General features: G+C 73.7%; 46 protein-coding genes and 1 tRNA gene (1 of these 47 cut by a window edge). 37 read left to right on the plus strand and 10 right to left on the minus strand.

The window, feature by feature from the left end; all coding sequences use genetic code 11:
- The 10 genes from LG324_RS06470 to LG324_RS06515 all read left to right on the plus strand — a co-directional run.
- On the plus strand, window positions 1–235 hold the 3' end of the coding sequence (locus LG324_RS06470) for an EamA family transporter (RefSeq protein WP_404352585.1). Its footprint begins 737 nt before the window's first position; the window shows 235 of its 972 coding nt (coding positions 738–972); its start codon lies off the left edge, out of view; it ends in the stop codon at window positions 233–235.
- A 203-nt stretch (window positions 236–438) separates the two neighbouring features.
- Window positions 439–1119, plus strand: a complete 681-nt coding sequence (locus LG324_RS06475; RefSeq protein WP_404352586.1) for a 50S ribosomal protein L25/general stress protein Ctc — start codon at window positions 439–441, stop codon at window positions 1117–1119.
- An 86-nt stretch (window positions 1120–1205) separates the two neighbouring features.
- Window positions 1206–1808 carry an aminoacyl-tRNA hydrolase gene (pth, locus tag LG324_RS06480; RefSeq protein ID WP_404352587.1) on the plus strand — a complete coding sequence of 201 codons (603 nt, stop codon included), beginning with the start codon at window positions 1206–1208 and terminating at the stop codon, window positions 1806–1808.
- 270 nt (window positions 1809–2078) lie between these two features.
- Window positions 2079–3566: a sugar transferase gene (locus tag LG324_RS06485; protein ID WP_404352588.1), complete on the plus strand. Its 1488-nt coding sequence runs from the start codon at window positions 2079–2081 to the stop codon at window positions 3564–3566.
- Window positions 3566–4351, plus strand: a complete 786-nt coding sequence (locus LG324_RS06490) for a 3'(2'),5'-bisphosphate nucleotidase CysQ (RefSeq protein WP_404352590.1) — start codon at window positions 3566–3568, stop codon at window positions 4349–4351. Before LG324_RS06485 ends, LG324_RS06490 begins: the two co-directional genes overlap by 1 nt.
- Window positions 4348–5253 carry a sulfate adenylyltransferase subunit CysD gene (cysD, locus tag LG324_RS06495; protein ID WP_404352591.1) on the plus strand — a complete coding sequence of 302 codons (906 nt, stop codon included), beginning with the start codon at window positions 4348–4350 and terminating at the stop codon, window positions 5251–5253. Before LG324_RS06490 ends, cysD begins: the two co-directional genes overlap by 4 nt.
- Entirely contained in the window at window positions 5253–6509 is a 1257-nt protein-coding gene (locus tag LG324_RS06500; RefSeq protein WP_404352593.1) for a sulfate adenylyltransferase subunit 1, read from the plus strand. Before cysD ends, LG324_RS06500 begins: the two co-directional genes overlap by 1 nt.
- 220 nt (window positions 6510–6729) lie before the next feature.
- Window positions 6730–10887 (plus strand): PKD domain-containing protein, encoded by a 4158-nt coding sequence (locus LG324_RS06505; RefSeq protein WP_404352594.1) that lies wholly within the window; start codon window positions 6730–6732, stop codon window positions 10885–10887.
- Window positions 10888–11086: 199 nt separating this feature from the next.
- On the plus strand, window positions 11087–12520 hold the full coding sequence (locus tag LG324_RS06510) for a hypothetical protein (RefSeq protein ID WP_404352595.1): 1434 nt from the start codon (window positions 11087–11089) through the stop codon (window positions 12518–12520).
- Entirely contained in the window at window positions 12517–13377 is an 861-nt protein-coding gene (locus tag LG324_RS06515) for a sulfotransferase family protein (RefSeq protein ID WP_404352596.1), read from the plus strand. The genes LG324_RS06510 and LG324_RS06515 overlap by 4 nt, the downstream gene beginning before the upstream one ends.
- Window positions 13378–13402: 25 nt before the next feature.
- Here LG324_RS06515 and LG324_RS06520 read toward each other — a convergent pair whose 3' ends face one another.
- Together LG324_RS06520 and LG324_RS06525 are read right to left on the minus strand one after the other, a co-directional pair.
- A complete protein-coding gene (locus tag LG324_RS06520) occupies window positions 13403–14263 on the minus strand; it encodes a sulfotransferase (RefSeq protein ID WP_404352597.1) in 861 nt (286 codons plus the stop codon).
- Window positions 14264–14386: 123 nt separating this feature from the next.
- Window positions 14387–15667, minus strand: a complete 1281-nt coding sequence (locus LG324_RS06525; RefSeq protein ID WP_404352598.1) for a glycosyltransferase family 4 protein — start codon at window positions 15665–15667, stop codon at window positions 14387–14389.
- 370 nt (window positions 15668–16037) lie between these two features.
- Here LG324_RS06525 and LG324_RS06530 point away from each other — a divergent pair, with 370 nt between their 5' ends.
- The 3 genes from LG324_RS06530 to LG324_RS06540 all read left to right on the plus strand — a co-directional run bounded on the left by LG324_RS06530 (window position 16038) and on the right by LG324_RS06540 (window position 20721).
- Window positions 16038–17540, plus strand: coding sequence for an O-antigen ligase family protein (locus LG324_RS06530; protein WP_404352599.1), 1503 nt, complete (start codon window positions 16038–16040; stop codon window positions 17538–17540).
- 43 nt (window positions 17541–17583) lie between these two features.
- Window positions 17584–19119, plus strand: coding sequence for a flippase (locus LG324_RS06535; protein WP_404352601.1), 1536 nt, complete (start codon window positions 17584–17586; stop codon window positions 19117–19119).
- 237 nt (window positions 19120–19356) lie between these two features.
- Window positions 19357–20721: a right-handed parallel beta-helix repeat-containing protein gene (locus LG324_RS06540; RefSeq protein ID WP_404352602.1), complete on the plus strand. Its 1365-nt coding sequence runs from the start codon at window positions 19357–19359 to the stop codon at window positions 20719–20721.
- Between the two features lie 275 nt (window positions 20722–20996).
- Here the strand turns inward: LG324_RS06540 and LG324_RS06545 are convergent, their stop codons facing one another.
- Window positions 20997–22088: a Wzz/FepE/Etk N-terminal domain-containing protein gene (locus LG324_RS06545; protein WP_404352603.1), complete on the minus strand. Its 1092-nt coding sequence runs from the start codon at window positions 22086–22088 to the stop codon at window positions 20997–20999.
- A gap of 181 nt (window positions 22089–22269) precedes the next feature.
- A complete protein-coding gene (locus LG324_RS06550) occupies window positions 22270–23106 on the minus strand; it encodes a sulfotransferase domain-containing protein (RefSeq protein ID WP_404352604.1) in 837 nt (278 codons plus the stop codon).
- A gap of 315 nt (window positions 23107–23421) precedes the next feature.
- Between LG324_RS06550 and LG324_RS06555 the strand changes: the two genes are divergently transcribed.
- On the plus strand, window positions 23422–24699 hold the full coding sequence (locus LG324_RS06555) for a glycosyltransferase family 4 protein (protein ID WP_404352605.1): 1278 nt from the start codon (window positions 23422–23424) through the stop codon (window positions 24697–24699).
- A 54-nt stretch (window positions 24700–24753) separates the two neighbouring features.
- Window positions 24754–25443 (plus strand): hypothetical protein, encoded by a 690-nt coding sequence (locus LG324_RS06560; RefSeq protein WP_404352607.1) that lies wholly within the window; start codon window positions 24754–24756, stop codon window positions 25441–25443.
- 12 nt (window positions 25444–25455) lie between these two features.
- On the opposite strand, the gene LG324_RS06565 is transcribed toward LG324_RS06560, so the two are convergent.
- Together LG324_RS06565 and LG324_RS06570 are read right to left on the minus strand one after the other, a co-directional pair.
- Entirely contained in the window at window positions 25456–26136 is a 681-nt protein-coding gene (locus LG324_RS06565; RefSeq protein ID WP_404352608.1) for a phosphatase PAP2 family protein, read from the minus strand.
- 212 nt (window positions 26137–26348) lie between these two features.
- Entirely contained in the window at window positions 26349–28025 is a 1677-nt protein-coding gene (locus LG324_RS06570) for a hypothetical protein (protein ID WP_404352610.1), read from the minus strand.
- 519 nt (window positions 28026–28544) lie between these two features.
- Here LG324_RS06570 and mfd point away from each other — a divergent pair.
- The 6 genes from mfd to LG324_RS06600 all read left to right on the plus strand — a co-directional run bounded on the left by mfd (window position 28545) and on the right by LG324_RS06600 (window position 39611).
- Window positions 28545–32123, plus strand: a complete 3579-nt coding sequence (gene mfd / locus LG324_RS06575) for a transcription-repair coupling factor (protein WP_404352611.1) — start codon at window positions 28545–28547, stop codon at window positions 32121–32123.
- 19 nt (window positions 32124–32142) lie between these two features.
- The gene (locus tag LG324_RS06580; protein WP_207024926.1) at window positions 32143–32691 is read left to right on the plus strand and encodes a hypothetical protein; all 549 of its coding nucleotides are present in this window, start codon (window positions 32143–32145) and stop codon (window positions 32689–32691) included.
- The gene (locus LG324_RS06585) at window positions 32688–33644 is read left to right on the plus strand and encodes a MazG family protein (RefSeq protein ID WP_404352612.1); all 957 of its coding nucleotides are present in this window, start codon (window positions 32688–32690) and stop codon (window positions 33642–33644) included. The genes LG324_RS06580 and LG324_RS06585 overlap by 4 nt, the downstream gene beginning before the upstream one ends.
- Window positions 33645–34034: 390 nt before the next feature.
- On the plus strand, window positions 34035–35186 hold the full coding sequence (locus LG324_RS06590) for a PfkB family carbohydrate kinase (RefSeq protein ID WP_404352613.1): 1152 nt from the start codon (window positions 34035–34037) through the stop codon (window positions 35184–35186).
- Complete coding sequence (locus tag LG324_RS06595) at window positions 35183–36109, plus strand: pseudouridine-5'-phosphate glycosidase (protein WP_030528884.1); 927 nt, start codon at window positions 35183–35185, stop codon at window positions 36107–36109. Before LG324_RS06590 ends, LG324_RS06595 begins: the two co-directional genes overlap by 4 nt.
- A 91-nt stretch (window positions 36110–36200) precedes the next feature.
- Window positions 36201–39611 (plus strand): BTAD domain-containing putative transcriptional regulator, encoded by a 3411-nt coding sequence (locus tag LG324_RS06600; RefSeq protein WP_404352614.1) that lies wholly within the window; start codon window positions 36201–36203, stop codon window positions 39609–39611.
- Window positions 39612–39642: 31 nt separating this feature from the next.
- Here the strand turns inward: LG324_RS06600 and LG324_RS06605 are convergent, their stop codons facing one another.
- Window positions 39643–40371 carry a hemerythrin domain-containing protein gene (locus LG324_RS06605; RefSeq protein WP_404352615.1) on the minus strand — a complete coding sequence of 243 codons (729 nt, stop codon included), beginning with the start codon at window positions 40369–40371 and terminating at the stop codon, window positions 39643–39645.
- A 172-nt stretch (window positions 40372–40543) separates the two neighbouring features.
- On the opposite strand from LG324_RS06605, the gene LG324_RS06610 reads away from it, so the two are divergent.
- The 9 genes from LG324_RS06610 to LG324_RS06650 all read left to right on the plus strand — a co-directional run bounded on the left by LG324_RS06610 (window position 40544) and on the right by LG324_RS06650 (window position 47068).
- The gene (locus tag LG324_RS06610) at window positions 40544–41479 is read left to right on the plus strand and encodes an SDR family oxidoreductase (protein ID WP_404352616.1); all 936 of its coding nucleotides are present in this window, start codon (window positions 40544–40546) and stop codon (window positions 41477–41479) included.
- Window positions 41480–41596: 117 nt separating this feature from the next.
- Complete coding sequence (eno, locus tag LG324_RS06615) at window positions 41597–42886, plus strand: phosphopyruvate hydratase (protein WP_030528880.1); 1290 nt, start codon at window positions 41597–41599, stop codon at window positions 42884–42886.
- Window positions 42887–42909: 23 nt separating this feature from the next.
- Window positions 42910–43521, plus strand: a complete 612-nt coding sequence (locus tag LG324_RS06620) for a septum formation initiator family protein (RefSeq protein WP_084696823.1) — start codon at window positions 42910–42912, stop codon at window positions 43519–43521.
- Window positions 43518–44048 (plus strand): DUF501 domain-containing protein, encoded by a 531-nt coding sequence (locus LG324_RS06625; protein ID WP_404352618.1) that lies wholly within the window; start codon window positions 43518–43520, stop codon window positions 44046–44048. Before LG324_RS06620 ends, LG324_RS06625 begins: the two co-directional genes overlap by 4 nt.
- The gene (locus LG324_RS06630; RefSeq protein WP_404352620.1) at window positions 44045–44995 is read left to right on the plus strand and encodes an exopolyphosphatase; all 951 of its coding nucleotides are present in this window, start codon (window positions 44045–44047) and stop codon (window positions 44993–44995) included. Before LG324_RS06625 ends, LG324_RS06630 begins: the two co-directional genes overlap by 4 nt.
- 33 nt (window positions 44996–45028) lie before the next feature.
- The gene (locus tag LG324_RS06635; protein WP_404352622.1) at window positions 45029–45445 is read left to right on the plus strand and encodes a hypothetical protein; all 417 of its coding nucleotides are present in this window, start codon (window positions 45029–45031) and stop codon (window positions 45443–45445) included.
- 42 nt (window positions 45446–45487) lie between these two features.
- A tRNA-Leu gene (locus LG324_RS06640) sits at window positions 45488–45562 on the plus strand.
- A 316-nt stretch (window positions 45563–45878) separates the two neighbouring features.
- On the plus strand, window positions 45879–46727 hold the full coding sequence (locus LG324_RS06645; protein WP_030528875.1) for a Bax inhibitor-1/YccA family protein: 849 nt from the start codon (window positions 45879–45881) through the stop codon (window positions 46725–46727).
- A 26-nt stretch (window positions 46728–46753) separates the two neighbouring features.
- Window positions 46754–47068 (plus strand): hypothetical protein, encoded by a 315-nt coding sequence (locus LG324_RS06650; protein WP_404352623.1) that lies wholly within the window; start codon window positions 46754–46756, stop codon window positions 47066–47068.
- A 102-nt stretch (window positions 47069–47170) separates the two neighbouring features.
- On the opposite strand, the gene LG324_RS06655 is transcribed toward LG324_RS06650, so the two are convergent.
- The gene (locus LG324_RS06655; RefSeq protein ID WP_404352624.1) at window positions 47171–48394 is read right to left on the minus strand and encodes an acetyl-CoA C-acetyltransferase; all 1224 of its coding nucleotides are present in this window, start codon (window positions 48392–48394) and stop codon (window positions 47171–47173) included.
- A gap of 191 nt (window positions 48395–48585) precedes the next feature.
- On the opposite strand from LG324_RS06655, the gene LG324_RS06660 reads away from it, so the two are divergent.
- Window positions 48586–48978: a RidA family protein gene (locus LG324_RS06660; RefSeq protein WP_030528872.1), complete on the plus strand. Its 393-nt coding sequence runs from the start codon at window positions 48586–48588 to the stop codon at window positions 48976–48978.
- Between the two features lie 17 nt (window positions 48979–48995).
- Here LG324_RS06660 and LG324_RS06665 read toward each other — a convergent pair whose 3' ends face one another.
- Window positions 48996–50045, minus strand: coding sequence for an SGNH/GDSL hydrolase family protein (locus tag LG324_RS06665; RefSeq protein WP_404352625.1), 1050 nt, complete (start codon window positions 50043–50045; stop codon window positions 48996–48998).
- A 90-nt stretch (window positions 50046–50135) separates the two neighbouring features.
- On the opposite strand from LG324_RS06665, the gene LG324_RS06670 reads away from it, so the two are divergent.
- The 4 genes from LG324_RS06670 to LG324_RS06685 are packed head-to-tail and all read left to right on the plus strand — an operon-like array spanning window position 50136 to window position 54556.
- Complete coding sequence (locus LG324_RS06670; RefSeq protein WP_030528870.1) at window positions 50136–50522, plus strand: thioesterase family protein; 387 nt, start codon at window positions 50136–50138, stop codon at window positions 50520–50522.
- 56 nt (window positions 50523–50578) lie between these two features.
- The gene (locus LG324_RS06675) at window positions 50579–51955 is read left to right on the plus strand and encodes a cystathionine beta-synthase (protein WP_404352626.1); all 1377 of its coding nucleotides are present in this window, start codon (window positions 50579–50581) and stop codon (window positions 51953–51955) included.
- 37 nt (window positions 51956–51992) lie between these two features.
- Window positions 51993–52472, plus strand: coding sequence for a DUF1992 domain-containing protein (locus tag LG324_RS06680; RefSeq protein ID WP_404352627.1), 480 nt, complete (start codon window positions 51993–51995; stop codon window positions 52470–52472).
- A 56-nt stretch (window positions 52473–52528) separates the two neighbouring features.
- The gene (locus LG324_RS06685; RefSeq protein WP_404352628.1) at window positions 52529–54556 is read left to right on the plus strand and encodes an FAD-dependent oxidoreductase; all 2028 of its coding nucleotides are present in this window, start codon (window positions 52529–52531) and stop codon (window positions 54554–54556) included.
- A gap of 78 nt (window positions 54557–54634) precedes the next feature.
- On the opposite strand, the gene LG324_RS06690 is transcribed toward LG324_RS06685, so the two are convergent.
- Entirely contained in the window at window positions 54635–55243 is a 609-nt protein-coding gene (locus LG324_RS06690) for a TetR family transcriptional regulator (RefSeq protein ID WP_404352630.1), read from the minus strand.
- A gap of 71 nt (window positions 55244–55314) precedes the next feature.
- Between LG324_RS06690 and LG324_RS06695 the strand changes: the two genes are divergently transcribed.
- Together LG324_RS06695 and LG324_RS06700 are read left to right on the plus strand one after the other, a co-directional pair.
- On the plus strand, window positions 55315–55824 hold the full coding sequence (locus tag LG324_RS06695; RefSeq protein WP_207024771.1) for a MarR family winged helix-turn-helix transcriptional regulator: 510 nt from the start codon (window positions 55315–55317) through the stop codon (window positions 55822–55824).
- Window positions 55821–57515, plus strand: coding sequence for an MDR family MFS transporter (locus tag LG324_RS06700; RefSeq protein WP_404352632.1), 1695 nt, complete (start codon window positions 55821–55823; stop codon window positions 57513–57515). Before LG324_RS06695 ends, LG324_RS06700 begins: the two co-directional genes overlap by 4 nt.
- The last annotated feature ends 156 nt before the right edge of the window (window positions 57516–57671 follow it).

The raw sequence follows: 57671 nt of genomic DNA on the forward strand, positions 1-57671 counted from the left end.
GCTCGGGGCACGCCACCTCGGTTCGACCCTCGCCTCGTTCGTCGGCCTCACCGAGGTGCTCTTCGCCGTGCTCTTCGCGTGGCTCGTCCTCGGCGAGCTGCCCGGTCCGTGGCAGCTCGTCGGTGGTCTCGTCGTGCTCGCCGGGGTCGCCGCGGTGCGCGTCGGGGAGCGGCGGCAGGAGGAGGCGGGGCGGGGCCGGGACGCCGATTTCGACCTACCCACTCCCGTCGCCTAGACTCTCGGGGTTGCCTCGGCGAGGGACGTCGCACCGGACGCAGTGGTCCGGCCGGGCCGCAGGGCCCGCGACCTCCGTGATCGACGCTGGCGGTGCGCAGACCCCCCTGGGGTGGTCCGCGGGCCGTTCGCGCGCCGGTCCGGTGCCACGCCCCGCGTCGAGGACGCACCGTTCAGCTTCCCGATCCACCCCAGGAGTACCCGATGTCCGACGTCACGAAGCTCGTCGCCGAGCAGCGCACCCAGTTCGGCAAGGGCGCGGCCCGCAAGATCCGCCGCGACCACAAGATCCCCGCCGTCATGTACGGCCACGGCACCGAGCCGGTCCACATCACCCTGCCGGGCCACGAGTCGATGCTCGCGCTCAAGCACACCAACGCCCTCCTGACGCTCGTCATCGACGGCAAGGAGCACCTCGCGCTCGCCAAGGACGTGCAGCGCGACCCGATCAAGCCGGTCATCGAGCACGTCGACCTCGTCGTCGTCCGCCGCGGCGAGAAGGTCACCGTCGAGGTCGCCGTCCACGTCGAGGGCGAGGCCGCGCCGGAGACCGTCGTCACCACCGTCATGGGCACGGTCGAGCTCGAGGTCGAGGCCACGAACATCCCCGAGAGCGTCGTCCACTCCGTCGAGGGCGCCCAGGTCGGCACCCAGGTCCTCGCGAGCGACCTGACCCTCCCGGCCGGCGCCACGCTGGTCACCGACCCCGAGGCCCTCGTCGTCAACGTCACCGCCCAGGTGACGGCCGAGGAGCTCGAGGCCGAGCTCGAGGAGGCCGAGGCCGAGGCCGGCATCGAGCGCGAGGAGTCCGAGGACGAGGCCGCCGAGAGCGCCGAGTCCTCCGACGACGAGTCCGCCGAGGGCGAGGGCTCCGACGAGTCCTGAGCTCCGCTCGCACGTCCCGCACGGGGCCCGGTCCGCACGGACCGGGCCCCGTCGGCGTCCGCGGCGCGGATGGCAGAATCGACCCCGTGACGGACACCGGACCCTGGCTCGTCGTCGGACTCGGCAACCCCGGTCCGCGCTACGCGGGCAACCGCCACAACGTCGGCGCGATGGTGGTCGAGGAGCTGGCCCGCCGCTCGGGCGACACCCTGCGCACCCACAAGGCGCGCGCCACCGCCGCCCAGGTGCGCCTCGGCACCGGCCCGGGCGGGGTGCCCGGTCCGTCGGCCGTCGTCGCCGTCCCGTCGTGCTACATGAACGAGTCCGGCGGCCCGGTCAAGGCGCTGCTGTCGTTCTTCTCCGTGCCCGCCGAGCGGCTCGTCGTGGTGCACGACGAGCTCGACATCGACGCCGGGTCCGTGCGGCTGAAACGCGGTGGGGGAGAAGGCGGTCACAACGGGCTGCGGTCGATCTCGTCGTCGCTCGGCACCAAGGACTACCACCGCGTCAGGGTGGGCATCGGCCGTCCGCCGGGACGGATGGACCCCGCCGACTTCGTGCTGCGTGACTTCTCGCCGACGGAGCGCAAGGAGCTGCCGTTCCTCCTCGACGACGCCGCCGACGCCGTCGAGCAGCTCGTCACGCTCGGGCTGCTCGAGGCCCAGCAGCGGGTCCACGCGCCGCGCTGACCCGCCGCGGAGGGCGCCCGTCCCGGATCAGGGTTTCGTCAAGTTCCGGTCAGTGAACTTTCACGAAACGTCTGCGGGGGGTCCGGGGCAAGCGCTAGAGTCCACCCCAGACGTCACGACCGGAAGCAGGGCCGGCCGCGACGTGAGGAACGACGAAGGTGGCTGTCCGGTAGCAGGGGCCGACGCCATCGTCGCTCTTCGAATCACGTTCGATTTGCAGGGGTCGACGGTTCGATGAGCATTGCTCAGGAAACTCATGGACGTTCCTCGGTGTCACCGACGCGCGTCCCACACATTGATCTGGCCTCTTTCGGCCACGCCCAGGTCAGGGCCGGTCTGGCCTCCTGGGAGAAGAAGCACCGCCGGGCCGTCATCGCGGTCGACGCGCTGGCCGCGCTGTGCGGCGTCGTCGTCGGCCTCCTCGGCCGGAACGCGCTGCTCGGCTCGGGGCAGACCATCCCGGGGCAGGTGGAGTCCGCACGGCTGACGCTCGTCGTCGTCGCGCTCGCCTGGCTCCTGGTGCTCGCACACAACGGTGCCTACGCCACGCGCTACGTCGGGGCCGGCACCGAGGAGTACCGCGCGGTGACCCGCTCGGCGGTGGGGCTCGTGGCCCTCGTGGCCTTCGCGTCCTTCGCCCTCCAGCTGGAGTTCTCGCGCGGCACGCTGTTCCTCTCCGTCCCGGTGATGACCGCCACGACTCTCGTGGGGCGCTACGCCCTGAGGCGCCGGCTGGCGCGTGCTCGCCTCCAGGGGCGCAGCCTGCGCCCCACAGTCGTCGTCGGCGACGCCCGAGCCGCGCTCGAGGTCGCGCACCGCATCGAGCAGGACCCGATGACGACGGGGATGAAGGTCCTCGGGGTCTGCGTGCCGGACCCGCAGGACCACGCGCTGCGGCACGACCGCGGTGTGGCCGTCCTCGGCACCGAGGCCGACGCGCTGAGCGTCGTCGACCGGCTCGGTGCGAGCGCCGTCGCGGTCGCGAGCAGCCCGACGATGTCCGGCCACGCGCTGCGGCGCCTGGGCTGGGCCCTCGAGCAGCGCGACGTCGACCTCCTCGTCGCCCCCGGCGTCGTCGAGGTCGCCGGGCCGCGCCTCACGATGCGCCGCGCGGCGGGTCTACCGATGTTGCACGTCGAGCGCCCGGTCCAGAGCGGCTGGCGCTACACGACCAAGCTGGCGGCCGACCGCATCCTCGGCGCCCTCGCGCTCCTCGCGCTGTCGCCCGTCCTCATCACCCTCGCGGTGATGGTGCGCCGTGACTCGCCCGGCCCGGCGTTCTTCCGGCAGGAGCGCGTCGGCGAGGGAGGTCGCGTCTTCTCGATGTACAAGTTCCGCACGATGGTCGTCGACGCCGACCGTCACCTGGCGGGCCTCGAGATGCTCAGCGACGGCAACGGCGTGCTCTTCAAGATGCGCACCGACCCCCGCGTGACCAAGGTCGGCACGCTGCTGCGCCGCTTCTCGCTCGACGAGCTGCCGCAGCTGATCAACGTCGTCCGCGGCGAGATGTCGCTGGTCGGGCCCCGCCCGCCGCTGCGCGACGAGGTCGACCGCTACGAGAGTGACGCCGTGCGCCGCCTCCGCGTCCGGCCCGGCATGACCGGCCTGTGGCAGGTCTCCGGACGCAGCGACCTCTCGTGGGTCGACTCGGTGCGTCTCGACCTCTGGTACGTCGACAACTGGTCGCTCGCGCTCGACGCGCAGATCCTCGTCCGCACGGCCAAGGCCGTCCTCGAGGGTCGGGGGGCCTACTGATGCCGGCCACGGTGGCCGGGACCGAGTCGGAGTCCGACCACGCGCTGGCCCGCGGGCTGGCCGAGCGGGCCGGCCGGCTGCTGCTGGACCTGCGCGAGGGCTGGTCCGGCGAGGCCGCGGACCTGCGCGCCGAGGGCGACCGGCGCTCCAACGAGCTGCTGCTCGAGGAGCTGCGCATCCTGCGCCCCCAGGACGGCGTCCTCAGCGAGGAGAGCCCCGACGGCGCGGCGCGGCTGGCCGCCGAGCGGGTGTGGATCGTCGACCCGCTCGACGGCACCCGCGAGTTCGGTGAGGTGCCGCGTGACGACTGGGCGGTGCACGTGGCGCTCTGGGAGGCCGACCGGCTCGTCGCCGGAGCGGTGGCGCGGCCGGCCCGCGGGGACGTCCTCGCGACCGACGCGCCGCCCGTCGTCCCCGAGCGCGCTGCCGGGCGGCTGCGCCTCGCGGTGAGCCGTTCGCGCCCGCCGGCGTTCGTGACGCGGCTGGCGGAGCACCTGGACGCCGAGCTCGTCCCGATGGGGTCGGCCGGCATCAAGGCCACCGCCGTCGTCGACGGTGTGGTCGACGCGTACGTCCACGCCGGTGGGCAGTACGAGTGGGACTCCGCGGCACCGGTCGCCGTCGCGGAGGCGGCCGGGTTGCACACGAGCCGCATCGACGGCTCGGCCCTCACTTACAACCGCGAGGACCCCCTCCTCCCGGACCTCGTCATAGCTCGTCCCGAGGTGGCAACGACGCTGCTGGACGCCATCCGCACCATCGAGAAGGACCAGCCCGCGTCATGAGCAGCCAGTACCAGCTGAGCCACCTCCAGGCCCTCGAGGCCGAGGCGATCTACATCATCCGGGAGGTCGTCGCCGAGTTCGAGCGACCCGTCCTCCTCTTCTCCGGGGGCAAGGACTCCATCGTCATGCTGCGGCTCGCCGAGCGGGCCTTCCGCCCGGCCCGCATCCCCTTCTCGGTCCTCCACGTCGACACCGGGCACAACTTCCCCGAGGTCCTCGAGTACCGCGACCGGCGGGTGCGTGAGCTCGGCGTCAACCTCGTCGTCGCGTCGGTGCAGGAGGCCGTCGACAACGGGTCGGTCACCGAGCCGCCGGACGGCACCCGCAACCGGATCCAGACCCCGGTCCTCCTCGACGCGCTCGACAAGGGCGGCTACACCGCCGTCTTCGGCGGCGCCCGTCGTGACGAGGACAAGGCCCGGGCCAAGGAGCGGATCTTCTCCTTCCGCGACGACTTCGGTCAGTGGGACCCGAAGAACCAGCGCCCGGAGCTGTGGAACCTCTTCAACAGCCGGATCCACCCGGGCGAGAGCATCCGGGTCTTCCCGCTCTCGAACTGGACCGAGCTGGACATCTGGCACTACATCGAGCAGGACGGCATCGACCTGCCGTCGATCTACTTCGCGCACGAGCGTGACGTCGTCGACCGCGGCGGGATGCTCTACGCCGTCAACGAGTTCATCCGCCCGCGCGACGGCGAGGTCGTCGAGACGCGGCGGGTCCGCTACCGCACGGTCGGTGACGCCAGCCTGACCGCCGCCGTCGAGAGCGACGCCGACACGGTCGCCGCCGTCATCGACGAGGTGGCCTCCACCCGCATCACCGAGCGCGGGGCCACCCGCGGCGACGACAAGTTCAGCGAGTCCTCCATGGAGGACCGCAAGCGCGAGGGGTACTTCTGATGGACATCCTCCGGTTCGCGACCGCCGGGTCGGTCGACGACGGCAAGAGCACCCTCATCGGGCGCCTGCTCTACGACACCAAGACGGTCTTCCAGGACCAGATCGACGCCGTCGAGCGCGTCAGCCGGGAGCGCGGCGAGGACTACACCAACCTCGCGCTGCTGACCGACGGTCTGCGCGCCGAGCGCGAGCAGGGCATCACGATCGACGTCGCCTACCGCTACTTCGCTTCTCCCAAGCGGAAGTTCATCATCGCGGACACCCCGGGCCACATCCAGTACACCCGCAACATGGTGACCGGCGCCTCGACCGCCGACCTCGCGCTGGTCCTCGTCGACGCCCGCAAGGGCCTCGTCGAGCAGAGCCGGCGCCACGCGTTCCTCGCGACGCTGCTGCAGGTGCCGCACCTCGTCCTCGTCGTCAACAAGATGGACCTGGTCGGCTACTCGCAGGAGGTTTTCGAGCGGCTGCGCGAGGAGTTCGTCGGCTTCGCGACCAAGCTGCGGGTGCCGGACCTCGAGGTCATCCCCGTGTCGGCGCTCCGCGGCGACAACGTGGTGGAGCGCTCCGAGAACATGCCCTGGTACACGGGCGCCAGCCTGCTGCACCACCTCGAGAACGTCCACGTGGCGAGCGACCGCAACCTCATCGACACCCGCTTCCCGGTGCAGTACGTCATCCGGCCGCAGTCGGACGCCTACCACGACTACCGCGGCTACGCCGGGCAGGTCGCGGGCGGCGTCCTCAAGAAGGGCGACGACGTCATGGTGCTGCCCTCCGGCTTCACCTCGCGCATCGCCTCCGTCGAGACCGCCGACGGCGAGGTCGACGAGGCCTACCCGCCGATGTCGGTCACGGTCCGGCTCGAGGACGAGATCGACATCTCGCGCGGCGACATGCTGTGCCGCCCGCACAACATGCCGACCGTCACCCAGGACATCGACGCGATGGTCTGCTGGATGGACGAGACCGCACCCTTCCAGGTCGGCCGCAAGTACTCGATCAAGCACACGACCCGCACGGCGCGCGCCGTCGTCCGGGATCTCCAGTACCGCCTCGACGTGAACACGCTTCACCGCGACGAGGAGGCGACCGGCCTCTCGCTCAACGAGATCGGTCGAGTTCGGCTGCGCACCACCGTCCCGCTCATGTGTGACGACTACGGGCGCAACCGCAGCACGGGGGGCTTCGTCCTCGTCGACGAGGGCACCAACCGCACCGTTGCCGCGGGGATGATCGCCGATGCCAACCGCTGACCGCGGTCGGCGAGCGGGCGTCTCCCCCGAGCAGCACCAGGACCACCGGGCGCAGGGCCCGACGGAGCCGCCGAGGCGGCAGCACGAAAGCAGGAACCAAGCCATGAGACTGCGATCCTTGGTGGTGACCGTCGCACTGACGCTGGCGACGGGTGTGATCGCCAGCAGCACGCCGGCGCAGGCGACCCCGGACGCTTCGCCGCCGTCCACGCCCCGGGCCATGCCGTCCGAGATCCCCTCCGCGACCACCCCGGGCATCACCGTGGGCAGCAAGGCCATGTCGTTCGCCGAGGTCGGCGACAAGGTCTTCGCGGCCGGGACCTTCACCGAGGTCGGCGGCCAGGCCCGCTCCGGCGTCGCGGCGTTCGACCGCAAGACCGGCGCGCTCGACCCGACCTTCAACCCGACCATCCTCGGCCAGGTCTACGCGGTCACCCCGGGCCCGACGGACACGACGATCTACGTGGCCGGCATCGTGCGCAACGTCAACGGCACGCCACTGAACAAGGTGGCCCTCCTCGACGCGACGACCGGGGACCCGGTGGCGGGCTTCAAGCCCCCGACGATCGACCAGGCCGTCCAGGACCTCAAGTACCGGGCGGGCAACCTCTACATCGCCGGTGACTTCACCTCGATCGGGGGCCAGCAGCGGCTCGGCCTCGCGAGCCTCAACCCGACGACGGGTGCCCTGACCGACGCGCTGCGCGTCGACGTCACCGAGCACCACAACACCGACCCGACCCAGGTGCAGAAGGCGGTCGGCGCCAAGTCGATCGACATCACCAAGGACGGCAGCCGGCTCGTCGCCATCGGCAACTTCCGCAAGGCCAACGGCCTCGACCGTGACCAGGTCGTGCAGGTCAACCTCACCGGGACCTCGTCGTCGATCGACCAGTGGCAGACCAACGGCTACAAGCCGCTCTGCTACAACTTCGCGAACGACTGGACCGTCCGCACCGTCTCGCTCTCGCCCGACGGCAGCTACTTCGTCATCGGCTCCGGTGGCGGCGGTGGCCCCGCGCTCGGCACGCTCTGCGACACCGCCGTCAAGTGGAAGACCCAGAACCCCGTCTCCGACGCCAAGCCCGAGTGGGTCTCGGCGGCCGGTGGCGACACCATCTGGGCCGTCGCGGTCACCGACTACGCGGTCTTCGTCGGCGGTCACCAGCGCTGGATGAACAACACGCTCGGCAACGACTACGCCGCCCCCGGGGCGGTGCCGCGCTCGGGCATCTCCGCGGTCGACCCGCTCTCGGGCGTCCCGATGAAGTGGAACCCCGGCCGCGTGCCGCGCGGGACCGCCGTCTTCGGCCTGCTCGCCGCGCGTGACGGCATCTGGCTGGGGTCGGACACCGACTACATCAGCATCAACCCGGCCTACAAGCGCCAGAAGATGGCCTTCTTCCCCTTCCAGGGCGGTTACACGGCCACGGCCACGACCACGCCGACGCTCCCCGCGACGGTCTACGACGGCCGCGGTGGCCAGGGGTCGGCGACGAACGTCCTCTACCGCGTCAACGCGGGTGGCCCGGCCGTCGGATCCGGTGACTCCGGGCCCGACTGGACCGCGGACGACGGCGCCGACAGCGCCTACCGCAACTCCGGCAGCAACGCCGCCGGCTGGTCCCCCGCCGCCACCTACGACTCCACGGTGCCCTCGAGCGTGCCGAGCGCGCTGTTCGACACCGAGCGCTGGGACCCCAACGGGGACCCGGAGATGCAGTGGGCCTTCCCGGTGACCGCCGGTGTCCCGGTGTCGGTCAACGTCTACTTCGCCAACCGGTGCAGCTGCACCTCCGCGGCGGGGCAGCGCGCGTTCGACATGTCGATCGACGGCACCCTGAAGCTCGACGACCTGGACCTCTCCGGCCAGGCGGGCAACAACGTCGCCACGAAGCGCTCGTTCGCCATCACGAGCGACGGCGTCGTCAACATCGACTTCACCCACGTCGTCGAGAACCCGCTCGTCAACGCGATCGAGATCGTCCGCACCGACACGACCCCGGGCCCGGTGCAGACCGACGCCCTCGCGTCGTGGCGCTTCGACGGCACCACCGCCGGGCCCGAGAACCTCACGGCCTCCGGCATCGACTGGACGACCGTGCGCGGCGCCTTCACCGTCGGTGACAAGCTGTTCTACGGCACCGGCAGCACGCTGATGACGGCCTCGTTCGACGGCCGCACCATCGGCACCCCGAGCGCGGTCAACCCGTACCACGACCCGAAGTGGATGAACTGGCCCAACGGGAGCGGCGGCACCTACGACGGCAACACGCCGAACTTCTACGGCGAGCTGTCCTCGGTCCGCGGCATGTTCTACGCGGACGGCAAGGTGTACTACGCGAACGGCGGCACCGCGCTGCGGTCCGTGCCGTTCTCGCCCGACAGCGGCATCGTCGGTCCGGTCACCTCGCCCGTCTCCTCGACGATGAGCTTCGCGGATGTCGGTGGGATGTTCGTCGCCGGCGGAAAGCTCTACTTCGTCAAGCGCAGCACCGGCGACCTCTGGTCGGTCGACTGGACGGGCACGACGACCTCCGGGTCGGAGACCCGTGTCGACGGGCCGAGCACCGGCGGGCGCAACTGGAACGGCCGCGCGCTGTTCCTCGGCAACCCGCTCGCGAACAAGCTGCCGACGGCGGCGTTCACCTCGACCTGTGCCGGCCTCACCTGCACGTTCGACGGCTCGGGCTCGTCCGACCCGGACGGGTTCGTGACCGACTGGGCGTGGACCTTCGGCGACGGCAGCACGGCCACCGGGCAGACCGTCGAGCACACGTACTCGGCAGCGGGCACGCAGAGCGTGACCCTCACCGTCACCGACAACGCCGGTGACACCGCCACGAGGACGAGGACGGTCGAGCCCGTCGAGGTGCCGGCCGGGACGGGCTACATCGCCCGCTCCGCGACGACCGACGCCGCGTCGACGACCAAGTCGCTCCAGGTGCCGGCGGAGGCGCGCTCCGGCGACACCCTGCTCCTGCACTGGGTGGGTGACCCGGCCTCCGCGCCGGCCGACCCGTCCGGATGGACCCGGGTGCGGGGCGAGAGCATCGGCAGCTCGCTCGCGGCCATCGTCTGGACCCGGCAGGCCGGGGCGTCCGACGCGGGCACGACGGTGTCGCTGACCCAGCCGGTCGCCCGCCGGACGACCGTCCAGATGCTCGTGTACCGCGGGTACGGCGGCGTCGAGTCCTCGGAGACGACGACCGACTCGGGGACCGCGACGCACCTCACCCCGCCGGTCACGGTGACGAGCGGCGACTACGTCGTGTCGTTCTTCGCCGACCGGTCCACGACGACCGACTCGTGGACCGCCGGCGCGGGACAGCTGGCCCGTGGTGCGGTGCTCGGCACCTCGACGACGCGGTACTCGACCTTCGTGTCCGACGCCGGGGCACCGTCCTCGGACGGCACGGCCGGTGGAGCCACCGCGACCGTCAACGCCCCGTCGCTCAAGGGCATCGGGATGAGTGTCGTGCTCATGCCGCAGGGCGCGGCTCCGCCGAACCAGGCCCCGGTGGCCTCGTTCACGTCCTCGTGCACCGGCCTGACGTGCTCGTTCGACGCCTCGGCGTCCAGCGACCCCGACGGCTCCGTGGCGAGCTACGCGTGGGACCTCGGTGACGGCTCCACCGCCACCGGTGCCACCGCGGAGCGGACCTACACCTCGGGCGGCACGAAGTCCGTCACCCTCACGGTGACCGACGACAAGGGCAGCTCGGCCCAGGTGACCCAGCCGGTGGCGCCGGTGGCGCCGCCGGCGGGCACCGGGTTCGTGGCCCGGACCGCGACGAACGACGCGGGGACGACCACCAAGTCCCTCGCGGTGCCGTCGGAGGCCCAGGCGGGCGACACGCTGCTCGTCCACTGGGTCGGCGACCCGGCGTCGAGGCCGGCCGACCCGGCCGGGTGGACCCAGGTCCGCAGCGTCGACATCGGGACGGCCCTGTCGTCGATCGTGTGGACCAAGCAGGCGGACTCCGCCGACGCGGGGACCACGGTCACGCTGACCCAGCCCGTGGCACGCCGCACGACGGCCCAGCTGTTCGTGTACCGCGGGTACGGCGGGGTCGGCGCGTCGGCCTCGAGCACGGACTCGGGCACGGCGACGCACAGCACGCCCTCCCAGGAGGTGCTGGCCGGTGACTACGTCGTGGCGTTCTTCGCGGACCGCTCGACCGGCACCGACACGTGGACGGCGGGCAGCGGGCAGACCGCTCGGGGCTCGGTCGTCGGCACCTCGACGACCCGGTACTCGACCTTCGTGTCCGACGCCGGGGCGCCCTCCTCCGCCGGGACCGACCCCGGGGCGAGCGCGGTCGTCAACGCGGCCTCGCTCAAGGGCATCAACATCAGCGTGGCCCTGCGTCCCTGAGGTCCGACGTGAGCGCCCCGGCCCTCCTGCAGGGGGCCGGGGCGCTCCCACGCCCGAGGTCCGGGAAGGGCCGTGGACCGCTGACGGGGCGACCTATAGTGGGGACTCCGGCACCGCCAGAGGGGTTCTGCACCGTACGCACGCAGCAGGAGGACGCGGTCGACCCACGTCCACGACAAGGACCGAGACCGTCACAGCCATGACCCGCCCCCGCCGGACCGCCGCCCTCGTGGCCGTCCTCGCCCTGCTCGTCGGCCTCGCCGGGTGCACGACCGAGCCGGAGCCGTCGCCGACCCCCGTCCCCGAGTCGACGCACACGTCGACGCCGCTCGGGGCCAAGTGGGTGTGGAGCGACTTCGACCGGCTCCGGCCCGTGCTCGGCGAGCTCCGGGGTGGCCACACCTACGTCGAGGTCGTCCTCTGCGACGTGCAGCCGACCCGCGGACGGTTCGACTGGTCGGTGCCCGACTCCTTCGTCCAGCGGGCCCGCGGCATCGGGGTGGGCAGCCTCGTCAAGCTGCGCACCGGTCGGTGCTGGGCGACGCCCGGCCCCGCGAGGTACGAACGGGGACAGGGCGTCACGGAGTCGGCGATGCCGGGGGACATGGCGGTGTACACGGACTTCGTGGAGCGCGCGGTCCGGCGCTACTCGGCGCTCGGGGTCACGGAGTTCGCCGTCGAGAACGAGGTCAACAGCCCGAGCTTCTGGGACGGGACGCCGGAGGACTACGCGGTGCTCGCGCGGGCGGCGGCCACGGCGGTGCACGCGGCGGACCCGGACGCGCTCGTCGTCGACGGCGCCGTGAGCAGCGCCGGGGCGGGGTACGCCCTCGCCGCGTCGCTCCTCGCCGCCGGGCGTGACGCGGAGGCGGTGGCGAGCTACCGGACGTACTACGCGCGCCGGTTCGGGACCCGAGGGGGCGAGGCGGCCATTGACGACGTCACGACGGTCGCGGGCCTGCGGGCCGAGCTGGCCCGTCCGGGACCGGCCTCGATGGTGCGGTTCACCGACACCATCGACGGACTGTTCCGCGAGGGCGTCTTCCAGGTGCGCCAGGTCCACTTCTACGAGTCGTGGCAGGCCCTGCCCGCGGTGCTCGCCTCCGTCCGCTCACGCACCCCCGCGGGCGTGCCCGTCGAGCTGTGGGAGCTCGGCATCTACGACGAGAACCGGTCACCGGACGCCGCGGTGCGCACCGCCGAGGTGGTCAAGTCGACCGTCATCGCCCTGCGCGCCGGGGTGCGCAAGGTCCTCTGGCTGCCGTTCCTCGACAACCCGGACGGCCGCCTCGGGCAGAACCTGCACGGGCTCGTCACGGCCTCGGGCGACGTGCGCGGCGCCTTCAGCGCCTTCGCGCTCATCTCGCGCGCCGCGGCCGACGGCGCCCCGGTGGGGACCGTCCGGCGCCCCGGCCTCGCGGGGGCGACCTTCGGGGCCGAGCGGCCCACGGTCGTCGCTTGGGCCACCGCCGGCCGGGTGCGTCTGCCGTCCGTCCCGGACACGACCGGTGAGGTCCTCGACGGTGACGCCGCCGTCGGGGCCACCGGCCCCGCGGCGACCGTCGTCACCGCCCAGCCCGTCCTCATCACCACCACCGGCCCCGCGTCAGCCCTCGAGGAGATCACCCAGTGAGCGACCCCGCGCCCAGCACCCCGCCGACCGGCGGCCCGTCCGTGGACCCGACCCGGCTCGTGTTCGTCGGGGGGTTGCACCGCAGCGGCACGACGCCCTTCGCCCGCATCCTCGGGCAGCACCCCGACGTGAGCGGCCTCGAGCAGACCGGCGTGATCGAGGACGAGGGGCAGCACCTGCAGTCGGTCTACCCGCCGGGCACCACGTACGGTGGCTCGGGCCACTTCGCGCGTGACCCCCGGGCGCACCTGACGGAGGCGAGCGACCTCGCGACGCCCGCGAACGCGGAGCGGCTCCTCGCCGCCTGGACCCCGTACTGGGACCTGGGCCGCGACCGTCTCGTCGAGAAGTCACCCCCCAACATGACCAAGAGCCGTCTGCTGCAGGCGCTCTTCCCGGGCGCGCGGTTCGTCATGGTCGTGCGGCACCCGGTGACGGTCGCGCTCTCGACGCGCAAGTGGACGCACTTCGTCTCGCGCGACCCCCGCAAGTTCGCGAGCCTCGCCGACCTCGTCGGGCACTGGCTCGTCGCCCACCGCATCCTGCGGGAGGACCTGCCGCACCTCGAGCACGTCCACGTCGTGCGCTACGAGCAGCTCGTCGGGGACCCGCAGGGGACCTTCGAGGCGGTCCGGGACTTCCTCGGCCTGACCGGCCCCATCCCGACCGACACCGTGCGCGGGGCCGCGAGCGACGTCTACGAGCGCGCCTGGGAGTCCTACCGGCGTCCGGTGCGCCCCGGCGGCGTGCAGCGCGCCCTCATCGCCCGTCGCTTCGGTGCGGAGATCGCCGAGTACGGCTACGGCCTCGACGACCTCATGGCGTACGAGCCCGGGCCGGGGACGCACCTCACCTGACGCCGAGGGCGGTGGCCGGCCCGGGTCAGCGGGCGCGGACGCCGTACCCGAACCGGCGCAGACCGGGGAGGCAGAGGGCCGTGACCGCCCAGCGCTGGAGCGTCGGCATGGCCGTGCGCCACTCGTCGTCGCGTCGGACCCGGACGGCTCCCGCGTCGAGCCGGTCGGGGTTGCCCGCGACCGAGTGGGTGGGACGCAGGTGGATGGACGCGCCCTCGACCAGGCCCTCGGGGACCGTCGTGCCGAGCGCCTGCGCGATCCGGGCGAGCTCGGCGGCGGGGTCGTCGACGAAGTCCTCGTAGCGGACCGTCATCCGCCGGTCCTGCGGCCACCACCGCGGGACCATGAGGTTCCAGAGCACCCAGATGACCGAGCTGCGCACGACCGAGATGCGGGGCATCCGCGCGCTGTCGGCGGCGTCGCGCGTGGCCTTGCTCCGGCGCCACGAGAAGGCCGTCGCGCGGGGGTCGCGCACGACGTGCACGAGGAAGACGTCGACCCCCGGCAGGCCGTCGAGCAGGCGCGCGTAGGGCGGCAGCTTCGAGGAGTCCACGACGGCACGCTCGGCGCCCGGCCGGGCCGCGAGGGCGTGGTAGAGGTCGCTGATCACGGGGTCGTCGGGGTGGGGGAGGACCTCGGGGCGGCCGCGCAGCCGGCGCAGCTCCATCGCCGGGACGGACCGGACGCGCAGCCGGGCGTCGATGCGCTCGGCGGTCCCGGCCGCGTCGACTGGCGGCCGGCCCGAGCCGACCTCCGCCATGACGTCCTGCCAGAAAGGGCACTCGGAGAACGGTCGTCCACAGCCGCACAGATGGTTCGCGGCGGCGCCGCGCCCCCAGGTGTAGCGCGCCTCACCGACCGACAGGCAGCCGGGCAGCTGACCCATGACGTTGCTGACGAGGGTGCTGCCGCTGCGGCCGGTGCCCGCGACGAACGCGACGCGGGCACGGACGTCCGACGTGGTGGTCCCGCGGTGCTCCTCGGCCGGCGAGGTGGCGTCGGCGATGGCTCAGCCCTCCGTCGTGGTGTCGGCGCGGCCGCGGGCGGCCGCTCGGCGCGCCTCATCATAGACAGCGGACAGCCCGGCGAGGTGGACCTCACCGGTGAACTCGGCGTCGAACCGGGTGCGCGCGCGGGCCCCCATCGCCCGGCTGCCGTCCGGGTCCGCAGCGAGCTCGTCGAGGACCCTGGCCAGCGCCCCCGGGTCGTTCGGTGGCACCACCCGGCCCTCGACGCCGTCGAGGACGAGCTCCGGCATGCCGCCGAGAGCCGTCGCGACGACCGGGGTCGACGCGGCGAAGGCCTCGAGGATGGTCATCGGCTGGTTCTCGTACCAGCGGGACGGCACGACCATCGCCCGTGAGCGGGCGACGAGCCCGGCCACGGCGGCCTTGTCGAGCCGGCCGTGGAAGCGCACCCGCCCCGGCGCGACGCGGGCCGCGAGCTCCTCGAGGGCGCCGCGGGACGGACCGTCCCCGGCGACGTCGAGCCCGACCTCGAGGGCGGTGGCCCCGAGGGCCTCGACGAGCGTGTCGACCCCCTTCTCGGGCGAGAGGCGCCCGGCGAAGACGAACCGGGCGGGGTCGCCGGTCGCCGGTGGGGTCGGCTCGGGGGGAGCGTCGTCGCCGAGCGAGACGACGTTGGCCAGCGTGACGATGCGCTCCGGGGCCATCCCCGAGCGCAGCATCATCGCGCGCAGGAAGTGGCTCGGGCTGACGAAGCGGTCGACGCCGTCGTAGGCGTGCAGGCGGCGGTGCAGCCCGGACTCGACCGCGAGCACGGCGCTGGCCCCGAGGGAGCCTGACTTGCAGCGCTCCCGCACCGCGTTGAGGGTGCTGCCGCCGACACAGCGCTCGCAGATCTCGCCGTGGCTGAGCATCTGGTAGCTGGGACAGGCCAGCTTGTAGTCGTGCAGCGTCATGACCGACGGGATGCCGCGGGCCCGCACCGGCCGCAGGACCGACGGCGAGAGCTGGTGGTAGACGTTGTGGAAGTGCACGAGGTCGGGGCGGAACCGGTCGAGGGCCCGCGCGAGGCCGCGGCCGCTCGCGGGTGACCACACCATCCGGGCCGAGGCGGCGAGCCCGGCGAGGCCGCCGGGTGCCGGCTCCAGCTCGACGTGCGGCGCGAAGGTGTCGGCGAGGGGGAGCCCGGTCAGGTTCTCCGGGTGGGTCATCCCCCAGAAGTCCACCTCGTAGCCGGCGCCGCGCTGCAGCGCGCCGACGTCGAGCATGTAGCCCTCGGCGCCACCCCGGCGGTAGATGAACTTGTTGACGTGGAGGATGCGCATGGAGGCTGACGACCCCGACTTCCTGTGTGGCGGGCGCCGCGGCGCCCTGCGGGAGCGCCCGCCCCTGCCGGAGGGCGCCACCCGTCATCCTGCAGCCTGTCACGGGCGCGGGCCCGCGCGTCCGGGAACGGCTGAACACGCCCCGAGGACGACGTGGGCGGCACTGCGGCAGCGGGCGTTCCGCCGATCCGGCCCCGGAGCCGGGCGGGGACCGTACAGTAGGCTGCAGTGTGCCGTGCAGGGGCCGCACGGGGAGTCGTCCCGACGACTCCCTTCCTCGCCGCAGCCCGGTGCTCGTTCGTCAGACCGATCGACCCGCGAGACCGGTGAGGCGGCCCAGCCGGGCCGCTCCGCCCGGTGAGGACATGCCGTGACCGTCGAGCTCCCCGCAGCCCTGGGACGCCCGTCGTCGGCGTCCCTGGACCCCACGTGGAACAAGACGGTGACGACCGGCCTCGTCGCGCTCGCGGTCGTGGCGTCCGTGACGAGCGGCTACGGCATCATCGCCGGGTCGAGCCGGCTCGCAGTGCTCCCGCTCGTCGCCGTCGTCGGGATCGCCCTGGTCTTCGTCGCAGTCACCCGGTTCAGCTGGTTCGTCCTCCTGCTCCTCGCCATCCGTGCGAGCACGGACGTCCTCAAGCTGAGCGGCAGCGACGCCGGGACGACGGCTTCGAACACCGTGAGCGCCCGCGGCCTGGACCCCTCGAGCATCATCGGCGTCCTCTTCCTCGTCTTCGCCCTCCTGTGGCTCGCCGCGAGCTTCTACTCCCACGGGTCACGCAGCTTCTCCTCCGTCAGCACGATGCTCGTCGCCCTCCTCGCGGCGGGGGCCTTCAGCGTGCTCGGCTCCAACCACGTCCAGGCGAGCGTGCTCCAGCTGGCCCGGCTCACCTCGGCCGTCATGATGTACCTCGTCCTGGAGCGGCTCATCGTCGACCGCAGGATGCTCCGGCGGGTGCTTGCGGCGTGCTTCCTCGCCCTCGTCGTCCCGCTCGCGTACACGGTCGTCGGCCTGCTCACCGGTGACGCCTCCGCGGAGGTCAAGGGCGGCTTCACCCGCCTCACCGGCACCTTCACGCAGTCCAACGACTACGCGCGCTTCCTCACCTTCCTCCTCCTCCTCGGCGTCGCGGTCCTCCCGTACCTCAGCCGGCGGTCCAGGAGGCTGCTCGCCCCGCTCCTGGCCGTCGCGGGGGTCTTCCTCCTCATGACGCTCACGCTCGGGGCAATCGGTGCCGCGGCCGTCGGCATCGCCCTCGTCGCCCTGCTGCAGCGCCGCTTCGGCCTCCTCGGGCTGCTCGTCTTCGCGGGGGTCGGGGCGCTCGTCGTGGCGCCGGGCCTCCTCGGCCGCCTGACCGAGAGCGCGGCCAGCTCGCAGCTGGGCGGCGGCGCGACCGGCAACTCGCTGTCGTGGCGCCTCGGCTACTGGGCCAGCCTGCTGACGATCAACAAGAACAACCCGATCACCGGCGTCGGGCTCAACGCCACCCAGTACTACACGGACTCGGCCAAGCAGCCGCACAACGACTACCTCCAGGCCTACGTCGAGACGGGCATCGTCGGCCTGCTCGTCTACGTCGGGCTCATCGTCGCGATGCTCGCCGTCACCGCCCGCGCCGTCCGCCGCACCCGTCGGGACACGCTGGAGCGGGGTGTCGCCGTCGGGGCCCTGGTCTGCGTCGTGGTCTTCGCCGTCATGAGCGTGGCGGCCAACGTCATCCAGAGCCTTGCGAACTTCTGGTACGTCCTGGCGATCGTGGCCTGTGCCTCCGCGGCCGGGTCGCTCGCCGCCCGGGACCGGGCGCCGCACGACGCGGACGCCGTGACGGCGGATGCGCCCGTCGGCGCCGAACCGACCCGTGCCCCGGCCTGACGGGGCCGCGCGCCCGGCGACGGCTCCCGCCGGGGACACCCGCGTGACGGGCGCCGGCGGCACCGGCGGTGACGACATCCGGCGGATGGCCCGCGGCGGCGGGCTCAACATCGTCGGGGCGGCCTTCAGCCAGGGGTCGCTCTTCCTCATCATGCTCGTCCTGGCGCTCACGACGTCCGGGGCCGACGTCGGCCGCTACTCGATGTGCTACGCGCTCCTGACGATCCTCACGCTCTTCGCGCTCGGCGGGGTGCGCGCGACCCTGACCCGCTTCGTGGCCATGCGCCTGGCCGACGGCGACCCGGGCGGGGTGCGCGGGACCGTGCGGCTCGGCATGGGTGTGGCCGTCGGCGGCAGCGTCGTCGTCTCCGTCGCGCTGGCGCTGCTCGCCGGGCCGGTCGCCGACCTCCTCCAGGAGCCGGTCCTGCGCGACGGCATCCTCCTCGTCGCCCTCGCGGTGTGTGCCGCGACCGTCCAGGGCGCCGCGCTCGCCGCGACCCAGGGGTGGCGCAGCCAGCGGGCCTTCACGCTCATCGGCCAGGTCCTCGACCCGGGCCTGCGCCTGCTGGGCACCGTGCTCGCCCTCCTCCTCGGGTACGGGCTGACCGGCGCGCTGTGGGCCCTCGTCGTCTCCTCGTGGACCGCCGCCGTGCTCGCCGTCGTCGTCCTCGTCCGGCGCCTGCGCCGCGTCGAGCGGGCGCGACCCACCTACGCACCGCGGCCGATGGCGTCCTTCGCGGTCGTCAGCTGGGGCTCGACCCTCGCGACGACGGGGCTGGTGTGGACCGACACCCTCATCCTCGGGCACCTCGCGTCGGCCGAGGACGTCGGCACCTACACCGTGGCGACGCGGCTCGTCGGCCTCGCGATCTTCGTCCTCAACCCGATCAACTCGGCGTTCGTGCCGTCCGTGGCGCGGCTGCACCACCTCGGGGACCGCGACGGCGTCGACGGCGCCTACGGCGCGGCGAACCGGTGGATCATCCGGCTCTCGGTCCCGGCCTTCATCCTGCTCCTCGTCTTCCCGGCCGACCTGCTCTCGATGTTCAGCGGCGGCTACGCCTCGGCCGCGGCCGTCACCGTGGTGCTCGCCGTCGGGCAGCTGGCGAACGCCGCCGCGGGACCGTGCGGGTCCGTCCTCAACATGACCGGGCTCGTGCGGCTCAGCCTCGCCGACAACGTCGCCGCCCTCGTCATCAACGTGGGGCTCAACCTCGTGCTGATCCCGCGCTTCGGGGTCATCGGGGCGGCGGTCGCGTGGACGACCTCCCTCGTCCTCGTCAACGCGACGAAGTGGCTCCAGGTCCGGCGGATCCTCGGGATCAGGGCCCGGGGGACGGGCACCGGCGCCACCCTCGTGGCCGCGCTCCCGGCGGCGGCCCTCGCCGTGGGGCTCGCGTTCGTGCTCGACGGTCCCGTCGCGGTGCTGCTCGTCGCGGCCCCCGCGGTGGTGCTCGTCTACGTCGCGATCCTCCTGCTCCGGGGGCTCGAGCCCGACGACCGGGCCATGCTCGAGAAGGTGCGGCGCCGCTTCGGACGGCGTTCCCGGGGCCCGTCGACGGACGTGACTGCCGCCTGACAACGGTGTCGTCTCAGGGGTCGCTCAGCGATGAACGTGCAGGTCAGCGCGGTGCGTCCGGGCTTTCGCGGGGGTCCGGACGGTTCGTGTCGTCGGCGAACAAGTATCGAATCGGCAACATTCTGGTTACCCTGCAGACTCCCTGCCAGCTGGTCCCGGTCACTCCCTGTGACGGCGTTCTTCCACGCCGTGGCTCGTCCGCGAGCGCCGGGGCCACGAACGAGATGACGATCCTCCATGCCCAAGACCTCTGTGAAGACGGCTGCGGTGCTCGCGTGCACGACGACGCTGGCGCTTGCTGCCACCACCCTCACCTCCACCCCTGCCACCGCCGCTTCCGTCGGCTCCACCACCCTCGCCGACGCCTCGGCCGCCACCCCGGCGAGCACCGGCGTCCGCCCGGCCGTGCCGAGCGGGACGACCCGCACGGTCACCGTGAGCACCACGGCCCAGCTCAAGAGCGCGATCAGCGGCGCCACCCCGGGCACGGCCATCCTCCTGCACAAGGGCAGCTACGCCGGGCCCTTCGACATCCTCAAGTCCGGCACGGCGACCAACCCGATCTCGGTCCAGCCCTACGGTGACGGCGCCGTGACGCTGACGGCCAGCCTCAAGATGCCCAGCTGCGGCACGACGGGCCCCGACATCAACCGCACCGTGCGCTTCCGCCAGGCCGCCTCGTACTGGACCTTCCAGAACCTCAACATCTCGGGCGGCGTGTACATCCCGGGTGCAGGCGTGCAGAACGCCTACAAGTGGATGCAGACCTCGATCAAGAACAGCGACTGGCGCACCCTGCGCGCCGTCCCCGGCCGTGGCACGAACGACAAGGTGGCCGCTCGCAACGCGATCTCCTACGTCGCCGCGAAGTCCGGCGCGACGCTCAAGCCGATCGACGGCGTCCAGCTGATCGGCAACAAGATCACCCGCAAGGGCGTCCACATCACGATGTCGCGCTACGGCGTCATCAAGAACAACACGATCACCGACATCGCGTGCGGCACCGGCCCGGGCATCTGGTTCGGTACCTACAGCGACGGCTGGTCGGTCACCGGCAACACCCTCGCCCGCATCGCCGCCTCCAGCGTCAAGCACTACATGCAGGAGGGCATCCGCGTCGACAACGGGTCGAACTACAACGTCATCGACCGCAACCGCATCTCCGACCTGCCGGGTGACGGCCGTGCGTTCACGACCGACCAGACCGCGTCGTACAACCGCTTCACGAACAACACGGCGAGCAACGTCGCCATCGGGTTCAACGACCAGATGGCCGGCTGGGGCAACCTCTGGGACCACAACACGGTCACCGGCTACCGCTCCGCCGGGATCGCCTTCCGGATGATGGACGCGCCGCTCAAGACGCCGTCGATGGCCACGAGCACCAACGACTCCACGGTCACGTGCAACACCCTGAGCGGCACCGGCGCCGGCCTCCAGATCGGCGCGATGATGAAGTCGCGGGTCGCGGACAACAAGGTCTCCTCGACCAAGCTCGGCCCGAACGTCCCCTCCTACTGGGTGGCCCAGGGCAACACGTTCAACAGCAAGGCCGTCGTCCCCTCCACCGGTACATCGACGATGCGCGCCGGGGCCTGCTGAGCGCACCCCCCGCTCCCTCCCGAGGGCCGGTCGACCGTCCGCGGTCGGCCGGCCCTCGGCTGTCGGGCCCTCCGGTGGGTGGATCGTGCCGAGGCGGCGGGCCTGCGCACCGTGCGCGGAGCACGAGGAGGCGGGGGAGGAGGGGGGGCGTCGGGCCGCGGCGGGTCACCACCGGCGGGCCATCACCGCGGTGGGGGACCGGGTGGCAGCACGCCCCGACGCGACCGACCCCGCCCGGGAGGTCCGGGCGGGGTCGGTCGTCGAGCGGGGTCGGGCTACGCGTCGACCATCGTGGGGGTGCGCTCGCTGCTGTCGTCGCGGCGGCCGGTGGCGGCACCCGCGTCCTTGGCGTGGCGGCCGTTGCGCCCCGCCGTGCCCGACGTCTCGGCCGGCGCGACGGACTCGCCGACCTCGGCCGGGTGCTCCTCGCTCTCCTGGCGGCGGACCGCGGCGACGAACTCGAAGAGGGCGATGATGATGATGGCGAAGAGCACGGCCGCACCGAACACCGGGACGACGAGCTTGACGATGCTGGCCCCGGTGCGGTCCGGAGCGGCCGCCGTCGTGGTGATGACGTCGGGGTCGGACGCGGCGGTCGCCTGCACCTGCACCTTGCGCTGGTCGCCCAGGGCCGACTGGTAGGCCTCGTTGGCGAGCGTCTGAGCGTTGACGAGGGTGTTGTACTGCGGCAGGGTCGCGCCGACCTTCTGGGCCTGCTTCTGAGCCGTCTCGATCGAGTTCCGGATGGCGTTGGCCGCGGTCCGGTCCCCGCTCGCCGCATAGGTGGCCTGGGTCTGCTGCAGCCACGTGACCTGGCTGACGGCGGCGGTGTAGGCGGCCGAGGGCTCACCGACCCCGGCCTTGGTCACGTAGTCGTTGACCGCCTTGTTCGCGGCCTCGACGCCCCGGCGGGCCGCCTCGGCCTGCATGCCGGCGATCTTGCGCTGGGCGGAGTAGATGTTGACGAGCGCGTTCTTGGCCAGGGCATGCGCCACCGGCTCCGACTCCTTCTCGTTCTGGCCGCTGAAGGTGAGGGTGACATTGCTGCTGGCCCCGATCTGCTCGACCGAGACGTTGTCGGTCAGCGCCGCGACGCTGATCCCCGTCTCCTTGGCCGTCTCGGCGATGACGGTGGGGTCGGCCGCGCTGGCGGCGAAGGCGCTGACGAACTGGTCGATCGCCTGCGGACCGGTGAACTGGCTGTACTGCGCGCCCACGAGGCTCGGGGTGAGGACGGTCGCGGTGGAGGAGTAGGTGCGCGGACTGAGCAGACCGTAGGCGAGGGCTGCCCCCGCCGCCAGCACCGGGACGAGGATGAGGATCCACAGGCGGCGGCGCGCCACCCTGAGGTAGTCGGCGATCTCCACGAACACACTCCTGCTTGTCGGACACGGTCACTGGGAAGTGGTCACGGTCCGCGTCCCCTGCGATCCCTGCACAAAGCCCTTCGCACATGGTAGGCGACGTGGCCGTCAGTCGAGGCGCGTTCGCAGGATCGTCCCAGCCTGCGGCGCCGCGGGTGGGCCGGAACGGGCCCGCGGTGCAGGGTCAGGTGGTGGGCCAGCGCCAGTCGACGCCCGGCAGGGCGTAGAGCGCCTCGTTGCGGGGGGCGTAGTAGTCGCGGATCCGCTGCAGGGTCGCGTCGGCGACGTCGGGCCGGGTCGCGGTCGCGTTGAGCGGGACGAGGTGGTCGAGGTGGACCGGCTCGAGGCCGAGGAAGCGCCAGGCGAGCGCGAGGGTGCCGTTGGGGTCGGCGAACATCTGCTCGCTCTGGAGCACGAGGACGTCCTCGGGCGCGAAGAGCGTGTGGAGGTGCGCGATCTGGTCGGCGTAGTGCCCACGATGGAGGTAGCTGTAGTGGCGATAGGGGTAGCCCTCGTAGGACACGTCCTCCCGCAGTCGCTCCACCTCACCGGCCAGCCGCGTCTCCTCGAGGTCGAGCGCCCGTTCGAGCGACTCCGTCTCGTGGCCGCGCTCGACCTCGTAGCGGTAGTGGCTGAGGAGGCGGTCGACCGGTTCGCGCAGGACCGCGATGAGCTTGACGTCGGGCAGCTCGGCCTTGATCCGTTCCGGCGCCAGCGGGTGGAACATGTAGTACGGGCTCGCCTCGCCGGTGACCCGGTAGCCGGCGCTCGTCTTCTCGAAGCGGCTCGCGTACCAGGCACGCCCGCGCCGGAAGTTGGTGTCGAAGTAGTGGGTCCCCTTGCGCGCCAGGCACGGAGCGACCTCGGGGTGCTGCTCGAGCCAGTCGGCGAAGGACGTCGACCCGCCACGCTTGGTCCCCACGACGAGGTAGTCGGGGCGCATCCGCGAGCCGGCGCGGGGCATCGGGCGCAGCGGGGAGAGCACGTTGGCGACCTGCTTGCGCAGGGATGTGGCGGGCATGGGGCTCCTGACGTCGTGGCGCCCCCGACTCTAGGCGGTGCGGTGGGTGGGGAGAAGGCCGGACGGTGCAACCTGAGGTCTCCCGCGGGTAGACGCCCACGGACACGCGTGCGTAAGCCGACGCCGGTCCGACATCCGGCGAACCGCCTGCGGCGGCGAGCGCCCCGTCGTACAGTGGGCGAATTCGGGATCGGGAGCAGGGCCCGTCCCCGGGTGTCGTCGTCGTCCGTTGGGCCGTCTCGCACGGTCGACGGTCGACGACGTCCCGTGCCGGGCCCGCTGCGGTCCTCCGCAGCCAGGGACAGGTGATGAGGGATGCGCGCACGTACGGCGACGAGCCGGGGGAGCGGGGCACGGCGGCCGCCGTGGCGTCGGCGCACCGGTGAGCGCCCGCTCCGGGTGGCCATGGTCGGGCAGAAGGGCGCCCCCGCGACCTTCGGCGGTATCGAGCACCACGTCGAGGAGCTCGGTGCACGGCTCGCGGAGCGTGGGGTGGACGTCACCGTCTACTGCCGGCGGTCCTACGCCGCCGACGTCCCGTCGACGCACCGCGGGATGCGACTGGTCGTCACGCCCACGGTCGCGAGCAAGCACCTCGACGCCATCGTCCACAGCATCACCTCGACCGTCCACGCCGTCGTCCGTGGCGCGGACATCGTCCACTACCACGCCCCGGGGCCAGGACTCGCGGCTCCGCTCGCGCGGTACCTGTCCCGCTCACGGGTCGTGCTCACGATCCACGGCCTCGACCACGAGCGCGCCAAGTGGGCCGGCCTCGCGCAGCGCGTCCTCGGCCTCGCCTACTGGATGAGCGGCCACGTCCCCGATGCCGTGGTCACGGTCTCGCGGGCGCTCGCCGAGCGCTACCGGGCCGACTTCGACCGCGCCGCCACCTACATCCCCAACGGGGTGGCGGAGGCCAGCCCCGGCGAGCCCCTGGGCCGGCTCGCGACGGAGCTCGGCCTCGAGCCGGGCCGGTACGTCCTCTTCGTCGGTCGGATGGTCCCGGAGAAGCGGCCCGACCTCCTCGTCGAGGCGGCCACGATGCTGCCCGAGGGCGTGCGGATGGTCGTCGTCGGGGACTCGTCCTTCAGTGACGACTATGTCGCCGGGCTGCGCGCGGCCGCGGAGAAGGACGAGCGCGTCGTGCTCCCGGGCTACCTCTACGGGCGCGAGAAGAGCGCCGTCTACGCGAACGCGGCCGTCTACGTCCAGCCGTCGGACGTGGAGGGACTGCCCCTCACGCTGCTCGAGGCGCTGTCGTACGGCGTGCCGGTCGTGGCCAGCGACATCCCGCCCCATCTCGAGGTGCTGTCGAACTGTCGGTGCGGTGCGCACCGCACCTTCCCGGCCGGCGACGCGGCCGCCCTCGGGCGTGAGCTCGCCGGGGTCCTCGGTGTGGTCGCCCAGGACCCGGAGCCGGTGGCGGTCGACGCCGCGGCCCTCCTCGCGCCCTACGACTGGGACGTCGCGACGGACGAGCTGCTCGCGCTCTACCGGCGGCTGGAGGGCCCCGGCGGTCCGTCGGGCTCCGTGACCACGCCGGACGACGACGGGGCCGACCCGATGCGAGCCCACCCGGTGGTGGGCTGAATGACGAACGGCCCCACGGGGGTTCGCCGTGTCGTGCACCGCGCGCGACGAGCCGTGCTGGAGCGGACGGCGCGTGCGGGGACCGAGCCGGTCGACATCTCCGCGCTCATCGCACCCCTGCGCCACGACGTGGTCGTCCGGGCGCAGCTGTTCGACCTGCTCGCCGAGCGGTCGGACCTCGACGGCGACGCGCTCGTGCGGGCGGCCGCCGGCACGGCGTACTACGACTGGTTCGTGCACGTCGAGTGCGCTCGCTTCTTCCCGGAGCTGGTGCGAGACAGTGCTGCTCGGGACGGACGCTTCGCGGAGCGGGTTCACGGCGCAGCCCGGCTGCTGCGCTCCTTCGAGACACGGGGTTTCGACGCGGCCACCCCGGTGACCCTCCTGCGCGCGCCCGCCGGCACCCTGTCGGAGTCGGGGGCGCCGGCGCTCGCAGACCTCCACATCGGCGACGGGTGCCACCGGGTCGCGTTGCTGCTGAGGGCTGGCGCCACCCTGGAGCCCTGGATGTACAAGGTGCGACCGAGCCTCGGGACCCTCGTCGACAACACCGCCGTTCTGCTGAGGCAGGGCGTGCTGGACGAGGGGGAGTACGTTGGCCTGCTGGCGGCGAGGTTCCCGGTCGGGGGGGCTCGCACCGTGATGGAGGCGCTGACCGCCGTGGCGGCGGTGGACCCCGCGGCCGCGAGGACCCTCCGCGCCGTGACCGACGCGCAGTGGAGCGGCCGGTCGTCCGACGCCTGAGCGTCGCCGGCGTCAGTCGGTCGCCCGGGGTCCCACGGGGGCGGTCGGGCGGGGTGCGGTGCCGTCGGACGGCGCTGCCGCCGGGGCCGCCGCGCGCGGGCTGGGGTCGAAAGCTCGGACGGTGGCGGCGACGGCGCCGAGGAAGGCCCAGCCCACGATGATCCCGCCGATGATGTCGGTGAACCAGTGCTGGTTGAGGCGGCCACGGAAGTAGGCCTCGGCGACGCCCAGCACGAAGACCACGCTGTACCCGAGGATCTGGCGTCCGCGCGGCCACCGGCCGTAGTACGACGCGAGGAAGACCGCGGCTCCGGTCACCGTGACGATGCGCATGACGCCGCCGGACGGGAAGGCGCCGACGTTGGTGCCGAGGAGCGAGATGGCGTCACGGTCTCGGTCGACGATCCACGCGACGCCGAACTGCATGACGCGCGAGACGATCCACGTGAGCGGGAGCACGACGAGCGGCATCCACCAGCGCTGACCTCGTCGCCACAGCCAGACGGCGAGGCCGACTGCCAGGACGGCCGCGAGCCGCTGGGTCTGCCAGACGTTGCCCATCTTGGTCAGTGTCGACAGGACGTCGGTCCAGTCGTTGGTCCCGGCCCGGTCGACGGCCTCGAAGACCCGCTCGTCGACGAGTGTGGTCAGGGACTTCGCGACGAACCCGACGACGAGGCTGAGGAGGGTCACCCCGGCGAGCCACACCACCGCGGTCCGAAGTCCTGCCAACCATCGCAACCCAGCGAGTCCCCGCTGCGGGGCCGATGACGTGTGCATGCGGTGACTCTAGGCGGCTGCCCGGCACGGCGTGAAGGCTTTGCGATGTCCCGTCCAGCCGCCGGAACGGCCCCGGCCTCCCCGCGGACGTCGCGGGGAGGCCGGGGCCGGGGCCTACGGCCCGGTCACTTCACGTTGGCCTTGAACCTGGCGTCGAAGGCCGCGGCCTCGTCGACGCTGAAGTAGGCCCAGCTGTAGTGCTCGAACCAGCGGGCGCCCATGCGGACGGCCTCGTCGGTCGCGGCCCGCGCCACGTCCGCGGTCGGGGTCGTGCTCCCGGCAGCGGTGCCGGGGGCCAGCGTCGCCTGGAAGGCGATCGGGCGGCCGAGGTCGGCACGCTTGTGCATCCAGGAGTACAGGTTAGGCGCGGTGGCCAGGCTGCTCGCGGCGGCGGTCCAGTCGCCGGCGCCCCACCCGTAGTCGGTGAAGATGACGCGGTTTCCGTACTGCGCGTCCCACGCGTTGGCCAGGCCGATGCCGTCCGCCCAGGTGCCCTTCTGGCCACCCGCCACCGGGTAGGTGAACTGGCCGTGGAGGGGCATCTCGACGACGGTGTGGGGGAAGGCGGCGACGGTCGCGGCGAGGCCGGCGTTCTGCGCGGCGACGACCTTGTCCTTGGTCAGGCCGGCCGAGTAGAGGGCCGCGCCCGACGCGGCGCCACCGGTGATCCACGGCTCGTCGTAGATGAGTGAGGTTCCGAACATGTTGACCGACGCCACTCGCGCGTTGCCGTCGAACTTCGCGCCGAGCGCGGTCACGAACCGGTCGTAGGCGCTCATGTATCGAGGCGTCCAGTACTGACCGACCGTCGCGGTGATGCCGTCCTTGGCGTTGGTGACCGTGACCTTGCCGGCGGCGACCTTGAGCCACTCGGGGGCGAACTGGCCTCCGTTGACGTGGACACGCACGACCAGGTTGGGGTCAGAGGCCAGGATGTTGGTGATGGGCTCCCAGTTGTACGCGCCCTCCTGAGGCTCGAGGTCGGACCAGCGGACCTTCAGCCACTGCTGGCTCACACCACGGCGCAGCCGGTCCGTGCTGGTGGCTCCGTACAGGCCGCCGTAGTTGGTCTTGGAGACCGGGACGGGAGCCGGCGGCGGAGGCGTCGGCAGGGGGGTCGGCGTGGGCGCCGTGGGGGTGGGCGCGGGTGCCGTGGGGGTGGGCGCGGGTGCCGTGGGGGTGGGCGCGGGTGCCGTGGGGGTGGGCGCGGGTGCCGTGGGGGTGGGCGCGGGTGCCGTGGGGGTGGGCGCGGGTGCCGTCGGCGTGGGCGCGGGTGCCGTGGGGGTGGGCGCGGGTGCCGTCGGCGTGGGCGTGGGGGTCGGCGTCTGCACCGGGGCGGGTGCGGTGGGCGTGGGCGTGGGCACGGGCTTGTACGGCGCAGGCGGGACCGGCACCGGCTTCCGGGTCACGACGGCCGACACGACGTCGAGACTGTCGAGGGCCCACGCCGTGCCGCCGCTCTCGGGGCTCTTCGTGCCGAGGACGGTGACGACGGCCTTGTGCTGACCCTGGGTCAGCTGCGCGCCGGTGTAGAGGACGTTCTGCGTCTGGAGGTTCGCCCGGTAAGCGTCGATCGTCGTGGCCGGGCCACCGTCGACCGAGACGCTGGCCTTACCGAAGTAGCGACCCCGAGGCCCGTACAGGACGATCTGGGAGCCCGTGAACGTGATCTCGACGCGGGAGCCCTTCTGACCGGTGTAGTGCGTGCCCGTGTAGGTCGGGGTGTCGGCCTGCTTCCACGTGCCGACGTAGACGAGCTTCGCCAGGCTGTTCGGGGCAGCCGAGTCCTCGACCGAGGTCACGGTGGTTGTCGTCGACGCCCGGGCCACGGATGCTGCGACAGGTCGGGCGACTGCGCTGCCGGCGACGGCCACTCCGACGGTGGCGAGCACGGCCAGGGAGCCGATGGTGGATGCCGCGCTACGGCGGCACGGGGACATGGAGGTACCCATGGCTGATCTACCTTCTTGGCGCCTCCGGGTGTTGACTCCCCTACCGGTCGGACACCCGGGATCGCGCTTGACGCCTCGGGTGCAGGGATGGCGCGATCTGATTCGAAAACTACGCGCGGGCTTTCCTGCGCACGTGTGGTTTTGGGATGATTCGGCCGTTCGTCGTGCGTGATTCGCACCACGGAGAAAGTCGTCGAAGAACGGCCATATTTTCGCGGAACGGGCCGCATCCGCCGTGCGCTCGAGGTAACGAGCGCTGCACCGGGACGCGCGGTCCGATGCGCCGGTCGGCGGGCCGGACCGCGTGGTGCCGTCGAGGCCTCGACCCGCGCGCCCGGGGTGTCGGTCGCTGGCCGTAGGCTCTGAGGAATGCCGTCGTTGTCCCCCCTGCGCTCCCGGGTCGCCGCGCTCCCCGGCACCGTGCGGCTCGTTGATGCTCTGGCCGTCCCCTCCGCCGAGGTCACGGCCTCGGCCCCGCCCGGCGCCCGCCACGCGGTCCTCGCCGCCCTCGCGCCCCGGCCCTCGGGCGCGCCGGTCCTCGCCGTCACCGCCACCGGGCGCGAGGCCGAGGACCTCGCCACCGCGCTCGCCTCGACGCTCGGCGCCGACGCCGTCGGCCTCTTCCCGTCCTGGGAGACCCTGCCGCACGAGCGGCTGAGCCCGCGCAGCGACACCGTCGGCCAGCGGCTCTCGGTCCTGCGCCGGCTCGCGCACCCCGAGGCCGAGGACACCACGCACGGGCGGCTCGCGGTCGTCGTGGCCCCCGTCCGGGCCGTGCTGCAGCCGATCTCCAAGGGTCTCGGCGAGCTGCGCCCCGTGTCGCTCTCCGCCGGGCAGGAGGTGCCGCTCGAGCAGGTCGTCGAGGACCTCGCGGCGGCCGCGTACGCCCGCGTCGACCTCGTCGAGCGCCGCGGCGAGTTCGCGGTGCGCGGAGGCATCCTCGACGTCTTCCCGCCCACCGAGGAGCACCCCCTGCGGGTCGAGTTCTGGGGCGACACGGTCGAGGAGATCCGCTGGTTCAAGGTCGCCGACCAGCGCTCCCTCGAGGTCGCCGAGCACGGCCTGTGGGCGCCGCCGTGCCGCGAGCTGCTCCTCACCCCGTCGGTGCGCGAGCGGGCCGCGGCGCTGGCCGACCAGCTGCCCGGGGTCGCCGACCTCCTCGACAAGCTCGCCAACGGCATCGCCGTCGAGGGCATGGAGTCGCTCGCGCCGGCGCTCGTCGACGGGATGGAGACCCTCCTCGAGGTCCTGCCCGCCGACGCCGTCGTCGCCGCGTGCGACCCCGAGCGCGTGCGCACCCGGGCCCACGACCTCGTCGCGACGAGCGAGGAGTTCCTCCAGGCCGGCTGGGCCAACGCGGCCGGCGGCAGCGCCGTCCCCATCGACCTCGAGTCCGTGCTCGGCACGGCGTCCTTCCGCAGCCTCGCCGAGCTGCGCGAGCAGGCCCGCGAGCTCGGCGTGCGGTGGCTGGACCTCACCCCGTTCAGCGGCGACGAGGACGACGACACCGTCGAGCTCGGCCTGGCCGTCTCGCCGACGTTCCGCGGCAGCACCGAGGACGCCGTCGCCGAGCTGAGCCGCCTGACCGCCGACGGCTGGTCGGTCCTCGTCGTCACCGAGGGTGCCGGCCTCGCCAAGCGCGTCACCGAGGTGCTCGGCGAGCACGAGGTCCGTGCGCGCACCTCGCCGGAGGCCGAGCTCGAACCGGGGCTGGTGTCGGTGACGACGGGGTGCGTCGGCTCCGGGTTCCTCGTGGCCGCCGAGCGCCTCGCCGTCGTCACGGAGGCCGACCTCACCGGAGCCGCGGCCGGGTCGGGCACCTCGACCAAGGACATGCGCCGGATGCCGTCGAAGCGGCGCAACCAGGTCGACCCCCTCCAGCTGCGCCCCGGCGACTTCGTCGTCCACGAGCAGCACGGCGTCGGCCGCTTCGTCGAGATGGTGCAGCGCACCGTGCAGGGCGCCACCCGCGAGTACCTCGTCCTCGAGTACGCGGCGTCCAAGCGCGGCCAGCCGGCCGACCGCCTCTACGTGCCGACCGACCAGCTCGACCAGGTCACCCGCTACGTCGGCGGCGAGCAGCCCACGCTCAACAAGATGGGTGGCTCCGACTGGCAGCAGACCAAGGGTCGGGCGCGCCGCTACGTCAAGCAGATCGCCGCCGAGCTCATCCGCCTCTACTCGGCGCGCATGGCGTCCAAGGGGCACGCGTTCGGCCCCGACACCCCGTGGCAGCGCGAGCTCGAGGATGCCTTCGCGCACGTCGAGACGCCCGACCAGCTCGTGACGATCGACGAGGTCAAGGCCGACATGGAGCGGGAGGTCCCGATGGACCGCCTCGTCTGCGGCGACGTCGGCTACGGCAAGACCGAGATCGCGGTCCGCGCCGCGTTCAAGGCGGTCCAGGACGGCAAGCAGGTCGCCGTGCTCTGCCCGACGACGCTCCTCGTGCAGCAGCACCTCAACACCTTCACCGAGCGGTACGCCGGCTTCCCGGTCGTCGTCAAGGCCCTGTCGCGCTTCCAGACCGACGCCGACGCCAAGGCCGTGCTCGCCGGGCTCGCCGACGGGTCCGTCGACCTCGTCATCGGCACCCACCGCCTCCTCTCGAAGGAGGTGCGGTTCAAGGACCTCGGGCTCGTCGTCGTCGACGAGGAGCAGCGCTTCGGTGTTGAGCACAAGGAGCAGCTCAAGGCGCTGCGGACATCCGTCGACGTCCTCGCGATGTCCGCGACGCCCATCCCGCGCACGCTCGAGATGGCGGTCACCGGCATCCGCGAGATGTCCACCCTCGCCACGCCCCCCGAGGAGCGGCACCCCGTCCTCACGTACGTCGGTGCGTACGACGAGAAGACGGTCACCGCGGCGATCCGGCGCGAGCTGCTGCGCGAGGGCCAGGTCTTCCTCGTCCACAACAAGGTGTCGACGATCGAGAAGGCGGCTGCTCGCATCCGCGAGCTCGTGCCCGAGGCCCGGGTCGCCACGGCGCACGGGAAGATGGGTGAGCAGAAGCTCGAGCAGGTCGTGGTCGACTTCTGGGAGAAGCGGTTCGACGTCCTCGTCTGCACGACGATCGTCGAGACCGGGCTCGACATCAGCAACGCGAACACCCTCATCGTCGAGCGCGCCGACCGGCTCGGACTCAGCCAGCTGCACCAGCTGCGCGGTCGCGTCGGCCGTGGTCGCGAGCGGGCCTACTCCTACTTCCTCTACCCGCCCGAGACGCCGCTCACCGAGACCGCGCTCGACCGGCTCCAGACCATCGCGAGCAACACCGACCTCGGGTCCGGCATGCAGGTCGCGATGAAGGACCTCGAGATCCGCGGCGCGGGCAACCTCCTCGGCGGCGAGCAGTCCGGCCACATCGCGGGCGTCGGGTTCGACCTCTACGTCCGGCTCGTCGGCGAGGCCGTCGCGTCCTTCCGGGGCGAGGGCGAGGAGGCGCCGGCCGAGATCAAGATCGAGCTGCCCGTCGACGCCCACCTGCCGCACGACTACGTCCCGCACGAGCGGCTGCGCCTCGAGATGTACAAGAAGCTCGCGGCCGTCGTCGACGAGCAGCAGCTCGCCGAGATCGAGGGCGAGCTCGTCGACCGCTACGGCCCGGTGCCGGTGCCGGTCCGCAACCTCCTCGAGGTCGCCCGGCTGCGCACCGTCGCGCGGGCGGCGGGCATCGCCGACATCTCGGTGCAGGGCCAGCACGTGCGCTTCGGCCCGGTCGAGCTGCGCGAGAGCCAGCAGCTGCGGCTGAACCGCCTCTACCCGAAGTCGATCCTCAAGGCCGCGACGGGCTCCGTGCTCGTCCCGGCACCCAAGACCGCCGTCGTCGGAGGCCGCCCGCTGCGCGACCAGGCCGTGCTCGACTGGGCCAGCCAGGTCATCCGGGCGGTCGTCATGGACAATGTCGGTCAGGCCGCCCAGGCCGCGACCGCCCCCGCCCGGGGATGACCCGATGAAAGGACCCCTCGTGACCACTCCGGTTCGCCGCGTCGCCGCGGCGCTCGCCCTCGGCGCCGCGCTCGTCACCGCCGGCTGCGGGACGACCGAGGCCGGCCGTGCCGCCACGGTCGACGGCCGCGTCATCACCGAGAACGAGGTCCAGGTCGCCCAGGCCCAGATCAACAAGACCTTCCCGGGGGCGAACCTCACGGGTGACCAGGTCCTCGGCCGCCTCATCGGCGCGCCGGTCTACCTCGACGAGATCGCGCAGCAGGGGGCGCCCGTCTCGGAGTCCCTCGCCCGCACGGCGTACCAGCAGCAGGACACCTACGACGGCGAGGCCCCGGCCGACGAGACGCTCGAGGTCCTGCGCGCGCAGCTCGCCATCCAGCAGCTCGCGCAGTCGGGCGCGTCGGTGCCGACCGAGGCGCTGACGAAGCTGAAGGTCGACGTCAACCCGCGCTACGGCGCGTTCGACGCCTCGAAGCTCACCGAGTGGGACGCGGTCCAGAGCACCGCCGGCCTGGCGACGAGCACGCCGGACTGGATCAAGACGGTCACCACCCCGCAGCAGTGAGCACCGGCCGGCTCGGCCTCGTCCTCACCTCGCCGCGGGTCGCGCCCGGGCTGCTCTCGCACCCGGCGTGGGTCGCGGTGTCGGCGGCCGACGTCCTGCTCGCCCGGTCCGCCGACGAGCCGCTGGCCGAGGCCCTGACCGAGGCAGGGCTGGCGGTGATCGAGGCGGGCGACCACCCGCCGGCCGCCCTGGCCCGGCTCCTCGTCGACCGGGCGGGCGAGGCCGTCGTCGTCTGGCTCGGGTCCTCCGACGGGGACCCCGGTCTGTCGGACGCGCTCGCCGCCGAGGTGTCGCGGCTCGAGACCCCGCCCGAGGTCGAGCTCGTCGTCGGCTCGTGGGACGTGCAGGGCGGGCGGCTCCTCGACGTCGTCGCGGCGATGGACCGGCTGCGCTCCCCGGGCGGGTGCCCGTGGGACGCCGAGCAGACGCACGAGAGCCTCGCGCCCTACCTCGTCGAGGAGACCCACGAGGTCCTCGAGGCCATCGGGTCGGGGGACCCGAGGGCGCTCGCGGAGGAGCTCGGGGACGTGCTGCTCCAGGTCGTCTTCCACGCCCGGGTCGCCGAGGACGCCGGGGAGGACGGCTTCGACGTCGACACGGTCGCCGGCCTGCTCGTCGAGAAGCTCGTGCGGCGCCATCCCCACGTGTTCGCCGACGGTGACGCGACGACGCCCGAGCAGGTCGAGCAGCAGTGGGAGCGCATCAAGGCGGTCGAGAAGGAGGCCTCGGGCGGCGGCTACGCCGAGGACGTCCTCCACGGGGTTCCTCCGACGCTGCCGGTCGATCTCGCGGCTGCCAAGGTCGAGTCCCGGCTGCGGCGGCGGCGGCTCACGGCCGACGACGCGGCGCTCGGCGAGCTCGCGGCGGCGCGAGCGGCCCTAGCCGAGGCGGAGTCCCGCGCCCGGACAGCGCTGAGGGCCGTGGCCGAATCGGCCCGCCCCACCGCCTCCTGAGCGATCTTTCCCGCCGGAAGGTCTCCCTTCCGCCCGGCAAGGTTTCCATTTCGCTCGCAACGTTTCCCTTCCTCGCGCAAGGAGGCGGCGGGTCGCAGCGTCGATCTCGCGGTGTCGGCGCGTCCTCGCCCGCTCGGGGCGTCCTCGCTGCGTCGCGGCGTCATCGTCGTGCCGGGGTGTCACGACACGGCGGCAGGCCGGTGGGACAGCGGCGGGGCGAGGTCAGCACGGCGCAGCGCAGAGCGCTGTCGGCGCACGGTTTCCCTTGCCGGCCGGAAGGGATTCCTTGCGGGGCGCAAGGGATTCCTTCCGCGGCGCATGGATTCCGGGAGTACACATATCGGACGGCGACTTGCTTCGGAAGTCCAAAGGCCCTTAAGGTCTGCAAGTATGGGACTGACCGAGCGTGAGCGCGAGATCGTCGCGCTGCTGCGCACCGACCCGCTCCTCGACGCCGCCGCGCTCGCCGAGCGCCTCGGCTCCACCCGCGCCGCCGTCTCGGTGCACCTGAGCAACCTCACCCGCAAGGGCGTCCTCCTCGGCCGGGGCTACCTCCTGCGCCCCGAGGCCTCCTCCGTCCTCGTCGTCGGCGGCGCCGTCCTCGACGCCAAGGTCCGCACCCGCGTCCCCGCGGTCCTCGGCACGAGCAACCCTGGCACCTCCACCGCCACGGTCGGCGGGGTCGGCCGCAACATCGCCGAGAGCCTCGCCCGGCTCGGCAGCCCGACGATGCTCGTCGCCCCGGTCGGTGACGACCTCCAGGGCCGCACCGTCGTCGCCCGCACGGAGGCGGCCGGGGTCGACTGCCGGCACGTCGTCACCTCGCCGTTCCCGACCGGCTCCTACACGGCCGTCCTCGGTGACGACGGCGACCTCCTCGTCGCCGTCGCCGACATGCGCGCCACCGACGAGCTGACCGTCGCCGACCTCGCCGTCGTGCCCGGCCTGCTCGGCGGGGTCGACCGCCTCGTCCTCGACTGCAACCTCCACGCCGACGTCCTGCGCTGGGTCCTGACGACGGCCGCGGGCGCCGGCGTCCCGGCCGTCGTCGAGACCGTCAGCGTCGCCAAGGCCGCGGACGCCGCCCCGGCCCTCGACGGTTCGGTCCCGGTCCACACCGTCACCCCCAACGTCGACGAGCTCGCCGCGATGCTCCGCCGCCCCGTCGACCCCGACCCGGCCTCCGTCGCGGCCGCTGCGGCCGAGCTGCACCACCGCGGCGTCGAGCACGTCTGGGTCCGGCGCGGGATGCACGGCAGCCTCCTGTCGGTCGCCCGCCCCGGCCGGCCGGCTCGTGTGGTCCTCGTCGCCGCGCCCCCGACCACCGTCGAGGACGTCACCGGCGCCGGGGACGCGATGACCGCCGGCTACGTCCACGCGCTCCTCGGCGGCGCCGACGTCGTCGAGGCCGCGCGCTTCGGCCAGGTCGTCGCCGCCCTCACCTGTGCCTCCCCGGACACCGTCCGGGCCGACCTCACCCCGGCGCTCGTCGCCGCCCACCTGACCCCCGACGCACCGCCCACCGAGGAGCTCTCCGCATGACCACCACCCCGCACCCGATGCTCTCGCTCGCCCCCGAGGTCCGCGAGGCCCTCGCCGCCGGCCGCCCGGTCGTCGCGCTCGAGTCGACGATCATCAGCCACGGGATGCCCTACCCGGCCAACGTCGCGATGGCCCGCGAGGTCGAGCAGATCGTCCGCGACGGGGGGGCGGTCCCGGCGACCATCGCCGTCATCGCCGGCCGCCCGACCGTCGGCCTCTCCGACGACGAGCTCGAGATGTTCGGGGCCGACGGCGGCATCCGCAAGGTGAGCGTCCGCGACATCCCGCACGTCCTCGCCACGGGCGTGCACGGCGCCACGACGGTCGCCAGCACGATGCGCATCGCGGCGCTCGCGGGCATCCGCACCTTCGTCACCGGCGGCCTCGGTGGCGTCCACCAGGGCGCCGAGACCTCGATGGACGTCTCCGCCGACCTCACCGAGCTCTCGCGCACCGAGGTCGCCGTCATCTCCGCCGGCGTCAAGTCGATCCTCGACATCGGCCGCACCCTCGAGGTCCTCGAGACCCTCGGTGTGCCCGTCGTCGGCTTCGGCACCGACGAGTTCCCCTCCTTCTTCTCGCGCACCAGCGGCCTGCCCGTCCCGATGCGGGTTGACACCCCCGAGCAGGTCGCCGAGCTGATGCACGCCTCCTTCGGGCTGGGGCTCGGCGTCGGGATCTCCATCGCCAACCCGGTGCCGGCGGAGCACGAGATGTCCCACGAGGACATCGACGACGTCATCGCCCGGGCCCTCGCCGAGTGCGCCGAGCAGGGCGTGACCGGCAAAGACATCACGCCCTTCCTCCTCGGCCGGCTCGTCGAGCTCTCCGACGGCCGCTCCCTCGAGACCAACCTCGCGCTGGTGCGCCACAACGCCCGCGTCGGCACCGCGATCGCCGTGGCGTACGCCGCGACCGCCTGAGGGCGGGCCCCGACGACCGCGCGCGACGTCCTGCGCGGACTCGCCCTCGCACCCCTTCTGACCTGCGGGCCCGCTGGCTAGGGTGACGCCCGTGAGGGTGCGGGTGCTGGGGAGCACGGCCGTCGACGCCGGTGACGGGCCGGTGGTCCTCGCCGCGCGCCGGCCGCGCAGCATCCTCGCCGCCCTCGCGCTCTCACCCGGTGCGACGACGAGCGCCGACCGGCTGGTCGACCTCGTGTGGGGGGAACGGGCTCCGGCGGGGGCGCTCGGGACCCTCCACTCGTACATCAGCGGCCTGCGGCGCGTCCTCGAGCCCGACCTGGCTCCGCGTGCCCGGCCGACGGTGCTCGTGACGAGCGATGCCGGGTACCGGCTCGCGCTCGACCCCGAGCGGGTCGACGCCGTGGTCTTCGCCCGCGAGGTGCACGCGCGGCACGCGGCGCTCGCGCCGCTGTGGTCGCAGCTGACCACCGGCCCGGACGACGGCTGGCCGACGCGCGACGAGGTGGGTGAGCACGTCGAGGCCCTCGAAGCGGCCCTGCGGACGTGGACGGGCACGGCGTACGCCGACCTCGGCGACCACCCCGACGTGCTGGCGGACCGGGGCGCCCTCGACGAGCTGCGCGCGACGGCGGAGGAGGACACCGCGCTCGGGCTGCTGGCGCTCGGGGAGCACGCCGCGGTGCTCGCGGCCGCCGAGCAGGCCGTGTCCCGTCACCCGCTGCGCGAGCGCAGCCACTGCCTCCGCGCGCTCGCGCTGGTCCGCACCGGTCGGCAGGCGGAGGGGCTGGAGGCGCTGCGCGGGTACCGGCGGCGGCTCGCCGAGGACCTCGGCCTCGACCCCGGGACGGAGGTTCGGGCCCTGGAGGCGGCGGTGCTGCGCCAGGACCCGGCGCTCGGCCGGTGGCTCGCACCGGCTGCCGGGCCGGCGCCCGACCGGCCGGCCGCCCGGGAGCGGGCGGCCACCGACGCTGCCGGGCCGGCTCCGGCCGTCGCCCTCGGCGGCTGGCCGCTCGTGGGGCGCGAGCGCGAACGGGCGGCCCTCGTCGACCTCCTCTCCGCCGCGGCCGCAGGGCGCCCCGGGCACCTCCTCGTGGTCGGCGACCCGGGGGCCGGCAAGACGCGCCTCGTCGACGACGTCGTCGACCAGGCCCACGACCGGGGGATGGTGTCGGCCGTCGGCCGCTGCTCGCAGGACGACGGGGCGCCGCCCTTCTGGCCCTGGTTCGCCCTCCTCGAGGGCCTGGGCATCGACCCGCCCGAGGACCTGGTCGACACCGATGGCGACGACGGCGACGGCGCCGCCCGGGCCTTCGCCGTCCAGGACGCCCTGGCGCAGGCGGTGCGGCGGCGGTCGCGCGACGACCCGGTGCTCCTCGTGGTCGAGGACCTGCACTGGGCCGACACGCGCACCCTCCGTGCCCTGGCGCACCTCGTCACCTCGCTGCGCCCGGGGGACCACGTCGCCCTCGTCCTGACCCGCCGCAGCCGGCCCGCACCCGTGGGGGCGCTCGCCGACCTCGGCGCGGCCCTGGCCCGGCACGGCGGCCGCACGCTGGAGCCGGTCGGCCTCGCCCCGGCGCAGGCCCGCGAGCTCGTGGCGGCGGTGTCCGGGGCCGACCGGGCGCCGTCCGCCGTGGAGGTCGACGACTGGTGCGCCCGGACCGGCGGCAACCCGTTCTTCCTCGTCGAGCTCGCGCGGCTCGCCGCCGCCCCCGGCGGCTGGCGGGGCGAGGTCCCGGAGTCGGTGCAGGTCGTCGTCGCGCGCCGCCTGGCGGACCTGCCCGAGGACACGCGCGAGGTCCTGCTCGTGTCCGCGGCGCTCGGGCGGGCGCACTCCCCGCTCCTGCTCGCGCACGTCGGCGGGTGGGACCCGGCCCGGGTCGCCGAGCTCCTCGAGCCCGCGGAGGAGGCCGGGATCGTGCACCACCGGGACGACGGGTCCCTGGCGTTCGAGCACGCCCTCACCCGGGACGCCGTCCTCGCCACCGCGACCACGGCGGCGGTGGCGCGGACCCACGCGCGCATCGCCCACGCGCTCGCGAGCGTGGCGGACGCCTCGGTGCCGGCGGCCCAGCGCGACTTCGACCTCGCCCACCACTGGCTCGCCGCGGGGCCCGTCCACGCACCGCGCGCGTGGCGTGCCGCCGAGGGTGCGGCCCAGCGCGCACGTCGCCTGTTCGCCAACGTCGAGGCCACCGACCTCTACCGCTCGGCGCTCGACGCGCACGCCCTCGACCCCGCCGGCACGCGGGAGGAGCGCTACGACCTGCTGCTCGCCTACTCCGAGGCGGCGGCCCACTCGGGGCGGTGGCGCCGAGTCGTCGAGGCCGTCGTCGAGGCGGTGGCCCTGGCCCGTGCGGCCGAGGACCCGGAGCGCGTGGCCCGCGCGGCCTCCGAGCTCACCCGCTACTCGGTGTGGACGCCGCAGGAGATGGGCGAGGTGGACGAGGACCTCCTCGACGACCTGCGCGCGGCGCTCGCGGCCTCGGGGGCGCAGGACTCCCCGGCCCGCTGCGTCCTCATGCTGGCGCTCGCCGTGCAGCTGTACTACCGCTGGGGGAGCGAGCCGGAGGTGGACGCCCTCGTCGACGAGGGGACCGCGATGGCGCGGCGTCTCGGCGACCGGCCACTGCTCGCGTGGGCCGCGCACGCCGGCTGGATCGCGCTCTGGCGACCCACCGAGCTCGCCCGTCGCACCCGGCTGGCGGACGAGGAGCTCGCCGCCGCCGCGGGTGGCGAGGACGCCGCGGCCGAGGCGCTCGCCCACCTGACCCGGGCCGGTACCGCGATCGAGCACGGCGACCTCGACGGATGGGTGGCCGGGTCGGAGGCCGCGGACCGGATCGCCCGTCGCCGGCGGCTCGCCTACGTCGAGTACGTTCTGCACTTCGTCCGCTTCTCGCTCGCGACGCTGCGGGACGAGGACGCCGCGGCGGACGCGCACGCCGCGGCCATGCGCTCGATGCAGGACGGTCTCGCGACGCCTGCGCTCGAGCAGAACGAGTTCGGGATCCTCTACAGCACCGCCACGTGGCGGCCGGGGGTGGCCGACCAGCTCGTCGACCCGCTCTACGCCGAGTTCGTCGCCGAGCCGTTCGACCTCGGGCGGTGGGCGATGCTCCACCTCCTGGCCCTCGTCGACCGTGAGGACGCGCTCCGCAGCGAGCTCGAGCGGGTCCCGATGCCGCCGTTCCGCAACCGCTGGTGGCACACCGCCGAGGCCGCTGCCCACGTGCTGGTCGCGGCGCGACTGCGGGACCCCCGCCTGGCGCGTGAGGCCGTCGACGCGCTGCGCCCGTCCGAGGGCACGATGGCCCTGACCGGGATCTCGCTCGTCAACGGGCCGGTCGACGGCTACCTCGCCCTCGGGCTCGCGGTGCTGGGCGAGACGGAGGAGGCGGCGCGGCTCGCGGACCGGGCCGAGCTCATGGCCGACCGCTGGGGGATGAGCGCGTACACGCGGATGCTGGCCGGGGAACGGGCCCGGCTCGGGTTCTGACCTCGAGCGGACCCGTTCGCGCCGGACCAGGTCAGCCCTCGGCGTACCGGAACGCCGTCGCCTCGCGCCGTTCGAACCGGCGGCGCACGACGAGGTGCAGCACCCGGTACGCGGGCCCGGCCATCGCGAACATCCGGTCCCTGCCCTCCTGCGGGAGCCGGTGCAGCGCCCAGCCGACGACGAAGCCGATGTCGCCGGCCTTGTACGACCGGCCGATGGCCTTCTCGACGCCGTCGAACTCCGCCGGCGTCATGACCCGCTGCACGAGCGGCAGGACGACGGTCTCCTCGTGCCGGAGGTGCGCGTCGAGCACCTCGCGCAGGCCCGCGACCCGGATCTCGACGGCGTGACGGTGGACGTCGCACGGGTGGTCGGCCATCGCCCGGAAGGCGTCGGCGCACGCGGAGATGAGCGGGTCGATGCCCTCGTGCTCCTCGCTCATCGCGCGGACCTCGGCCGCGTCCGCCGGCGTGCCGCGCTCTGCGACCGCGCCGGCGAGGACCGGCCAGTACAGCTCGTCCTCGGCGGTGTGGTGGTGGTGCAGGGTCGAGGCGAACCGACCCCAGCGCGCGACGAGCGCCTCCCAGACGGCGGTCTCGCCGACGGGGGTCCGGTGGGCGGCCGACGCGAAGGCGGCGAGGTCCCGGCGGAAGGCGTGGTGCATCACGTACATGCCGGTGTGGTCCAGCGGACCGTCGGCGACGTGGGTCTGGCCGGGCAGGTCCAGCTGGCCCCGGGTGGTCGTCGTGGTGGTGGACATCGCTCTCTCCTCGTGGTCGGGGGTCGGGCCCCGCTGTCGTGGTGGTGCGACCACCGTCGACGGCTGCGCTTGGGTGCGGCTTGGGCGCTGGGTCCGCGACGCCGCAAGGGCCGCCCAAGCGGGGCCGACGAGGGTCGACCCGACACCCCGTCGACCACCAGAAGGAGCCCTCGTGCCCACCACCTCCAGCCGCCCGGTCCCCTCCGGGCGCCGCGTCCTCGTCATCGGAGCCACCGGCCTCGTGGGCCGGGAGGTCGTCCGGGCGCTGCGCGAGCGCGGCGCCACCCCCGCGGTCCTCGTCCGAGACCCCGCCCGCCTGGGCTCCCACGAGGGCGTCGAGGTCGTCGTGGGCGACCTGCGCGACGCCGCGTCGGTGCGCCGGGCCGTCGCCGGCGCCGACGTCGTTTTCCACGTCTCGCCGCACGAGCCCGACGAGGTCGCGCTGACGACCACGGTCGTCGAGGCGTGCGAGGCCGCGGGGACGCGGCTGGTCTTCGCCGGGGTCCACGCCGTCGGTCGCACCGCCCTGCACGGGTGGCTGCTGCGCCGCCTCTACGGCGTGCTGCTGCCCCGCTACCGCGGCAAGCTCGCGCTCGCGCGCCGGGTCGAGCGCTCGGCGACCACCCCCGTCGTCCTCGTCCCGTCCAACTTCATGCAGAACGACGAGGTCCTCCTCGACGTGCTGCGCGCCGGCGAGCACGTCCACCCGGCCCACCCGAAGGGCCTCAACCGGGTCGACCTGCGCGACCTCGGTGAGGTGGCCGCGCGCATCCTCCTCGACCCCGAGTTCCCGTCCGGCACCCACGCGGTCGTCGGTCCGCGCTCGCTCACGGGTCCGGAGTGCGCCCGGATCTGGTCCGAGGCGCTCGGCCACCCGGTCGCCTACCGCGGGGACGACGACGAGGCCCTCGACCGGGCCCTGCGCGCGCACCTGACCGGCCACCGGCTCGAGGACTGGCGCTCGTCGATGCGGGTCATCCGCCGAATGGCCGTCGTCGCCACGCCGGCGCAGCTCGCCGACACCGAGCGGCTGCTCGGCCGGCGCCCGACCGACCTGCGCGAGATGGCCGCGCGCGTCGTGGCGGAGCACGCCGTGGGCGTCGGCTGACGCACGGGCTCGAGGCCGCCGTCCCGGGGCGTCCGGGGAGCGGGTCGGTCCCGGCCGACCCGCTCCGCCCCGGCTAGGCTCGGCAGGAAACGTGTCCCCACCCTCCCGGGAGTTCCTGTGGCCAGCATCGAGGCAGTAGGCGCGCGCGAGATCCTCGACTCGCGCGGCAACCCCACCGTCGAGGTCGAGGTCGCCCTCGACGACGGCACCGTCGCCCGCGCGGCGGTCCCCAGCGGCGCGTCGACCGGCGCGTTCGAGGCCGTCGAGCGCCGTGACGGCGACAAGGGTCGCTACGGCGGCAAGGGCGTCGAGAAGGCCGTCGACGCGGTCATCGACGAGCTCGGCCCGAAGCTCCTCGGCTTCGAGGCGAGCGAGCAGCGACTCGTCGACGCCGAGATGCTCGCCATCGACGGCAGCGCGAACAAGGAGAAGGTCGGCGCCAACGCCATCCTCGGCGTCTCGCTCGCCGTGGCCCGCGCCGCGGCCGACTCGGCCGACCTGCCGCTCTTCCGCTACGTCGGCGGTCCGAACGCGCACGTCCTGCCGGTGCCGATGATGAACATCCTCAACGGCGGCAGCCACGCGGACTCCAACGTCGACATCCAGGAGTTCATGATCGCGCCGATCGGCGCCGAGTCCTTCCGCGAGGCACTGCGCTGGGGCGCGGAGGTCTACCACGCGCTCAAGTCGGTGCTCAAGGAGAAGGGCCTCGCGACCGGTCTCGGCGACGAGGGCGGCTTCGCGCCGAACCTCGAGTCCAACCGCGCCGCGCTAGACCTCATCCTCGAGGCGATCGAGAAGGCCGGCTACACCCCGGGCGAGCAGATCGCGCTGGCGCTCGACGTCGCCGCGTCCGAGTTCTACGACGACGGCTCCTACACCTTCGAGGGCGGCACGAAGAGCGCTGACGAGATGGTCGACTACTACGCCGACCTCGTCGCCTCCTACCCGCTCGTGTCCATCGAGGACCCGCTCAACGAGGACGACTGGGAGGGCTGGAAGGCGATGACCGACCGCCTCGGCACCCAGGTGCAGATCGTCGGCGACGACCTCTTCGTCACCAACCCCGAGCGCCTCGCCCGCGGCATCGAGACCGGCACCGCCAACGCGCTCCTGGTCAAGGTCAACCAGATCGGCTCGCTCACCGAGACGCTCGACGCCGTCGACCTCGCGCACCGCAACGGCTACCGCTGCATGATGAGCCACCGCTCGGGCGAGACCGAGGACGTGACGATCGCCGACCTCGCGGTCGCGACGAACTGCGGCCAGATCAAGACCGGTGCCCCGGCCCGGTCCGAGCGCGTCGCGAAGTACAACCAGCTCCTGCGCATCGAGGAGGAGCTCGACGACGCCGCGGTCTACGCCGGCGCGGGCGCCTTCCCGCGCTTCGCCGCCCGCCAGGGCTGAGCCGAGCCGGAGGAGCCAGGCCGATGGCCACCAGCCGCAGCACCGGACCCGCGTCGCGCCCGCCGCGACGCGGGTCCGCGGCGCGCCCGGCGTCGAAGGCCGGCTCCGCCCGGTCCTCGACGCGCTCGTCCACCCGGTCGGCGTCCGCCTCACCGCGGCCCTCGACCACCGGCACGACGACGGCGAAGGTGGTGCGGCGCACCCCGACCGGCTGGCGCGGCCAGGTCGGCGGGGCGATGTCGAACCGGATGGTGCGGCGCACGGCGGTGCTCGCGAGCATCGCCATCTTCCTCGTCGTGCTGCTCACCTCCTCGGTCGCCGCGTGGCTGCACCAGCAGGGGCAGATCGCCGCGCTGCGCGACAAGGTCAGCAGCCAGGAGGCCGACGTCGCGTCGCTGCGCGAGGAGCGCCAGCGGTGGGAGGACCCGGCCTACGTCGAGCAGCAGGCCCGGCAGCGGCTGAAGTTCGTCCGCCCCGGTGAGCGCGCCTACACCGTCCTCGACCCCGAGGCGACGAAGGACACCGGCCCCGCGACCACGGGTCCCGGTGCGGGAGAGGCCACCCCGGCTCTGCCCTGGTACGACGGCGTGTGGCAGTCCGTCCGCACCGCCGACGCCCCCGGGGCCCGGCGATGACCGCGAGCCCCGACCTGCCGCCCGTCGCGCAGGAGGACCTCGACGCCGTCTCCCGCCAGCTCGGCCGCACGGCCCGTGGGGTCGCTGCCGTCGGCCACCGCTGCCCGTGCGGCGAGCCCGACGTCGTGCGCACCGAGCCGCGCCTGCCCGACGGCACGCCGTTCCCGACCTCGTTCTACGCCACCTGCCCCCGGCTCACCGGCGCGATCTCCACGCTCGAGAGCCAGGGCGTCATGCGCGAGATGACCGAGCGCCTCGGCACCGACGACGACCTGCGCGCCGGCTACGAGGCCGCGCACGCCGACTACCTCGCGCGCCGCGCCGAGCTCGGTGACGTGTCGGAGGTGGCCGGCATCTCCGCCGGCGGGATGCCGACGCGCGTCAAGTGCCTCCACGTCCTCGTCGCCCACTCGCTGGCCGCCGGCCCGGGCGTCAACCCGCTCGGCGACGAGGCCCTCGACCTGCTCGACCCCTGGTGGGAGCGTGGCTCCTGCGCCGCGGACGCCGCCGCGGGGGAGCGCGCGTGACCCGTCGGGTCGCCGCCGTCGACTGCGGCACCAACTCGATCCGCCTGCTCGTCGCCGACGTCGGTGACGACGGGCTCCTGACCGACGTCGTCCGCCGGATGGAGGTCGTGCGGCTCGGCCAGGGCATCGACCGGACCGGCGTCATCGCGCCGGAGGCCATGGAGCGCACGCTCGCCGCGGCGGCCGGCTACGCCGCGACCTGCCGCGAGCTGGGGGCGGAGCGCGTGCGGTTCGTCGCCACCTCCGCCTCGCGCGACGCCCGCAACGCCGACGAGTTCGTCGCCGGGGTGCGCGACGCCTTCGGCGACCTCGACGTCACGCCCGAGGTCGTCGCCGGAGAGGTGGAGGCGCGGCTGTCCTTCACCGGGGCCACCGGCGACCTGCGCCGGCTCGGCATCCCCGGGCCCTACCTCGTCGTCGACCTCGGCGGCGGCTCCACCGAGCTGGTCCGCGGCAGCGACGACGTCGAGGCCGGGCGGTCGGTCGACGTCGGTTGCGTCCGGATGACCGAGCGCCACCTGGCCGGCGACCCGCCGACCCCCGAGCAGACCGACGCCGCGCGCCGCGACGTCCGGGCCGCGCTCGACGCCGCCGAGGAGGCCGTCGACCTGCACGGCCTCGCCGCGGTCGTCGGCCTGGCGGGCTCCATCACGACCGTCACCGCCCACGCACTCGGGCTCGGCGGCTACGACCGCGACGCCATCCACCTCGCCGAGGTCCCGCACGCCGGCCACCGCGCCTCGTGCGCGGCCCTCCTCGCGATGCCGCGGGCCGAGCGGGCCGCGCTGCCGTACATGCACCCCGGCCGGGTCGACGTCATCGGCGCCGGCGCACTCGTCTGGGACGAGGTGCTCGCCCGGGTCGCCGACCGGTCGCCGGGCGTGCGGGTGGTCACGAGCGAGCACGACATCCTTGACGGCATCGCCCTGTCGGTCGCGGACGGCTGACGCGGGCCGTCCGCTGTGGCAGGCTCCCGGCCCATGGGTGCCGAGGCGGACGAGCGGACGGGGCCGCCGGCGCACCTGCTCCTCGTGCGGCTCATGGCGGGGCTGTCCGGGCTGCTCGCCCTGGCGCTCGTGGTGCTCGGGTTCGTCGTCCCGACCTCGCAGCTGCCCGTCGTGCTCGCGGGGGCGGTCGTCGGGCTCGTCGGGGTCGTCGGCTGCGTCATCCTCGCGGCGTCGCTGCGGCGCGACACCGCGCCGGCCGCGCTGCGGGGGAGCGCGGTGGGCGTGCTGATGCTGCTGGCCGCCGCGGTCCTCCTCGCGCCGGCCGTCGTCTGGCTCGTCGCGGGCGGGCCGGAGGCGTTCACGACCCTCGGCCTGAGCACGGTCGCGCTGCCCGCCGGGGTGGCCGTCGCGGCCGTCCTCGCCGGCCCGGCCCTCGGGCGCGACGCCTGAGGCCTGCGCCGGCCGAGCGGGCCGGCGCGCTACGGTGTGCCCGCCCCCGTAGCCCAACCGGCAGAGGCAGGCGCCTTAAAAGCGCCCCAGGTGCGGGTTCGACTCCCGTCGGGGGCGCGCAGCGCCCCCGCAGGGAGTCGGGAGGAGCCCGAACGGAGTGAGGGCGACGGTTCCCGTCGGGGGCGCGCAGCGCCCCCGCAGGGAGTCGGGAGGAGCCCGAACGGAGTGAGGGCGACGGTTCCCGTCGGGGGCGCGCAGCGCCCCTGATCTCTTCCCCCGGATGTGTATGAAGAACGTCGGCGGGGCGATGTTCTTCACACACGTTCGCGGGGAGGGGTGCGACGCGGTCTCAGCGGGAACTCAGCAACGGGCTCGCACGTCTAGGCTGTACGAACACGGTGACCCCCACCGCCACGACCAGCACGGAGGAACGATGGCCAACAACCCGGCCTTCAACCGGATGGAGCAGGACGCCCGCAACGGGTACGCCGGCTTCCGGTCCACCCCCGCCCCGCAGCAGGCCGACCCGATGAGCCCCCAGCAGCTGCAGGACATGTACAACGCGCCGTCGGCGATGCGCCCCGGCACCGAGCGCGCCGTGACGATGGACGACGTCGTCATGAAGACGCTGAGCCTCTTCGCCATCGTCCTCGTGACCGGTGCCGTCGGCTGGTACCTCTCGGCGACGAGCCAGGTCCTCGGCCTCGCGGCCTGGGGCATCGGCCTGGTCGCCATCCTGGGCCTGGGCATCGCCATCGCGGTCAAGAAGACGCTCAGCGTCCCGCTCATCGTCACGTACGCGGTGTTCGAGGGCCTCTTCGTCGGGGCGATCAGCCAGACCTACTCCGGCGCCTTCGACGACCCGGGCACCCCGGCCTTCCAAGGCATCGTCGCGCAGGCCGTGCTGGCCACCCTGGCGACCTTCGCCGGCATGTTCCTGGCCTACAAGACCGGCCTGATCAAGGTCACCGCCAAGTTCCGCCGCATCGTGACGATGATGGTCTTCGGGTACGTGATCTTCGGATTCATCAACCTGGCGTACGCGCTCATCTCCGGTCAGCCCTTCGGCATCGGAGGCAGCGGGATGCTCGGCATCGGCATCTCCCTGTTCGCCGTCGGCCTCGCAGCGACGATGCTCGCGCTCGACTTCGACTCCATCGAGTACGCCATCCGCACCGGCGCCCCGCAGAAGTACTCGTGGCTCCTCGCGCACGGCCTCGTCGTCACGCTCGTCTGGCTCTACCTCGAGTTCCTCCGGCTTCTCGGTCGGCTCCGCAACTGACCGGACCCAGCACCGACGACGCCGGGGTGGCCCACGCCGCCCCGGCGTCGTCGTCCCCGGACGTCCTCGACGGCCCGGCGCGCACCGAGCTCGAGCGCATCCGGCGTCGGTGGGCGCAGCTGCCGCTGGCCACGGCGCAGGAGCAGAGCAGTGCCCTGCGCGCCCTCGCCGAGCACCTCGCGGGCCTGACGGCGCCCGGCGTCCCGCTGGCGGACCTCGGCCCGGCCGCACTGCCCGACCAGCTGGCCGTGCTCGCGTGGGACGCCGTCGCAGCCGGCGGGCCGGAGGCGGCCGCCGACGTCACCGAGCGGCTGGTCGCCCTCCGCCGCGCCCTCCCCTGACCCGGCCCACGCGCACCCACTCACTGCGCATCCGCCACCTGCGGGAGGCCTCCGAGGAGGTCCCGAGGTGGCGGATGCGCAACCAGTCGGGGGTGACGGGCGTCAGGAGAGGCGCTCGACGACGATGGCCATGCCCTGGCCGCCGCCGACGCACATCGTCTCGAGGCCGAACTGGCCGTCACGGGCCTGCAGCCCGTTGAGGAGCGTCGTCATGATCCGGGTGCCGGTGGAGCCGAAGGGGTGCCCGAGGGCGATGGCCCCGCCGTGGACGTTGAGCTTGTCGAGGTCCATCCCGAGGTCGTCGGCGCTGGGCAGCACCTGGGCGGCGAAGGCCTCGTTGATCTCGTAGAGGTCCATGTCGTCGATGGTCATGCTGGCGCGGGCGAGCGCCTGGCGCGAGGCCTCGACCGGGCCGAGGCCCATGATCTCGGGGGAGAGCGCCGAGACCCCGGTCGAGACGATGCGCGCGAGCGGGGTCAGGCCGAGCTCCTTGGCGCGGGTGTCGCTCATGACGACGACACCGGACGCGCCGTCGTTGAGCGGGCAGCAGTTGCCCGCGGTGACGGTGCCGTTCTCGCGGAAGACCGGCTGCAGGCCCTGCACGCCCTCCAGCGTCACGCCCGCTCGCGGGCCGTCGTCGGTGGACACGACCGTGCCGTCGGCGAGCGTGACGGGGAGGATCTCGCGGGCGAAGAAGCCGTCGGCGATCGCCTTCTCGGCCCGGTTCTGGCTCGTGACGCCCCACTCGTCCTGGCGCTGCCTCGAGACACCGCGCAGCGTCGCGACGTTCTCGGCGGTCTGGCCCATCGCGAGGTAGACGTCGGGCAGGAGGCCCTGCTCACGCGGGTCGGACCAGGTCGTGTTGGCGGCGGCCGTCTCGGCGGAGCGCTCCATCGCCTCGGCGAAGACCGGGTTGAGCGCGTCGGGGTCGGACTCACCGGCGCCGCGGAAGGCCGCGTTGGTCGAGACCGACTCGACGCCGCCGACGACGAACGCGTCGCCCTCGCCGGCCTTGACCGCGTGGAAGGCCATCCGCATCGTCTGGGTCGAGCTGGCGCAGAAGCGGTTGACGGTGGCGCCGGGCAGGCCGTCGAGTCCGGCGAGGACGCCGATGACGCGCGCCATGTTGTTGCCGGCCTTGCCGCTGGGGTCGGCGCAGCCCCAGTACAGGTCGTCGAGGGTGGTCGGGTCGAGCCCGGGCAGCTGCTCGAGGAGGCCGTGGACGACCTGCGCCGACAGGTCGTCGGGCCGGACCTCGCGCAGGGAGCCCTTGAAGGCGCGCCCGATCGGGGTGCGGGCGGTGGCGACGATGACGGCCTGGGTCACGGGGTCCTCCTGGCGGTGGTCGACGGGCGGGCCACGGGCCCACCTCGCGAGGTGAGCGAGCGCTCACCACGGGTCGCACCAGCCTAGGCCGCGACCCGGGAGGAGGGAACCGGGACGGCACGTGGGGTGGGTCTCGTCGGGCGTGCCCGCGAGGGGTCGTGCATCCGGGCGCGGAGGGACATGATGGCCCCATGGGCACCTCGCGCAGCCGGGCATCCTCCGGGTCTCCGTACGAAGCGACCGTCGGGTTCGCCCGCGCCGTCCGCGTCGGGAACCACGTCGCCGTCTCCGGCACGGCACCGATCGGTGAGAACGGCCAGGTCAGCAAGGACGCCGGCCAGCAGACCCGCCGCTGCTGGGAGATCGCGCTCGGCGCGCTCGCCGAGCTCGGCGGGCGGCCGGAGGACGTCGTCCGCACCCGGCACTACGTGACCGACCTCGACGTCGTCGACGCCGTCTCGGCCGTGCACGGCGAGATCTTCGGCGACATCCGGCCGGCCAGCACGATGGTTCGCGTGGCGGGGCTCATCGACGAGCGCTGGCTCGTCGAGGTCGAGCTCGACGCCATCGTCGGCGACGACTGAGGCGCGCGGCCCGCGGCTCAGCCGGCGGTGCTCGCGCCCTCGTCGGCCCCGGTGACGGCAGGGCCCCCGGCCGGGGGAGCGCCTCCGGGACGGCGGCGCAGGAGCACCGCCCACCGCCCGCGGGGGCCTCGGTCCTGGCCGGCGATCTCGGTCGGCGACACCTCGGTGCCCGCCTCACGCACGGCCTGGCCGGCGGCGACGGCCACCGGGTTGACGCCCTCGCCGCGGCGCGGCTCGGGGGCGCGGTCGCCCGTGTCCTCGCCCCAGACGCGCAGGGCGGCGCAGACGCTCGGCAGCAGCACGGCGGCGGCGCGGGCGTAGCCGGCCGCCGAGGGGTGGAACTGGTCGGCGCTGAACATCTCGCGGGGCCGGGCGCGGAACTCCGGCCCGAGCAGGTCGCCGAGCGAGACGGTGCGGCCGCCGGCCTCGACGACCGCGACGGTCTGGGCGGCGGCGAGGTCGCGCGACCACCGCCGCATGAGGGTGCGCAGCGGCTGGTGGATCGGCTCGATGGTCCCGAGGTCGGGGCAGGTGCCGACGACGACCTCGCAGCCCAGGGCCCGGATGCGCCGGACCGTCTGCTCGAGGTGACGGACGGCGGCGGCGCGCTCGATCCGGTGGGTCACGTCGTTGGCGCCGACCATGACGAGGACGACGTCGGGCCGCATCACGTCCTCGAGGGCGTTGGCCAGCTGGCGCTCGAGGTCGCTGGACTCCGCCCCGACGACGGCCCGGTTGGTCAGCCGGACCGGGCGACCCGTCAGGGCCGCGACGCCGTTGGCGACGATCGCCCCGACGGTCTCGTGGGGCTCGTCGGCGCCCATCCCGGCGGCCGAGGAGTCGCCGAGGACGACGATCTCCCACGGCGTGCCGTGCCCGGCGCCGTAGACGCCGTCGTCGTCGGGCGAGGTGTCGAACGGGCGGCCGATGAGGCGGCGCGCGATGGCCGCCTCGGTCTTGATGACGCCCCAGCCGAGCGCACCGAGGGCGGCTCCGGCCGCGGCGAGGCCGCCCCCGCCGTACGCGGCGGTGGCGGCGATCCTGCGAGCCCTGCGTGCGCGGCCCATCGATCCTCCTGCCGGGGTGGACATCCACCGTAGCCCCGGCGGCCGACACCTCGGGCCGGATGCCCCCGGCCGCGCCCCTACCGTGGACGGATGGACACCTGGAGCGGACGGACGGCCGAGGAGACCCGCACGGTCGCACCGGGTGACACCGCCCGGTCGGTGGGGTCCGGCGACCTCCCCGTCCTCGGCACGCCGCGGCTGCTCGCCTGGCTCGAGGCGGCGACGGTGGCGGCGGTGGCCGACGTCCTCGGGCCAGGCGCGACGAGCGTCGGCACCCGGGTCGAGCTCGAGCACAGCGCTCCGAGCGCGGTGGGGGAGCAGGTGACGGTGCGGGCCGAGGTCGTTGGCCACGACGGCCGCCGGCTGCGCTTCGCGGTGCAGGCCCACGACGCCGCGGGGCGCATCCTCGCCGCGGGGACCGTCGAGCGGGTCGTCGTCGACGCGGCGCGGTTCGTCGACCGCCTCGGGCGCGGCTGACCCTCCGCTCGTCGGCGCGCGGGGGTGCCCGCCCGGACCGTGACAGGATGGCGGGCGTGAAGTACGCCGAGCACATCGCAGACCTCGTCGGGGACACCCCCCTCGTCAAGCTCAACTCCGTGACCGAGGGCATCGGGGCGACCGTCCTGGCCAAGGTGGAGTACCTCAACCCGGGCGGGTCGGTGAAGGACCGCATCGCGCTGAAGATGGTCGAGGCCGCCGAGGCCTCCGGCGAGCTCCAGCCGGGCGGCGTCATCGTCGAGCCGACGTCCGGCAACACGGGGGTCGGGCTCGCGCTGGTCGCCCAGCGCAAGGGCTACACCTGCATCTTCGTCTGCCCGGACAAGGTCTCCGAGGACAAGCGCAACGTGCTGCGCGCGTACGGCGCGGAGGTCGTCGTCTGCCCGACGGCGGTCGCGCCGGACCACCCGGACTCGTACTACTCCGTCTCGGACCGGCTCGTCCGCGAGACGCCGAAGGCCTGGAAGCCGGACCAGTACTCCAACCCCAACGGCCCCCTCTCGCACTACGAGAGCACGGGCCCGGAGATCTGGCGCGACACCGACGGCGAGATCACCCACTTCGTGACCGGCGCCGGCACCGGCGGCACGATCAGCGGCGCCGGCCGGTACCTGCGCGAGGTGTCGGCCGACCGCGCGAGCGGCCGCGTCCAGGTCGTCGCCGCCGACCCCGAGGGCTCGGTGTACAGCGGCGGCTCGGGCCGTCCGTACCTCGTCGAGGGCGTCGGCGAGGACTTCTGGCCGAGCGCCTACGACCCCGACCAGGTCGACCGGGTCGAGGCCGTCTCGGACGCCGACTCCTTCGAGATGACCCGCCGACTCGCCCGCGAGGAGGGCCTGCTCGTCGGCGGCTCCTGCGGGATGGCCGTCGTCGCCGCGCTGCGCGTGGCCCGCGAGCTGCCGGACGACGCGGTCGTCGTCGTCCTCCTGCCGGACTCCGGCCGCGGCTACCTCTCGAAGATCTTCAACGACGACTGGATGGCCTCCTACGGGTTCATGAAGGCCGAGAACCAGCGCACTGTCGGCGACGTGCTGCACGCCAAGGCGGGCGACCTGCCCGCGCTCGTGCACACGCACCCGAACGAGACGCTGCGCGACGCCATCGAGATCCTGCGCGAGTACGGCGTCTCGCAGATGCCGGTCGTCAAGGCCGAGCCGCCGGTCGTCTCCGGCGAGGTCGCGGGCGCGGTGTCCGAGCGCGCGCTGCTCGAGGCGCTGTTCACCGGCTCGGCGCACCTCGCCGACCCGGTCGAGAAGCACATGAGCGTGGGCCTGCCGCTCGTCGGCGCCGGCGAGCCGGTCAGCACCGCGCGGCACGAGCTCGAGGGCTCGGACGCGGTGCTCGTCGTCGAGGACGGCAAGCCGGTCGGCGTGCTGACCCGGGCCGACCTGCTCTCCTTCCTCGCCGACTGACGGGCTCCTCCGACCCGTCACGGGTGAGACTGGGGGCATGGTGGACCGGCCCCGGTACGAGTCACCGGTCGAGCGCGCCATCCGGGAGGCCCAGGAGCGCGGCGAGTTCGACGACCTCCCGGGCGCGGGCAAGCCGCTGCGTCTGGAGTACCCCGACGACCCGATGTGGTGGGTGCGGCAGCTCGCCGAGCGCGAGGACCTCGACTTCACCGGTGCGCTGCCGCCGGCTGTCGCCCTCCGCAAGGAGGCCGCGACCTTCCCCGGCTCGCTGCTCGAGCTGCGCACCGAGGAGTCGGTCCGGACCGTGCTCGAGGACTTCAACCGGCGGGTGCGCCGCGACCGGCTGCGCCCGCCGGACCCGCGGATGCCCCCGCTGCTGGCCCCGACGGTCGACGTCGACGACGTCGTCGAGCAGTGGCGGGCGCTGCGAGCATCCTCACAGCCGGTGCAGGTTGACCCGCCGGTAACAACGGGGGAGGCTCGCCCGAGGCGCCGCTGGTGGCGCCGCCGGCACTGACCCGACGGCCGTCCGTCGCGGCCCGGTCGCTGCCGGCGCCCGACGAGGAAGGCCCGATGAGCGACTACCCCCACCTGCTCGCCCCGCTCGACCTCGGCCACGTGACGCTGCCCAACCGGGTCGTCATGGGGTCGATGCACACCGGGCTCGAGGACCGGGCCAAGGACTTCCCGAAGCTCGCCGCCTACCTCGCGGAGCGGGCCGAGGGCGGTGCGTCGCTCATCGTCACCGGCGGCTTCGCCCCGAACCTCGAGGGGACGCTCTACCCCGGCGCCTCGAAGCTGAGCAGCCGCCGTGAGGTGGCGCGCCACCGCCTCGTGACGGACGCCGTCCACGCGGCCGGCGGGCGCATCGCCCTCCAGCTGCTGCACGCCGGCCGGTACGCGTTCACGCCGTGGTGCGTCGCGCCGTCGGCGGTCAAGAGCCCGATCAGCAAGTTCCGCCCGAGGGCGTTGTCCGACAGGGGAGTCCGCCGGCAGATCCGCGCCTTCGCGCGATCGGCGCGGCTGGCCCGCGAGGCCGGGTACGACGGCGTCGAGGTGATGGGGTCCGAGGGGTACCTGATCAACCAGTTCCTCGCGCCGCGCACCAACCGGCGCACCGACCGGTGGGGCGGCAGCGCCGAGAACCGCCGGCGGTTCGCCGTCGAGGTCGTCCGCGCGGTGCGCGAGGCCGCCGGCCCGGACTTCCTCCTCGTCTACCGGATCTCGGTGCTCGACCTCGTCGAGGAGGGCCAGACGTGGGACGAGGTGACGGCCCTGGCCCGCGAGGTCGAGGCGGCCGGCGCGAGCATCCTCAACCTCGGCATCGGCTGGCACGAGGCGCGGGTGCCGACCATCGTCACCTCGGTGCCCCGCGCGGCCTTCGCCGACCACGCGGCCCGGCTGCGCGCGCACGTGGGCATCCCGGTCGTCGCGACCAACCGCATCAACACCCCGGAGGTCGCCGAGCGCGTCCTCGCCGGCGGCGCCGACCTCGTCTCGATGGCCCGCCCGTTCCTCGCCGACCCGCAGTTCGTGCGCAAGGCGGCGCAGGGGCGCGCCGACGAGATCAACACGTGCATCGCCTGCAACCAGGCGTGCCTCGACCACACTTTCGTCAAGCAGCGCGCGACCTGCCTGCTCAACCCGCGCGCGGGCCGCGAGACGGAGCTCGTCATCGGCCGGGCCCCGGTGCGCCGCAAGGTCGTCGTCGTCGGTGGCGGCCCGGCGGGGATGGCCGCCGCCGTCACCGCCGCCGAGCGCGGCCACGAGGTCGAGCTGCTCGAGGGGCGCGACCACCTCGGCGGCCAGTTCGACATCGCGATGCGCATCCCCGGCAAGGAGGAGTTCTCCGAGACGATCCGCTACTTCACGCGCCGCCTCGAGGTGCTCGGCGTGACGGTACGCCTCTCGACGTGGGCCGACGCCGCCGCGCTCGCCGCGGCCGGCGTCGACGACGTCGTGGTGGCGACCGGGGTCACGCCCCGGCTGCCCGACATCCCGGGCATCGACCACCCCTCGGTCGTCACCTACGACCGGCTGGTGCGCGGCGAGCGGGTCGCCGGTCAGCGGGTCGCGGTCATCGGCGCCGGTGGGGTCGGGGTCGACGTGTGCGAGTTCCTGACGACCGACCGCTCGCCCTCGCTCGACGTCGACGCGTGGCGGGCGGAGTGGGGCGTCGGCGACCCCGAACGCACCCGCGGCGGGGTCGAGCGACCGCGACCGGAGGCCAGCCCGCGGGAGGTCGTGCTCCTCCAGCGCAAGGCCACGCCCATCGGCCGGGGGCTCGGCAAGACCACGGGCTGGGTGCATCGGGCGTCGTTGCGCGCCAAGGGGGTCGAGCAGGTGACCGGTGTCGTCGAGTACGAGCGCATCGACGACGAGGGCCTGCACGTGCGGCTCGGCGAGGACGGCTCGCAGCGTCGCGTCATCCCCTGCGACACGGTCGTCGTCTGCACCGGGCAGGACTCGGTGCGCACGCTGGCCGACGAGCTCGAGGAGCGGGGTGTGCGGGTCCACGTCGTCGGGGGAGCGGACGTCGCCGCCGAGCTCGACGCGAAGCGCGCCATCCGGCAGGGCACGGAGGTCGCCGCCGCCCTCTGACCCGCGTCGCCACCCGCGAACGCGTGTGAACCCGCCGGGGACCCCCGGCGATTTCACACGCGTTCGCGGAGAGCGGGGTCAGCGCAGGCCGACGGCGTCGAACGCGGTCTCGAGACGCTGCAGGAGCGAGCCCGTCGAGCCGGCCGCCCGGTGCTGGTGGAACGCTGCGCGCAGGGCGGCCATCGCCGTGCGGGCGGCGAGCCCGGTCGCGAGGTCGTCGGCGGCGTCGGTGCCGGCGCGCTCGTGTGCCGCTTCGACGAGCGCGCTCTCGAGGCGGTGCCCCGCCCCGGCGATGCGCGCCTCGAGCTCGGGCACCCGGGCGGCGAGCTCGCTGCGCATCCGCCAGAGCTCCGGCTCGTCCTCGAACCCGCGCACGTGCTCGGTGAGGACCGCCCGTAGCGCCTGCGGCAGCGACTCGTCCGCCGGGCGCTCGAGCACCGCCTGCCGCAGCTGCTCGGTGCGCGCGGGGTCGGCGCCGACGAGCGCCGCCTCCTTCGTCGGGAAGTAGTTGAAGAAGGTGCGCGGCGAGACGTCGGCCTCGCCCGCGATCTGCTCGACCGTCACCTCCTGCACGCCGTGGGCGAGCGCGAGGCGGACGGCCGCGGTGTGCAGCCGCTGGCGCGTCGCCTCCTTCTTGCGGTCGCGCAGGGAGGGGGTCGCCTCGGAGGTCGCGGAACCCGGTGCCATGCCTCCAGTATGCCCGGTGTGCACGACGAGCAAATTTGCACACTCTGCAAGAACAGGCATATGCTTGTGTCATGCAAGCAACCGCCGACCCGCTCGTCACCGAGCACCTCTCGGCGATGTTCGGACTCCTCAGCCGGGCCCACGTCGTCGAGGGGCCGGTGACCCGTCCCGAGTACACCCTCCTGGCCCTCACCGCGAAGCGCGGCCCCGGGCGCGCGTGCGCCCTCGCCGACGCCGTCGGCCTCGACCAGTCGACGACGAGCCGCCGCGTCAGCGCGCTCGTCGACCGCGGTTTCCTCGAGCGCACCCCGGACCCCGACGACGGCCGGGCCCAGCTCGTCGGCCTCACCGACGCCGGCCGCGAGGTGCTGCTCCAGGAGCGCCGCCGCCGCGAGGAGCTCGTCGCCATCGCCCTCGAGGACTGGGACGAGTCCGACCGCCGCACCCTGGCCGACCTGCTCGGCCGCCTCCAGACCTCCCTCGCGCGCGTCGCGAGGGACCACGACCACCCCGTCCGCAGCGTCGCGGGCCCTGCCCACCCCGCCCCCGAGGCGGCCGACCGCGAGAGGACCACTGCATGACCACCGCGACCACCACGGCTCCCCAGCCGTACAAGCTGAGCCCCGCCTCCCGGCGGGTGTTCGTCGGCCTGATGCTCGGGATGCTCGTCGCCTCCGTGAGCCAGACGATCGTCGGGCCCGCGATGCCGCGCATCGTCTCCGAGCTCGGCGGGATGGACCACTACAGCTGGGTCGCCACCGCCGCCCTCCTCGTCTCGGCGATCACCGTCCCGATCGTCGGCAAGTTCTCCGACCTCTACGGCCGCCGCGGCTTCTACATCGCCGGCCTCGTCGTCTTCATGGTCGGCTCGCTCGTGGCCGGCTTCGCCCAGTCGTTCTGGGTGCTCGTCGCCGCGCGCGCCATCCAGGGCCTCGGCATGGGCACCGTGATGCCGCTGTCGCAGACCATCATCGGCGACATCATCCCGCCGCGTCAGCGCGGCAAGTACCAGGGCCTGATGGGCGCCGTCTTCGGTGTCACGTCGGTCGCCGGCCCGCTCGCCGGCGGGTTCATCACCGACCACTGGGGCTGGCGCTGGCTGTTCTTCGCGGGCATCCCGATCGGTGTCGTCGCGACCGGCTTCATCCTGCGCTTCCTCCACCTGCCGCACGAGCGCCGTGAGGCGAAGGTCGACAGCTGGGGCATCGCCACGCTCGCCGTCGGGCTCACCGCGGTCCTGCTCGCCACCTCGTGGGGCGGCACCTCGTACCCGTGGGGCTCGGCGACCATCATCGGCCTCTACGTGGTCGGCGTCCTCGGGCTCGTGGCCTTCGTGTTCGCCGAGAGCCGCGCCGAGGAGCCGGTCATCCCGCTGCGCCTCTTCCGGTCGCGTGTGTTCACCGCGGCCAACATCGCGAGCTTCGGCCTGGCCATGGTGATGTTCGGCTCGATCATCTACATCCCCGTCTTCGCGCAGGGCGTGCTCGGGGTCGACGCGACGAACTCCGGTCTCATCCTCGCGCCGCTCATGGTCGGCCTCATCGTCATGGGCATCCTCACCGGGCTCGTCATCACGCGGACCGGTGTCTACAAGCCGTTCATGGCCGCCGGGGTCGTCATCATGGGCGCCGGCATCTGGCTCCTCACCCGCCTCACCTTCGAGTCGAGCCAGACGCAGCTCACGCTGGCCATGGTCGTGCTCGGCATCGGCATCGGGATGGCGATGCAGCAGTACACGCTCGTCGTGCAGAACGCCTCCGAGAAGCGTGACCTCGGGGTCGCGACCGCGTCGAGCCAGTTCTTCCGCAACGTCGGGTCGACGGTCGGCATCGCGGTGTTCGGCACCGTGCTGACGAGCGGTCTGGGCGGCGCCATCGCCTCCCACCTCCCGGCCGGGGCCGCGGCCTCGATGCCGGAGGGCGCCGCCAGCGCCGGCTCGGTGCTCGACCCTGCCGCGCTCTCGCAGCTGCCGCCGGCCGTCGCGATCGCCGTGCGCCAGGGGCTCGCGGACCAGCTGCACGAGGTCTTCCTCATCGGTCTCCCGATCGTCGCGCTCGTGCTGCTCGCGACGCTCGCCATCAAGGCTCTCCCGCTGCGCGACAGCAACCACGCGGAGACGCCGGCCGAGAGCGCCGAGCACGCCGGCCACGAGCTCCTCGACACGATGTCGCAGTCCAGCGCGGAGGCTCGCACCACCCCGGCCGCCGCGTCGGAGACGAGCGGCACCACCGACGCCCCGGCTCGCAGGGAGCCGGAGCCCGCCGTGCGCTGACCCCGGTCGCCCGCACGGACGAGGCCCCCCGCTGAACAGGGAGCGGGGGGCCTCCTGCGTGCCCGGGCGCGGAAGCATCTCCCGGCCAGGCAGCGATGACCCCGCACGTGCGGGCTTTGAGTGGTCCGGAAGGTCTCGCGACAGCGATAACCCCGC

This window comes from Phycicoccus jejuensis (genome assembly GCF_044797865.1).
GTDB lineage: Bacteria > Actinomycetota > Actinomycetes > Actinomycetales > Dermatophilaceae > Phycicoccus > Phycicoccus jejuensis.

Excerpts from the sequence above, each read along its gene's own strand:
- LG324_RS06550 (WP_404352604.1), bottom strand. The coding sequence starts at position 23,106 with ATGCCCGCCACATCCCTGCGCAAGCAGGTCGCCAACGTGCTCTCCCCG.
- LG324_RS06540 (WP_404352602.1), top strand. The coding sequence starts at position 19,357 with ATGCCCAAGACCTCTGTGAAGACGGCTGCGGTGCTCGCGTGCACGACG.
- LG324_RS06690 (WP_404352630.1), bottom strand. The coding sequence starts at position 55,243 with ATGGCACCGGGTTCCGCGACCTCCGAGGCGACCCCCTCCCTGCGCGAC.
- LG324_RS06645 (WP_030528875.1), top strand. The coding sequence starts at position 45,879 with ATGGCCAACAACCCGGCCTTCAACCGGATGGAGCAGGACGCCCGCAAC.
- LG324_RS06505 (WP_404352594.1), top strand. The coding sequence starts at position 6,730 with ATGCCGTCCGAGATCCCCTCCGCGACCACCCCGGGCATCACCGTGGGC.
- LG324_RS06605 (WP_404352615.1), bottom strand. The coding sequence starts at position 40,371 with ATGTCCACCACCACGACGACCACCCGGGGCCAGCTGGACCTGCCCGGC.
- LG324_RS06555 (WP_404352605.1), top strand. The coding sequence starts at position 23,422 with ATGCGCGCACGTACGGCGACGAGCCGGGGGAGCGGGGCACGGCGGCCG.
- LG324_RS06520 (WP_404352597.1), bottom strand. The coding sequence starts at position 14,263 with ATGGGTCAGCTGCCCGGCTGCCTGTCGGTCGGTGAGGCGCGCTACACC.
- mfd (WP_404352611.1), top strand. The coding sequence starts at position 28,545 with ATGCCGTCGTTGTCCCCCCTGCGCTCCCGGGTCGCCGCGCTCCCCGGC.
- LG324_RS06620 (WP_084696823.1), top strand. The coding sequence starts at position 42,910 with ATGGCCACCAGCCGCAGCACCGGACCCGCGTCGCGCCCGCCGCGACGC.
- LG324_RS06660 (WP_030528872.1), top strand. The coding sequence starts at position 48,586 with ATGGGCACCTCGCGCAGCCGGGCATCCTCCGGGTCTCCGTACGAAGCG.
- LG324_RS06625 (WP_404352618.1), top strand. The coding sequence starts at position 43,518 with ATGACCGCGAGCCCCGACCTGCCGCCCGTCGCGCAGGAGGACCTCGAC.
- LG324_RS06670 (WP_030528870.1), top strand. The coding sequence starts at position 50,136 with ATGGACACCTGGAGCGGACGGACGGCCGAGGAGACCCGCACGGTCGCA.
- LG324_RS06595 (WP_030528884.1), top strand. The coding sequence starts at position 35,183 with ATGACCACCACCCCGCACCCGATGCTCTCGCTCGCCCCCGAGGTCCGC.
- LG324_RS06680 (WP_404352627.1), top strand. The coding sequence starts at position 51,993 with ATGGTGGACCGGCCCCGGTACGAGTCACCGGTCGAGCGCGCCATCCGG.
- LG324_RS06590 (WP_404352613.1), top strand. The coding sequence starts at position 34,035 with ATGGGACTGACCGAGCGTGAGCGCGAGATCGTCGCGCTGCTGCGCACC.
- LG324_RS06500 (WP_404352593.1), top strand. The coding sequence starts at position 5,253 with ATGGACATCCTCCGGTTCGCGACCGCCGGGTCGGTCGACGACGGCAAG.
- LG324_RS06635 (WP_404352622.1), top strand. The coding sequence starts at position 45,029 with ATGGGTGCCGAGGCGGACGAGCGGACGGGGCCGCCGGCGCACCTGCTC.
- LG324_RS06525 (WP_404352598.1), bottom strand. The coding sequence starts at position 15,667 with ATGCGCATCCTCCACGTCAACAAGTTCATCTACCGCCGGGGTGGCGCC.
- LG324_RS06475 (WP_404352586.1), top strand. The coding sequence starts at position 439 with ATGTCCGACGTCACGAAGCTCGTCGCCGAGCAGCGCACCCAGTTCGGC.
- LG324_RS06490 (WP_404352590.1), top strand. The coding sequence starts at position 3,566 with ATGCCGGCCACGGTGGCCGGGACCGAGTCGGAGTCCGACCACGCGCTG.
- LG324_RS06685 (WP_404352628.1), top strand. The coding sequence starts at position 52,529 with ATGAGCGACTACCCCCACCTGCTCGCCCCGCTCGACCTCGGCCACGTG.
- LG324_RS06510 (WP_404352595.1), top strand. The coding sequence starts at position 11,087 with ATGACCCGCCCCCGCCGGACCGCCGCCCTCGTGGCCGTCCTCGCCCTG.
- LG324_RS06700 (WP_404352632.1), top strand. The coding sequence starts at position 55,821 with ATGACCACCGCGACCACCACGGCTCCCCAGCCGTACAAGCTGAGCCCC.
- LG324_RS06695 (WP_207024771.1), top strand. The coding sequence starts at position 55,315 with ATGCAAGCAACCGCCGACCCGCTCGTCACCGAGCACCTCTCGGCGATG.
- LG324_RS06665 (WP_404352625.1), bottom strand. The coding sequence starts at position 50,045 with ATGGGCCGCGCACGCAGGGCTCGCAGGATCGCCGCCACCGCCGCGTAC.
- cysD (WP_404352591.1), top strand. The coding sequence starts at position 4,348 with ATGAGCAGCCAGTACCAGCTGAGCCACCTCCAGGCCCTCGAGGCCGAG.